Annotated in this window: 48 protein-coding genes and 2 pseudogenes (1 of these 50 running past the window's edge); 21 read left to right on the top strand and 29 right to left on the bottom strand. The window is 37.7% G+C overall.

Annotated features, from left to right (window positions below; translation table 11 throughout):
* On the top strand, positions 1-431 hold the 3' portion of the coding sequence (locus tag QPK98_RS12185) for an NAD(P)/FAD-dependent oxidoreductase (protein ID WP_310993722.1). It extends 895 nt beyond the left edge of the window; the window shows 431 of its 1,326 coding nt (coding positions 896-1,326); its start codon lies off the left edge, out of view; the stop codon is at positions 429-431.
* 149 nt (positions 432-580) lie between these two features.
* Here the strand turns inward: QPK98_RS12185 and QPK98_RS12180 are convergent, their stop codons facing one another.
* The 4 genes from QPK98_RS12180 to QPK98_RS12165 form a co-directional block, all read right to left on the bottom strand.
* Positions 581-1,519, bottom strand: a complete 939-nt coding sequence (locus QPK98_RS12180; RefSeq protein WP_310993719.1) for a YeiH family protein — start codon at positions 1,517-1,519, stop codon at positions 581-583.
* 75 nt (positions 1,520-1,594) lie between these two features.
* Positions 1,595-2,491, bottom strand: coding sequence for a LysR substrate-binding domain-containing protein (locus QPK98_RS12175; RefSeq protein WP_310993717.1), 897 nt, complete (start codon positions 2,489-2,491; stop codon positions 1,595-1,597).
* A 57-nt stretch (positions 2,492-2,548) separates the two neighbouring features.
* On the bottom strand, positions 2,549-3,655 hold the full coding sequence (locus QPK98_RS12170) for a mechanosensitive ion channel family protein (protein WP_310993716.1): 1,107 nt from the start codon (positions 3,653-3,655) through the stop codon (positions 2,549-2,551).
* A 43-nt stretch (positions 3,656-3,698) separates the two neighbouring features.
* On the bottom strand, positions 3,699-4,598 hold the full coding sequence (locus QPK98_RS12165) for a DMT family transporter (RefSeq protein ID WP_310993714.1): 900 nt from the start codon (positions 4,596-4,598) through the stop codon (positions 3,699-3,701).
* Between the two features lie 220 nt (positions 4,599-4,818).
* Here QPK98_RS12165 and QPK98_RS12160 point away from each other — a divergent pair, with 220 nt between their 5' ends.
* Entirely contained in the window at positions 4,819-5,634 is an 816-nt protein-coding gene (locus QPK98_RS12160) for an SDR family oxidoreductase (RefSeq protein WP_310993713.1), read from the top strand.
* An 87-nt stretch (positions 5,635-5,721) separates the two neighbouring features.
* Here the strand turns inward: QPK98_RS12160 and QPK98_RS12155 are convergent, their stop codons facing one another.
* The 10 genes and pseudogenes from QPK98_RS12155 to QPK98_RS12110 all read right to left on the bottom strand — a co-directional run bounded on the left by QPK98_RS12155 (position 5,722) and on the right by QPK98_RS12110 (position 12,423).
* Positions 5,722-6,921, bottom strand: coding sequence for a serine hydrolase domain-containing protein (locus QPK98_RS12155; protein ID WP_310993711.1), 1,200 nt, complete (start codon positions 6,919-6,921; stop codon positions 5,722-5,724).
* 416 nt (positions 6,922-7,337) lie between these two features.
* Positions 7,338-8,151, bottom strand: a pseudogene (locus QPK98_RS12150) (HsdM family class I SAM-dependent methyltransferase).
* A 5-nt stretch (positions 8,152-8,156) separates the two neighbouring features.
* Entirely contained in the window at positions 8,157-8,327 is a 171-nt protein-coding gene (locus QPK98_RS12145) for an N-6 DNA methylase (RefSeq protein ID WP_310993708.1), read from the bottom strand.
* A gap of 35 nt (positions 8,328-8,362) precedes the next feature.
* Positions 8,363-8,509, bottom strand: coding sequence for an N-6 DNA methylase (locus QPK98_RS12140; RefSeq protein ID WP_310993706.1), 147 nt, complete (start codon positions 8,507-8,509; stop codon positions 8,363-8,365).
* 84 nt (positions 8,510-8,593) lie between these two features.
* The gene (locus tag QPK98_RS12135; RefSeq protein ID WP_310993704.1) at positions 8,594-8,749 is read right to left on the bottom strand and encodes a hypothetical protein; all 156 of its coding nucleotides are present in this window, start codon (positions 8,747-8,749) and stop codon (positions 8,594-8,596) included.
* A gap of 30 nt (positions 8,750-8,779) precedes the next feature.
* Positions 8,780-8,833, bottom strand: a pseudogene (locus QPK98_RS12130) (hypothetical protein); the annotation flags it as partial.
* Positions 8,834-9,119: 286 nt separating this feature from the next.
* Complete coding sequence (tnpA, locus tag QPK98_RS12125) at positions 9,120-9,578, bottom strand: IS200/IS605 family transposase (protein WP_310993702.1); 459 nt, start codon at positions 9,576-9,578, stop codon at positions 9,120-9,122.
* A 217-nt stretch (positions 9,579-9,795) separates the two neighbouring features.
* Positions 9,796-10,131, bottom strand: a complete 336-nt coding sequence (locus QPK98_RS12120) for a hypothetical protein (RefSeq protein WP_310993701.1) — start codon at positions 10,129-10,131, stop codon at positions 9,796-9,798.
* A gap of 121 nt (positions 10,132-10,252) precedes the next feature.
* Complete coding sequence (locus QPK98_RS12115; RefSeq protein WP_310993700.1) at positions 10,253-11,275, bottom strand: hypothetical protein; 1,023 nt, start codon at positions 11,273-11,275, stop codon at positions 10,253-10,255.
* 83 nt (positions 11,276-11,358) lie between these two features.
* The gene (locus QPK98_RS12110) at positions 11,359-12,423 is read right to left on the bottom strand and encodes a PDDEXK nuclease domain-containing protein (protein WP_310993699.1); all 1,065 of its coding nucleotides are present in this window, start codon (positions 12,421-12,423) and stop codon (positions 11,359-11,361) included.
* Between the two features lie 1,138 nt (positions 12,424-13,561).
* Here QPK98_RS12110 and QPK98_RS12105 point away from each other — a divergent pair.
* The 5 genes from QPK98_RS12105 (at position 13,562) to QPK98_RS12085 (ending at position 20,795) form a co-directional block, all read left to right on the top strand.
* Positions 13,562-15,655, top strand: a complete 2,094-nt coding sequence (locus QPK98_RS12105) for an amino acid carrier protein (RefSeq protein ID WP_310993772.1) — start codon at positions 13,562-13,564, stop codon at positions 15,653-15,655.
* Between the two features lie 184 nt (positions 15,656-15,839).
* Complete coding sequence (locus tag QPK98_RS12100; RefSeq protein ID WP_310993696.1) at positions 15,840-16,673, top strand: helix-turn-helix domain-containing protein; 834 nt, start codon at positions 15,840-15,842, stop codon at positions 16,671-16,673.
* A 98-nt stretch (positions 16,674-16,771) separates the two neighbouring features.
* A complete protein-coding gene (locus QPK98_RS12095) occupies positions 16,772-18,094 on the top strand; it encodes a TolC family protein (RefSeq protein WP_310993692.1) in 1,323 nt (440 codons plus the stop codon).
* Between the two features lie 22 nt (positions 18,095-18,116).
* On the top strand, positions 18,117-19,178 hold the full coding sequence (locus tag QPK98_RS12090; RefSeq protein ID WP_310993691.1) for an HlyD family secretion protein: 1,062 nt from the start codon (positions 18,117-18,119) through the stop codon (positions 19,176-19,178).
* The gene (locus tag QPK98_RS12085; protein ID WP_310993690.1) at positions 19,179-20,795 is read left to right on the top strand and encodes an MFS transporter; all 1,617 of its coding nucleotides are present in this window, start codon (positions 19,179-19,181) and stop codon (positions 20,793-20,795) included.
* Between the two features lie 274 nt (positions 20,796-21,069).
* Here the strand turns inward: QPK98_RS12085 and QPK98_RS12080 are convergent, their stop codons facing one another.
* The 12 genes from QPK98_RS12080 to aspA all read right to left on the bottom strand — a co-directional run bounded on the left by QPK98_RS12080 (position 21,070) and on the right by aspA (position 34,984).
* Positions 21,070-22,149: a PCMD domain-containing protein gene (locus QPK98_RS12080; RefSeq protein ID WP_310993688.1), complete on the bottom strand. Its 1,080-nt coding sequence runs from the start codon at positions 22,147-22,149 to the stop codon at positions 21,070-21,072.
* A 3-nt stretch (positions 22,150-22,152) separates the two neighbouring features.
* Positions 22,153-22,935, bottom strand: coding sequence for a hypothetical protein (locus QPK98_RS12075; protein WP_310993687.1), 783 nt, complete (start codon positions 22,933-22,935; stop codon positions 22,153-22,155).
* Positions 22,936-23,198: 263 nt separating this feature from the next.
* Positions 23,199-23,975, bottom strand: a complete 777-nt coding sequence (locus QPK98_RS12070) for a glucose 1-dehydrogenase (RefSeq protein ID WP_310993684.1) — start codon at positions 23,973-23,975, stop codon at positions 23,199-23,201.
* Positions 23,976-24,100: 125 nt separating this feature from the next.
* Positions 24,101-25,786: an amidohydrolase gene (locus QPK98_RS12065; RefSeq protein WP_310993681.1), complete on the bottom strand. Its 1,686-nt coding sequence runs from the start codon at positions 25,784-25,786 to the stop codon at positions 24,101-24,103.
* 39 nt (positions 25,787-25,825) lie between these two features.
* Complete coding sequence (locus tag QPK98_RS12060) at positions 25,826-26,287, bottom strand: hypothetical protein (RefSeq protein ID WP_310993679.1); 462 nt, start codon at positions 26,285-26,287, stop codon at positions 25,826-25,828.
* 10 nt (positions 26,288-26,297) lie between these two features.
* A complete protein-coding gene (locus QPK98_RS12055; RefSeq protein WP_310993677.1) occupies positions 26,298-28,070 on the bottom strand; it encodes an alginate export family protein in 1,773 nt (590 codons plus the stop codon).
* 3 nt (positions 28,071-28,073) lie between these two features.
* Complete coding sequence (locus QPK98_RS12050) at positions 28,074-28,865, bottom strand: SDR family NAD(P)-dependent oxidoreductase (RefSeq protein WP_310993676.1); 792 nt, start codon at positions 28,863-28,865, stop codon at positions 28,074-28,076.
* Between the two features lie 230 nt (positions 28,866-29,095).
* The gene (locus QPK98_RS12045; RefSeq protein WP_310993675.1) at positions 29,096-29,734 is read right to left on the bottom strand and encodes an HdeD family acid-resistance protein; all 639 of its coding nucleotides are present in this window, start codon (positions 29,732-29,734) and stop codon (positions 29,096-29,098) included.
* 330 nt (positions 29,735-30,064) lie between these two features.
* Complete coding sequence (locus QPK98_RS12040; protein WP_310993673.1) at positions 30,065-30,808, bottom strand: succinate dehydrogenase/fumarate reductase iron-sulfur subunit; 744 nt, start codon at positions 30,806-30,808, stop codon at positions 30,065-30,067.
* A gap of 148 nt (positions 30,809-30,956) precedes the next feature.
* Positions 30,957-32,867 (bottom strand): fumarate reductase/succinate dehydrogenase flavoprotein subunit, encoded by a 1,911-nt coding sequence (locus QPK98_RS12035; RefSeq protein WP_310993672.1) that lies wholly within the window; start codon positions 32,865-32,867, stop codon positions 30,957-30,959.
* A gap of 7 nt (positions 32,868-32,874) precedes the next feature.
* The gene (locus QPK98_RS12030; RefSeq protein WP_310993670.1) at positions 32,875-33,528 is read right to left on the bottom strand and encodes a succinate dehydrogenase cytochrome b subunit; all 654 of its coding nucleotides are present in this window, start codon (positions 33,526-33,528) and stop codon (positions 32,875-32,877) included.
* 34 nt (positions 33,529-33,562) lie between these two features.
* Positions 33,563-34,984, bottom strand: coding sequence for an aspartate ammonia-lyase (gene aspA, locus QPK98_RS12025; RefSeq protein ID WP_310993771.1), 1,422 nt, complete (start codon positions 34,982-34,984; stop codon positions 33,563-33,565).
* 410 nt (positions 34,985-35,394) lie between these two features.
* On the opposite strand from aspA, the gene QPK98_RS12020 reads away from it, so the two are divergent.
* The 12 genes from QPK98_RS12020 to QPK98_RS11965 all read left to right on the top strand — a co-directional run bounded on the left by QPK98_RS12020 (position 35,395) and on the right by QPK98_RS11965 (position 52,388).
* On the top strand, positions 35,395-35,796 hold the full coding sequence (locus QPK98_RS12020; RefSeq protein WP_310993770.1) for a MarR family winged helix-turn-helix transcriptional regulator: 402 nt from the start codon (positions 35,395-35,397) through the stop codon (positions 35,794-35,796).
* Positions 35,797-35,901: 105 nt separating this feature from the next.
* Positions 35,902-38,310: a 3-hydroxyacyl-CoA dehydrogenase/enoyl-CoA hydratase family protein gene (locus QPK98_RS12015; protein WP_310993669.1), complete on the top strand. Its 2,409-nt coding sequence runs from the start codon at positions 35,902-35,904 to the stop codon at positions 38,308-38,310.
* A gap of 150 nt (positions 38,311-38,460) precedes the next feature.
* Positions 38,461-38,820, top strand: a complete 360-nt coding sequence (locus QPK98_RS12010) for a four helix bundle protein (RefSeq protein ID WP_310993667.1) — start codon at positions 38,461-38,463, stop codon at positions 38,818-38,820.
* Positions 38,821-38,858: 38 nt separating this feature from the next.
* Positions 38,859-40,049, top strand: coding sequence for an acetyl-CoA C-acyltransferase (locus QPK98_RS12005; protein ID WP_310993665.1), 1,191 nt, complete (start codon positions 38,859-38,861; stop codon positions 40,047-40,049).
* 54 nt (positions 40,050-40,103) lie between these two features.
* Positions 40,104-40,352: a four helix bundle protein gene (locus QPK98_RS12000; RefSeq protein WP_310993663.1), complete on the top strand. Its 249-nt coding sequence runs from the start codon at positions 40,104-40,106 to the stop codon at positions 40,350-40,352.
* Positions 40,337-40,474 (top strand): four helix bundle protein, encoded by a 138-nt coding sequence (locus QPK98_RS11995; protein ID WP_310993662.1) that lies wholly within the window; start codon positions 40,337-40,339, stop codon positions 40,472-40,474. Before QPK98_RS12000 ends, QPK98_RS11995 begins: the two co-directional genes overlap by 16 nt.
* Before the next feature lie 93 nt (positions 40,475-40,567).
* Positions 40,568-42,379, top strand: a complete 1,812-nt coding sequence (locus tag QPK98_RS11990; protein ID WP_310993661.1) for an acyl-CoA dehydrogenase FadE — start codon at positions 40,568-40,570, stop codon at positions 42,377-42,379.
* Positions 42,380-42,504: 125 nt separating this feature from the next.
* On the top strand, positions 42,505-44,988 hold the full coding sequence (locus QPK98_RS11985; protein ID WP_310993660.1) for a TonB-dependent receptor plug domain-containing protein: 2,484 nt from the start codon (positions 42,505-42,507) through the stop codon (positions 44,986-44,988).
* Between the two features lie 125 nt (positions 44,989-45,113).
* Positions 45,114-45,980, top strand: coding sequence for a TolB-like translocation protein (locus QPK98_RS11980; protein WP_310993659.1), 867 nt, complete (start codon positions 45,114-45,116; stop codon positions 45,978-45,980).
* Positions 45,981-46,450: 470 nt separating this feature from the next.
* Positions 46,451-48,076 (top strand): M1 family metallopeptidase, encoded by a 1,626-nt coding sequence (locus tag QPK98_RS11975; RefSeq protein WP_310993657.1) that lies wholly within the window; start codon positions 46,451-46,453, stop codon positions 48,074-48,076.
* A 50-nt stretch (positions 48,077-48,126) separates the two neighbouring features.
* Positions 48,127-51,417 (top strand): amidohydrolase family protein, encoded by a 3,291-nt coding sequence (locus QPK98_RS11970; protein ID WP_310993655.1) that lies wholly within the window; start codon positions 48,127-48,129, stop codon positions 51,415-51,417.
* A gap of 305 nt (positions 51,418-51,722) precedes the next feature.
* Positions 51,723-52,388 carry an ATP-binding cassette domain-containing protein gene (locus tag QPK98_RS11965; protein ID WP_310993652.1) on the top strand — a complete coding sequence of 222 codons (666 nt, stop codon included), beginning with the start codon at positions 51,723-51,725 and terminating at the stop codon, positions 52,386-52,388.
* A 56-nt stretch (positions 52,389-52,444) separates the two neighbouring features.
* On the opposite strand, the gene QPK98_RS11960 is transcribed toward QPK98_RS11965, so the two are convergent.
* The gene (locus QPK98_RS11960; protein WP_310993649.1) at positions 52,445-53,077 is read right to left on the bottom strand and encodes a fasciclin domain-containing protein; all 633 of its coding nucleotides are present in this window, start codon (positions 53,075-53,077) and stop codon (positions 52,445-52,447) included.
* A gap of 193 nt (positions 53,078-53,270) precedes the next feature.
* Here QPK98_RS11960 and QPK98_RS11955 point away from each other — a divergent pair, with 193 nt between their 5' ends.
* Positions 53,271-53,651 (top strand): LysM peptidoglycan-binding domain-containing protein, encoded by a 381-nt coding sequence (locus QPK98_RS11955; RefSeq protein WP_310993648.1) that lies wholly within the window; start codon positions 53,271-53,273, stop codon positions 53,649-53,651.
* A gap of 70 nt (positions 53,652-53,721) precedes the next feature.
* Here the strand turns inward: QPK98_RS11955 and QPK98_RS11950 are convergent, their stop codons facing one another.
* Entirely contained in the window at positions 53,722-55,185 is a 1,464-nt protein-coding gene (locus tag QPK98_RS11950; RefSeq protein WP_310993646.1) for a magnesium chelatase, read from the bottom strand.
* Between the two features lie 61 nt (positions 55,186-55,246).
* Positions 55,247-56,368 carry a vWA domain-containing protein gene (locus QPK98_RS11945; protein WP_310993645.1) on the bottom strand — a complete coding sequence of 374 codons (1,122 nt, stop codon included), beginning with the start codon at positions 56,366-56,368 and terminating at the stop codon, positions 55,247-55,249.
* 227 nt (positions 56,369-56,595) lie between these two features.
* Between QPK98_RS11945 and QPK98_RS11940 the strand changes: the two genes are divergently transcribed.
* Complete coding sequence (locus QPK98_RS11940; RefSeq protein ID WP_310993644.1) at positions 56,596-57,261, top strand: hypothetical protein; 666 nt, start codon at positions 56,596-56,598, stop codon at positions 57,259-57,261.
* Positions 57,262-57,671: the final 410 nt, after the last annotated feature.

The raw sequence follows: 57,671 nt of genomic DNA, 5'->3' as shown, positions 1-57,671 counted from the left end.
CAGATATCTTTATTATCGGCGATTCGGCACATAGCAAAGGGAAAGACGGAAAACCCTTACCCGCCTTGGCGCCCGTTGCCACCCAACAAGGAAAGTTTGTTGGAAATCTTCTCGCACAGGGAGGAAAACGACAAAAAACCGCTAAGTTTAATTATATTGACAAAGGAACAATGGCAACAATAGGTCGCGCAAAAGCTGTTGCCGATATAAAAGGACTAAAATTCAGTGGTTTCTTCGCTTGGTTCCTTTGGTCGTTTATCCATGTGCTTAGCTTAATCGGATTCCGAAATAGAACCCGAGTATTCGTGGAATGGATTTGGAATTACTTCACCTATAAAAGAGGCGTACGGCTAATTACAGACCGTTCTAAATGCAACTCATGTACTACTTATGAAAAACCCCATAACGAACTTTTAAAAATGCAAGTTTAAGCATTATTCAAAAGCTCGGTGCATTAGTATTATGAGTTCTTAAAAAACGCGAATCCGCCACAACAAAGGAATTGAGCTCTATTTGGAGTAAAGCAATACAGCCGTTTCAGTTTCTGAAACGGCCGTATATATAATGTATATATGCGTTCTTAAAGTGAAAGGATAACCAAAATAGAGCTTATAGATATAAACACCCATAGCGATATTCCCAAAATCATAGGCTTCCATCCTGCCGATTTAATTTTATCTACGGAAAGCCCCGCTCCTATCAAAAATAGCGTAAGCACTAACAATGACTTCGAAATACTGGTAATGCCTTCAGTAATCAGATCTGGAATTGGCAGATAACTGTTCATTATAATGGCTAGGATAAAAAGGAAAATAAAATACGGTACTTTTATGCTTTTCCCTTTTCCCTTAAAAAGAAAAACTGAAAGAATAGAAAGCGGAATAATCCAAAGTGCTCGGGCTAGTTTTACCGTTGTAGCTACTTTTAAAGCTTCTTCTCCAAAAGTATAGGCAGCACCTACAACCGAGCTAGTATCGTGAATGGCAATGGCGCACCACAGCCCAAATTGATGTTGACTAAGACCAAATAAATGCCCAAGCGGCGGAAAAACAATAAGTGCAATGGAGTTTAAAAGAAAAATAACCCCGAGCGAAATACTAATATCTTTTTCTGAAGCATTGATAACTGGTGATACAGCCGCAATTGCACTGCCTCCACATATTGCAGTCCCCGAACTGATAAGATGCGAGCCTTTTCGATCCATCTTCAACATTTTACCTAGAAAATAGCCCAAGATCAGCGTTGCTGCTATGGAGAACACCGTTAAAAGAAACCCATCTTTCCCTGCGTTAAAGGTTTCAACCAAATTCATTCCAAAACCAAGGCCCACCACTGCAATTTTTAAAAGCCAGCTAACCGCTTTTGAATTGAGGTCTAAAAATGGATGTCCCAGAAAATACGAAAACAAGAAACCGCCAACCAATGCCACAGGACTGCTTATATACCCAGAAATGCAAAGCACCATGGCCAAAATAAAAGCCACTTTTATAATTGTGTTCTTAGTATTCTTCTTTTCCATAATGAAATGCTTTTCGTTTTACCTTACAAATTTGCGATGTTTTCCCGAATAATTTTCATCACAATTTGTTATGCTTTATTCCATTAGGTTATAATGTGAGAGAAAGAAGTTTTTAAGTCGTTCAGCGGTTTTATCATAATCGCCATGAAGACTCACAAACTGAAAAGTACGTTCAATACGTAAACCATCTACTTCAACAATTTTAAGGCTATGATTTTTAAGTTCCTTGGCTATAGAATGTATTGAAAGAAACGCATAGGTATCTGATGCCAAAAGGTAGTTTTTGATGCTTTCGGTGCTTCCCAACTGAATTTGAACATTCATTTTTTGAAGCTTCAGGTTTTTTTCTTGAAGTGCATTTTCAATAATATTTAAAGTTCCAGAACCCGACTCACGGATTGCAATAGGAATTTCACTCAATTGGTTTAAGCTAATTTCGTCATTTCGCAATTGTATATTTTCAATTCGAGTGGTGAGTACAATTTCGTCTTTTATAAAAGCGTCGTAATGTAGCTTGGGGTTATGAGTAGTCCCTTCAGAGAGGCCAAGATCGGTTTCCTTTGAGAGTACTAGATTTTCAATACGTTCAGAGTTTTCGTTAATAAGGGTTATTGAAACCGTGGGATAAATCAGTTTAAATTTTGACAATAAAGACGGCAATATATACTGCGCTATGGTTGTACTTGCCGCAAGACGGATTGTTTTTGGAAGGCTGTTATCACTGTCCATAAACTCCTGCTCCAGCTTGATGTACAGTTCAATTATTTTAACTGTATAATCGTAAAAAATCTCTCCTTCTGAAGTAAGGCTAATTGAGTTTCCATGACGGTTAAAAAGTGGTTTTCCGTACTGTTTCTCAAGTTCATTAATGTGTTTAGTAACGGCAGGCTGCGATATAAACAACAACTTTGAGGCTTTTGTGAAGCTCAACTCTTCAGCAACGGTTTTAAAAACTTTTAGCCTAAAATCCATTTTTTCGCATTGTTTTATGGTTACTTCGCATCACCTCACATATTTCATGGTAAAAATTCAATTTTCCTCTTTTCTGTTCTTAAACAAATTTTTGTCCTTAAAATCTATTGTTCGGTGTGGGTAAGCAAGATCAATCCCTTCGGCATCAAAACGTTTTTTTACGCTTTCCAGAATATCGCATCGCATATTAAAAGCATCGTCAAAGTTTCTAGCCCAGCACCATGCCCGCACTGTTAATGTAGATTCGTTTATGGAAATTAGACCGGTACGCACCAAAGGCTTGCCATCTCGAATCGCTACCGGTGAGCGATTATCAAGAATCAATGGGTGGGCTTCACATTCTTCTTGCATAATCTTCTTTGCCAAAACCAAATCGCTTTCATAGGAAATGCCAAACTCTATACGTTCACAGATTTTCAATTCGCCCAAATCATAATTTACCAGCTTTTCTTTATTGATTATCGCATTGGGAATTACAATCATTTTATTTTCAAAATTCCGAATTATGGTGTGCCTTAAGGTAATATCGGTGACCGTACCTACCATGGTGTCGGTTACTTTTATGATATCTCCAATTTTAAAGGGTTTAAAAGAAATTATAAAAACACCACCCACCAAATTTGCCAAGGCCTCTTGTGATGCCACCCCAGCGATTAGCGCTATAACCCCTGCCCCACCTAAAGCAGTCTGTGCCACGCCTTTTAAAGATGGAAACGCCAATAGCGCTATCAGGGTTCCAGTTGCGTAAACACCAAATACAGCCACATACCGCAAAAATTTATAGGCAGTGGGATCTTCATTTTCAGTCACTTTGCGCTCAACACTTCTTTTAAACCAAATATTAATCGATGAAGCCACTACAATAGTAATAACCGCTACCGTACCAAGGTATAAAACGAGTTTAAAGTCATTTTTAAACTTTTGGTATTCATCACCAAAAAACATATAAATAAAGGTCATAACCCCTAGTACCAGCCAAAGAGAGTTTAAAATTCGCTTTACCAAATTTACAGCCCTAGGTCTAATTCCCGGCAATTTCTTTTGTTCCTGGTCAACCAACCATTTGTGTAAAACGGAAGTTAAAAAGCGCAAGATCAATACGGAAATCAATATAATTAGCGTATAAATCAACTGCATTTTATAGGTTTCAAAAAACTCTATCATAGTTGTACTTTTTGTGTTTAAAACAATTTTATTTTGCTGAAATTTACCGCGCTACTGGCCTTACATTTTTCTTCTTTTCCCGAATTAAATAAATTCCCCATAAGATAAGCAATCCGCCAAATACATACCAAACACTAAATTTTTCACCGTCTAATATCCCCCAGCCTACTGCCACCAACGGAAGCAAATATGTAACCGTACTCGCAAAAACAGGAGTGGTATTTTGAATTAACTTGTAATATAGCACAATTGCAACAGCAGTACCCAAGACCGTTAGAATACTTAAATATCCCAACGCCTCCAAGGCTTGTGGATTTGCTTCAAAATTGGTGAAAAAACCACTAAAAGTAAGAATGATCAAGGAAGGTATCATCCATATTGAAAAAACAGCACCAGAAAGTTTTAAAGGCTTCACATGCTGCAGTTTTTCTTTTATTATTAATGCTGCCATGGCATAACAAGCTGTTGCTAGAACCACTAAAAGTGCGTAACCTAGTTTGGATTCTTCATTGGTTGTTTCGGAAAAATACATAAGCAGTGCAGCGCCTGCAAAACCAATAATTGCACCTATAACCTGTGTCCATTTGCTCTTTATTCCAAAAAGTAAAAACCCAAGAACCAAAATAAAAACCGGCACTAGGGAATCAAGTATTCCAGCAAGCGCACTACTAACGCGTGTTTGAGCAATTGGAAAAAGATACATGGGTACAAAATTTCCAAAAAAGCCAGTCAAGGCAACCCAAAAAAGTGTTTTCTTGGTCATTTTTCGAATAGCGGGAAAACCTATAAACCCCAGGATAATTCCAGACACCGCAACCCGAAATGCACCAATTTGATACGGTGTAAACGCTAACAACGATTTTTTTATCAAAATAAACGAACTGCCCCAAGTAAGTGCAATTATAGTTAATAAAAACCAGCGATTTTCAAATAGTTTCCCCATAAGCCGGCAAAGATAGTTGCAATTACGCCATGGTATTGAAATTGCTACCTATTTTTTATTCCAGATAGCCTAAAAAGTTCAAAATAACATTGCCACATACTTGTCGAGTCTTGTTTTAACGAATAGTCCCAGTTAACACGCTGATATAAATCATATTAAATCTTCTTGTTAAACTATATGTTTGTCAGCATTCAACCAATCACTTTTAAACCACTGACTTATGACCTCGACTAAAAAGAAATCCATTGTAATTACTGGCGGTGCCGGTGGTATTGGCTCAGCCTGTGCCTTAGCATTAAAGGAATATAAGGTAATACTGACTGATTATGCAGCAACCGCCGTTGAAAAAGCGGTAGGAAATTTAACAGCGAAGGGTTTTGATGCGGTAGGTATGCCCTGCGACATAACCAAAAAAGACGATGTTGAAAAACTTATGGCGTTTTCCAAAAAACAAGGAGATTTTGGTGGTATAATACATACGGCGGGCGTTAGCGGAAGCGGACAAAACATAAAAAAAGTGTTCGATATAGATTTGGTAGGCACTGACATTATTATTGACGCTTTTTATAACATCGCTACAAAAGATTCAGTTTTGGTGCTATTCTCCTCCATTATGGGTCATACCATTCCTGCAAATCCTGAATATGATACAGCTTTATTAAACCCTCAAAAAGAAGATTCGTTTTTAACAGTAGCCAAATTTGTCAATGAAGATGCCGATATTATGTACAACTTCGCAAAGCGAGGTGTGTTGCTATTACTCAAGAAGAATGCGTTCCGTATTGGGCGAAAAGCTGCGCGGATTGTTTCTATTTCACCAGGAGTAATTATGACCCCAATGGGGCTTAAAGCTGCGGAAGAACATCCAGAACGAATAAATAAAATGAAGGAACTCACCCCGCTAGGAAGAAATGGCACTCCAGAAGATATTGCTGAAGTTGCTAAGTTTTTAATCAGCGAAAAAGCAAACTTTATTACCGGCAGTGATATCTTGGTAGATGGTGGCATTGTTACCCAGCTTTTAAAGGAGGCATAACAAAAATAGCCTTAAAGTAACACTTAACATAAAACAATTTAACATGTTTACTTACAGCTGTATAGTTTTATAAAATGTTGCGCAGGTTTATTTCTGATACTCCACCACCACAGGCAATAATGCATCTCGAACTAGATACCCGAGGTCTTTAACGCTTTCCGCATCACTAGGGTCAAATCTGAGAAAATTGGCTGATACCAAAACAGATATTTCAGTATCGGGATTGTATCGTAATGCCGACACATGGCTTTTATGAATTCCATTATGCCCATAGCCGGTACCTTCTTCATAAATCAAGCCTAGGCCATATAGCTCCTGACCATCGTTCGCGGGCATCATCTGCTGCATCAATGCTACATTTTCAGCGTTAATTCCGGCATTTCCAGTTAAAAGTAATCGCATCCAAGTTGTAACATTTTTAGGAGTGGAAACGATATTCCCAGAACTTACGTGCATAGAAACATTGTCTTCCGGAGTTTCCAATACTCCATTCCCTACAAGGTGTAAATAGGAATTGATATAAGGCGTTCTCATTTCAGTATTGGTTCCATTCCAAGGGCTATACGTTTCAGTTAAACCCAATGGAACCGCAAATTTTTGATCTATAAACGCACCATAGCGCATACCTGAAACCTCTTCTATTATTTTCCCTAAAAGCGCATATCCTGTATTAGAATAGAAAAAACCAACGTCTGGCGAAGCTGCACTCAACTGGTGTTCAGCATTTATGCTCGCTATTTCATCAAAAGTGAAGGTATGCGTATCATCTTGATCCCGAATGTAGTTTTCATACTTCATTCCGGCATAAGGCGCATTGATTGTTTCTGGCAAATCGTTATTGGTAACATCAAAAACACCTGCGCGGTGCTGTAATAATTGCTTGACGGTAATTTGATTTTTATACGGAATATCATAAGCCGGTGTATTTGGCAAATATTCACTTATTAAATCGTCAATGTTTAACGCCCCTTCTTGATGAAGCAACATAATTGAAGCCGCAGTAAATGTTTTGGATATACTTGCAATTCTAAAATGAGTTTGCGGCCTTGGGGTTGGCGTAATGTTACTGGAAGCCATATACTCCCCAGAAGGCCCAGCAATGTACAGGTGGATTCCTCCTTGCTCTATGCCCCATCTGTCGTAAATGTTGTTGTAAATACTATCTGCAACCCGCTGCATTGATGCTTGTACATCGCTGCTGTTATCGCCGTTATCATTTTTATTACAGGAAATAAAAGCAATACTGCAACCCAAGACAAATACTAATAATGCTGTTTTAATTTTCATAATTAGGTTTTAGATGAATGTAATGTTAGTTATAAGTAGTGTCCGATTAAAATAATAGTACACTTTTCGCGTATTTTTAAAAAATGCCACTTTAGCTATTGAAGTTCCAATTAAATAGAAACATTTCAAAAATATATAAAATGAAGTTAACCTAATTTAAATCTATTACAATTCTAGTTGTATATCGTAAGTCGTAGGTCTTAAAGTAAAGCGGAGGTTGCTGCAGTGAATTATAAATTTAAAAAATATGCCACTTTTACAAATGTTTAATCGAAGTTTATTTTCCTGAGGGTTATGAGGTTGTGAATTCGTCCAACGTAGAAAAAAGCCTTAACGATATTGGTAAGTGGGATTCTACAGCTATAGGCTTACGTTTAGTTTTGCCTCTAAAGCTTCAGTGCTGATCTAGGTCTTGGTTATTCCGATTCTCCGTTTATCGTTTCCATTATTTCTCTAAAACTACTCAGTCCAGATTCTATGTTTTCAATTATTTCATTCGTTAAAATGTCTGGGGCTGGTAGATTGTCTAAATTGGTTAAGCTACTGTCTTTTAACCAAAAAACATCTAAACTCGTTTTGTCTCTCGCAATGATGTCTTCATAACTATATTTGCGCCATCTGCCATCTTCGTTGGTTTTAGACCAAGTTTCCTTTCGCTTGTGAATGTTTTTACCATTGTATAATTCGATAAACTTCTGTAAATGCTCTTGACGCATAGGACTTCTCTTTGGTGTATGATGAACGTTTGATCGGTAATCATAAAACCAAACTTCTTTTGTCCAAGGGTCTTTACTAGCTGGTTTATTATTAAAAAATAGCACATTTGTTTTTACTCCAGGACGATAAAATATACCAGTTGGCAACCTCAAAATAGTGTGCAATTCTGTAGTTTGCATTAATTGCTTCCGCACTTCTTCGTCAGCGCCACCTTCAAACAGCACGTTAACGGGAAGCACCACTGCGGCCTCACCATTTATTTTTAGTTGTGACTATATGCTGCAAGAAATTTAATTGCTTGTTGGAAGTGGTTTCCCAAAAATCTTGACGGTTATAGCTCAAATCTTCTTTTACAATTTCGCCTTGTTCGTTGGTAAACGTCATACTGCTTTTTTTACCAAAAGGCGGATTTGCCAACACATAATTGTAACGTTCGCCATCATCTGAAATCAAAGCATCGTTCGGATTGATAAACGATTCGCCATCTATTTCGCCAATGTTGTGCAAATACATATTCATTAAGCAAAGCAAATTCTACGAGTATTGGCAACAATTTCGTTTCCGTGAAAGGTTTTATTCTTTAAAAATTCCTTTTCTTCTCGGTCTAATTTGTTGTTTTCTACAATCCAATCGTAAGCTGCTAAAAAGAAACCACCCGTTCCACAGGCAGGATCAACAATGGTTTTCATTGGTTTTGGTTCTACACAAGCTACCATTGTTTTTATCAATGCTCTTGGGTAAAATATTGGCCAGCGCCACTTTTGGTGTCTTCTACGTTTTTCTCTAAAAGACCTTCGTAGATTTTACCTTTTATATCGGCTCCCATCATACTCCAATCTTCTTTGTCAATGAGATTGATGACTTTTAGCAATTTGGCTGGGTCTTGTATTTTATTCTGACTTTTGATAAAAATTTGTCAAAGTGTTCCTTTTTATGTAGAAAGCGTACGCAATAATTAGCTGTAAAACGATTCTAATTTTGCACCACGTTTGCCAGATAAGGTTTCCCAATTGGCTATTTCTGCATCTGCAACCTCGTTGCCTTCAACATCTTTTAGCTTTGGAAAAACCAAACCTTTGTTATAAGGTGGTTTATTTAGCTCGTCTGCCATTTTTAAGAATAGCAAATAGGTAATTTGTTCTAAGTATCCATAACCAACACCATCATCACGAAGTACGTTGGCGAGGTTCCATATTTTTGATATGATTGAACTGTCTGTCCTTTCTTTCTTCTTACTTTAATATATCGCGACGATGTGGCTTATCGTTGTCTTTTATTCTTAATTATGTCGCTCCTTTGGAGCTTTTATCGTTTTGTTTCTTTTTGTTTTATTAATATGCCGCCACGCTGTGGCTGTTACTATGTGGCTTATTATTTATTTGTTTTGTGCTCCATAGGAGCAAAATATTAATAGCACCAGGGGTGCAGGATATTAATAGCCACATCGTGGCGAAAATGAATAGCTCCGGCGGAGCGAAATATTATTCATCATCAAACAAATATTCATTTTTATATTCAATTTCATATGCGTTTAAAAATTCAATGTACTCTTCTTTAAATGTTTTTTTCTTGTGACGCTCTTCTTGATTTTTAATATATTCAATCACATTTTTTACACCTGATTGACTTACCGTAAAAGCACCAAAGCCTGTTTGCCATTCAAATTTTCCATTGATGAATTGTGTTTCATTAATCCATTTTGAAGAATTTGCTTTTATATCTCGTACCAAATCTGATAAATTACAATTAGGTTTTGTTCCGATTAACAAATGAATATGGTCAGGCATACCGTTAATAATCATCAATTTTTGATTTTTATTTGATATTATGCCTGTTACGTACTTATATAATTCATCTTTCCATTTTTTTGAAATATGGTTTCGTCTGCCTTTTACGGCAAATACGATATGAAAATATAATTGTGTGTAGGTGTTTGCCATATTAATATGTCGCTCCTACTGAGCTTAATTTTGATTTATTAAATTTTTCTTTTAACGCTGTGGCTTTATTATTTTATCGCTCCTGTGGAGCTATTACCTGTTGTTTTTTTAAATATTAATATATTGTCACGCTGTGGCATTTTTAATACTTGTTTTTCTTGTGCAATTGTTTCAAATTATTTTTTTTAATTTTTGCTAGCTCCAGAGGAGCAAAATATTAATAGCACCATAGGTGCGTTTTGTTTAAAGCTCTGTAAGAGCGATATAATTTCCATTTTTCATTTTTTCTTCTCCTTTTCTCTGCTTTTATCTTCTCCAACAAAACACTAGCAGGCTCATACTCCTTATCTAATTTACATTCTGCAATTTCTTCTTCACTTAACAATTTACCCTCAAAAGCTTTTTTAAGAATACTTTGGCGTAATGCCTGGACTTTTTCTAAACTGGCTGTTAGGTCTTTTTCAATGGTATCACAAACCGATAAACCAATCTCAATTTTTTGGACGATTTGGTGTTGTATATTACTGGTATTGAAATGTTGACAACCAAGCATATTGCGGATAGGGTTGCCAACACCTCAAAAGCATCATTATGAGTTAGTTAAATTTTAGATGTTATATTTAAAGAACGGGATTAGTGCTTTTTATAGGGCACGTTGTTAAGCACAGTCTTTTTCACTTTTCAATCATAAAGTTTGTAAATCCGCTGTACTGCTCCAATGCTTTTTCCTTGTCAGAATCTTCAGGCATATTTCCAATTAACTTTTTTACTGAACTGAAAATAAAAGGAATGTGACTTTTATTTAAGAAATTTGCTTTAGCCTTAATATCAGATATTGAATTTGCATACCATTCTTTCCGTTTTTCATTAACTTTAGATAACTGCTCTTCATTTAATTTAGGAAACCAAACTTTATTGTTTAAACTATCTGGTAAAAGTGGATGTTTATATTGCCAAGAGGAATAAACTTCAAGCTTTCCTTTCTCTTGGTCATCTTGAAAGTTCAAATAGAAAATTGCCTGTTCTGGGTCAAATCGTCCATTTTTTACAGCAGTTTTTAAAATAGGTTCTAAATCTATAACAGTTTTATCGTAACTTCTTCTTTGCGCTGTATGATGCAAAACAATATCGTGTGGTTGGTTTCTTAAATAATTACTATATCCTAATTCCATTTGAGATGGAAATCCGTTTGAGTCTGTAAATTCCAATATTCGTTTTAAGTTTATTTTCCGATTTAAATTTATCGTATCATCGTGAGTATCATACATTGGTCTAAACAATTGGTCTCTATTATGAATTTCATTAAATTCCATTCGTAAGGCTTTGTCGTATCTCAATTCCTTTTTTGATATTAACTTTTTCCATTCTTGTTCAGTCATATATTTTCCAACAAAAACTGATTTCACAAAATCTAATTCATCTGAATTGTCAACTATCTGTTGTAGGTAATAATTCCTTTTCTTGTAATTCTCTATTAATTGACTTGACAATGCAGAATTGAAAATATCTTTTCCAAATGGTTTTTCTATTGAACCAAACGCAATTTCATATTCGCTCAATGATTTTTCAAAATCTTCATTACAAATTGCGAGTTCAGCATTATTTATATGTTCAAAATATTTTTCAGCACGAATTTCTATAGTTTTCGAGCATCCAAAAAATACTGTAAAAATTAATAAGTATAATGTGTATCTCATAGTTTTTTTCAAATTGTGCCTAACGGTTCGGCTATGCGTAGTACGCAGTTTCAGAGTAATAACCTTTCATCTTAGCACAAAGTTTATTTATTGGCGTCCCTTTCGTTTTTATCTTCTTCGCCCGCATTACGTATAGCCATTGTTAGCATTTGTTTTAATTCTTGCGAGTTTGGTACTTTTCCTTTTAGTTTTTTCGGGAGTTCGTGCGTTAATTTATATTCTGAAACTCCAATCGGTTTTTTATTCGTTCTCAAAGTGTATTCAACTTCAATGGTGTCTTTGGTAGGGCAGAGTATTATTCCAATTGAAGGATTGTCGTCTGGTTGTTTTTCTTGCTCGTCCAACAGTTCAAGGTAGAAATTCATTTTACCTGCGAATTCAGGTTCAAATTCTACTGTCTTCAGTTCTATGGCTACCAAACACTTTAAAAACCTATGATAGAAAAGCAGGTCAATGAAATACTCTTTTTGGTTTAATTTTAACCTGTATTGATTTCCTATAAAAGTAAACCCATAGCCTAGCTCCAAGAGCAAGTCTCTAATATTTTCTATAAGTCGATTTTCTAATTCTCTTTCTAAAATAGGCTTATTGATTCCAAGAAAATCAAGACTATACTCACTTTTTAAAGCTTCATTCGCTTGTTCCGAAAGATTAGCAGGAAGTGTTTCTTGAAAGTTGCTCTGTTTTGGATCAATCAAGTGGTGTTTATAGGCATTTGCTTCAATTTGGTTCAACAAAACCGCTCTACTCCAACCTAATTTATCCGTAGCGTTTAAGTAATATTTACGCTCTTCTCTGTCCTTTATTCGGTGCATTATCAGCAGATTCTGCCCCCAAGGTATGTTAATCGCTAACTTCAGAAGTTCAGTTTCATTCTTATATTCAAGATAGAATTGTCTCATCCGCCATAAATTTTGAGACGAATATCCTTTTATTCCATCAATCTGTTTGTTTATGTCTTTGGATAAAGTGTCAACAATTGATTTCCCCCAATTATTGGTGTCTTGATTCTTGACTATTAATTTTCCAATTTCAAAATTCAGTCCTATGTGGTGCTTATTTAACGATTTGTATGCTTCATATCGTGTAGAGTTAATGGTCCGGATTATCTCATTGAAAAAATTGTCATATTGTTTTAAGTCATTCATTTAGTAATTGGATTTCTCGCACGCTTGTGATAGTAAGTCAAAAATACAAAATCTCGCACAGCTGTACGAGATTTCAATTCAGCCATTCTCATATTGCAGAACGCGGCTTTTCAATAAATGCCAACATATCTATATACAATACACACAAAGCCAATTTACATATATTATCCGTGCACCACTTCCTCTAAATAATCGCTCAAAACCCAACACGCAATTCCAAACCCAACCGGCCAACCGCTTAACTAATCTTAAATTTTTCAGGGGGATAAAATAATAGGCTTCGCTTTCAAATATATTAAAACTATCGAATCCTTTATCTTGATTACCTTAAAAAATGGCTCTATGTTGTTTCAAGTGGGTGATTTTCATCAAAGATCAAAATTTTATAAGTGCAGTTTTGGCCTAGTAAAAGTTTACGTGAAAAATGATCCGCGATAGTTATCGGGAGAGTGGAGGGTTAAGCAAACTTGCGCCAGCCGATTGAATTATTTTAATTTTAGCTGTCTTGAATAATTCAAAATCTTGAACTAACTGAAGCGAGCCTTTAGTTTGCACCGCAACGAGGGAGATTTTTAGTAAAGTTTTGCTCAGCCTAGCCTTTTACTTGCATGTGACGAGTGAGGCACGAATGAGAGTAATGCACACGTTTTTTTTGGCAATGAAAAAAATGAACAATTATATTTACATGATTCAATTTTAACTGTTAGACCTATTTTTATTATTACAAAAATTAATCTACCCACTACATTCAATCTAGAACCAAAAAAATTAACAGTTACGGTTTTAGTTTAATCGTTCAAGTGCAAAATAGACCGTATTTTAGTTTATAATGGTTGTGTTAAAAATCACTATGTTCAGTTAAAGAATCCAGACCGCTCTGCTAAAGGAAACAAGAACCAGGACTAGACACAAACTGAAAAAACAATCAATTGTTTTTATTCGGAAATCTTCTTGGTTCTGCAATAAAATTGAAAGTTTATAAACACCAAGTCAAACCAAGAGGAATGCTCGTAAAATAACATACAAGGCCACTTTCTTGACCAGAAAACTAAGAAAATAGGCAAATACCTTTGGAGGACTTATCCTTATGGTTAAATTGCATTTTTTGATAAAAAAACTGATAAAACCCCATAAATTGATGCTTAAATCGTCTATTTTATTCTTATTTTCCTTTTTTCTACTGCAAACTGCTCTTGTTGAGGCACAGGATCAACCTAACAACGAGCTTTACCTTAACTTGATATTAGACAATCCTTCGTCTGAGATAAATAATGCAACCGCAAAAATTCAAGTTAAAGGTGGCCAACCGCCGTACCAATACAAATGGAGTAACACCTCCACTTCTTTAAGCTCAGACCGTTCTATAGGGTTAATTGAAGGCATGGACCATTCGGTTACCGTAATTGACGCTAATGGAAAATCCACTTCAGAAACCTTCCGTATTCCTGCAGAATCTATCGTTGAAGTTTTTAACAGCAAGGTACAACCCGCCGTAGATGTACTAGGAGCCATTCTATTCTGGGACCCCTTTGCTTCCATTGGGGTTTATGATCCTACGGTTTATATTTCGCACGAAGACCTCTCGCCACCATTTTCAAATATTGAACACGAACAATACCTACTAAAAAAATGGCTGGTTCCGGAAGGCGCGCAAGTAACCGAAAAACAAGAGATTGCACTGCTTGAAGTTGACGGCGAAGAAACAATGGTATTCTCAAAGTATGACGGAACTCTGCATCATATAATTAAGGAAGATACTTTAATTACACCATCCTCCAAGGCATCAACCGCTGAAGAACTCACCCTAGGCCGGATTGATTTCAAGAAACCACAAGCTTTGTTGTATCCAAACGGTGAAGTGGTAACCAATACCATCCCTTTTATTGTTATCTGGTTAATCTTAGGAAGTATATTTTTCACCTTTAGGCTAAAATTTATCAATATTCGAGGGTTTTTACATTCCATAAACCTCGCAAGAGGAAAATATGACGATCCCGATGCGCCCGGAAGTATTACACATTTTCAGGCTATGGCTACTGCGGTATCGGCTACTGTAGGATTAGGGAATATTGCGGGAGTAGCGGTTGCTATATCCTTAGGTGGTGCCGGAGCCACATTTTGGATGTTTATGGCCGGATTCTTCGGAATGTCGCTGAAGTTTGCCGAATGTGCTATGGGTGTAAAATATCGGTTTATCGATGCCGATGGCCGTATTTTTGGTGGCCCAATGAATTATCTACGCCATGGTCTTGAAAAACGAAACTTAAAACGATTGGGAAAATTTTTAGCCGCAATGTTTGCTGTCTTAGGTGTAGGTGCTTCTTTTGGCGGTGGAAACATGCTGCAGTCCAACCAGGCTTTTAAAATTGTATCAGAACAAATTCCAGTGCTGCAAGGTCAAGGCTTCTGGTTTGGCGTTGGCTTTGCTACCTTAGTTGGAATCGTGATTATTGGTGGGATTAAAAGTATTGCCAAGGTTACCGAAAAAGTAGTTCCTTTTATGGCTATTCTATATATAATTGGATGTTTGGTGGTTATTGGTACTAATATTGAAGGCCTCGGTGGGGCTTTTATGGCAATTCTTGACGGTGCCTTTTCTGCCGATGCGTTAAAAGGTGGATTTATTGGAGTCCTTATCGTAGGGCTACAACGGGCTGCTTTTTCAAGTGAAGCCGGAGTGGGATCGGCTGCAATTGCGCATAGTGCCGCTAAAACAAACCAACCAATTGCCGATGGTTTTACATCGTTAGTAGAGCCTTTTATTGATACTATGCTCGTTTGTACCATGACCGCCCTGGTATTAATCTTTACCGGAAAACACGAAGGAAATTTAGAAATGGGCGGGGTTGAACTTACCTCAGCTGCCTTCGGAAGTGTAGTCTCTTGGTTTCCCGTAGTCCTAGCAATCGCAGTGTTTTTGTTTGCCTTTTCTACTATGGTCTCCTGGTCTTACTACGGAATGCGATCTTGGACGTATTTATTTGGCCGAAGCAAAAAGGGCGAATTGGTGTACAAACTTATGTATTTAGTTTTTGTAGTATTAGGAGCTTCTGTAAGTCTGGGCGCCGTTCTCAGCTTTGCAGATATGATGATCTTGGCAATGTCGTTCCCTAATATTGCAGGACTATACCTCCTTTCTCCTGAAATATATGCCGATATGAATGCGTATTTAGAAAAATTAAAAAAAGGAAAACTCTATATCAATGAGAAGTTTAGGAAAGTGGAAGCCTAACTGGGAAGACGAGAGATTTCAGAATTGAGGTGTGAGACCGATTGCCTTAATTTCTGGTAATACTATAATAGAAATCACATTTTAAGAGACTTGCAGGCATTATATGTTTTTGAATCCGAACGATCTTTCTTAATGTTTTAAAATATTTAGTGTTACCTTGAATGCTGTAAGCCCAAAATGCAGCATGGACCAATCATCTTTTAAAGTTTATACTGAAAAAGCAATCCAAGAATTTTTGGATAACGAAGATGTGTATCAACTTTCGCCACCTTTTTTTCTACTCGTAAAAGAAGGTGAAGTAAAGTTAAAATCGAACGAGTTGTATGTAGCAAAAGAAAGTAGTTTAAGCGTTTCGGCTAAACAGGAGCCTGTAAACATTGTGGAGGTGTCTTCTGCTTGCCAATTGTTATTACTGGAATACGACAGACAGGAAATTCGGAAAATGTCTTTTCAACTTAACTTAATCGATGTTTTTAAGTACGTTTATACCAATACCCGTTTTAGTTTTACACTTCTGAAGAACGATTTTGAAGACCTTTGGTTTTTGGCTGGTTATATTGCGCGTCAATTTCAGGATCATCAAAACATAAACCTTTCCAATCAGATACTGCGGCATTTGAATTACTCCTTTTTATACAGTGCAATAGATAAATTAGATCACAGCAACCAATTGGCCTCGCAACCCACTACTCAAAAAGAGAAGTTAGCACTTCATTTTTTTCAGAATTTACAAACAAAAGGAGATTTTAGACTAAAAGTAAGTGATTATGCCAAAATGCAAAGCGTAACCACACGGCATCTTTCGGCAACCATAAAACAACTCACGGGAATGACCGCGCAGGAAATTATACACCGGTTATTGTTGAGCAAAGCCAAGAAGGAATTATCTGGTTCGCTCATGCCCGTATCTGAAGTTGCTTTAGAATTGGGGTTTATCGACCCGTATACTTTTAGTCATTTTTTTAAGCGAAATACCGGGATGAGCCCCAGCGAATTCAGAAAGAATTATCAGGATTAAGATAAAATCTTACATTTTGACATCTATTCTGTAAATACAAGTATTTCAGAAGCTTAAGCATTACATAACTTTGCGCTTCAATTAAACAGACAATCAATATGAAAAAAATAATTAATAGATTTTGTATTCCGGTTTTTTTACTGGTGTTTGCATTTCAGCAATCATCGGCGCAGGAAAAGGAGGTTCGCAAAATGACCATCCAAGAATTGGCAGATAGTGTGATGGCCAATAACATACAGTTAAAACTTGCTAAATCTTCGGTAGATGTAGCTGATGCCCGAATCGGAAACGTAAAAACCAATAGGCTGCCAGATATTGGTGCCGATATGCAAGCTATGTATTTAAGCGATGTGAACATCTATGACAAACATTGGAAGCATATAAATGAAGTTGATATTCCCAATTTTGGACATCAATTTAATGTTTCGGCCAATCAATTGCTCTTTGCCGGTGGTAAGATCAATAAATCTATCCAATTGGCAGAATTGAGTAAAGATCTTTCCGAAGATCAGTTAAAAGATACCGATCAGGCCATAAAACTAAATGCCACGCAATTGTATCTAAACCTATACAATTTGCATAACCAGTTGAGGATTCTGGAAGAAAATAAAAATTTGGCTCAGGAGCGTGTGAATAATGTACAGGCATTTTATAAAGAGGATATGGTGTCTAAAAACGAAGTTTTACGAGCCGAAGTTTTAGAGCGACAATTAGAACAAAGTATGCTGCAGGTGCAGAATGCTATTGAAATTACCAATAAAAATCTACGCCTTTTTGCTGGTATAGAAGAAGACATTATGATCCTTCCCGATATTAGTAACATCAACCACCAAATTAGAAGAGAAGATGAACTTTTTTACCGTGAGATGGCATTTAATAACAATCCGCAGTTGAGTATTAGCGATACACAAATTGCTATAGCTGAAAAAAATCTGGCGCTTACCAAAGCAGATATGTTCCCAACATTGGCAGCATTTGCCGGTTATAATGCCAGCCGACCACAAACCGGCGCAAACCCCGTAGATTATTACTCCAACACCTACCAAGTAGGACTCAATTTGTCTTATAATATTGAGTCGTTGTATAAAAATCCTAAAGCGGCTGCAGTTGACAAACAATTGATAGAACAATCTAAATTACAGAAAACTGCGATCAGTCAGCAGATTGAAGCCGACGTAAATAATGCTTACAATAATTATATACAGGCTATTAAGCAAAAAGAAGTGAGCCGGGTTAACGAAAAGGCAGCAGCAGAAAACTACCGCATTACCAAACTTAAATACGACAACCAATTAGTTACGGTTATTGAGATTATTGATGCCTCCAACACCAAGTTGGAAGCCGAATTGCAAACCCTGGACGACCAGACGGCAATAATCCTAAACTATGTAAAACTACTGCGCGTTACCGGGCAACTTTAAAATTCAACTAAAAAAATACATCATGGCAGATTCAGAGAAAAAACATAAACCCAAGAACAAACTGTATTTAACGCTTTTAAATGGTTTTGTATTTATCATTACCCTAGTGGCAATATGGTTTATCATAAAGAACTATCTACACATTAACGACGATACTTATGTTAATGATGCGCAGGTAAAATCTTACATCAGTCCTATAAACTCTAGGGTTTCTGGCTATATAGACGAAATAAAGTTTGAAGAGCACCAATCGGTAAAAAAAGGTGACACCTTAGTTATTTTAGATAAGACCGAATTTAAAAATGCTGTGGCTCAAGCCCAAGCAGGTTTAAGTCAGGCAAAAGCAAATAAGGCCTCGGTGGCATCTTCGGTAACACGGGTGCGCACTAGCGAAGGCACGGTAGAAGCTAATATTCTGGGGGTAAAAGCACAGTTGCAAAATGCAAAAGCAGATTTGGCACGTTATAAAAATTTGTTAGATCAGGATGCGGTAACCCTGCAACAATACCAACAAATGGAAACTCAAGTAGAAACTTTAAAATCGCAGTACAATGCTATGCAGTCGCAAAAAAGCACTGCCCAACTTTCTACCGATGAAACCCAGTCTAAAATCGCAGTAAGCGAAGCACAAATTGAAGCAGCAGAAGCTACTCTAGATCGGGCAAAACTCAATTTAAAATACACAGTAATCACTGCCCCCGAAGATGGGGTGATGGGAAGAAGAACCGTTACCAAAGGTCAGTTTGTACAACCCGGGCAGCAAATTGTTGCTTTGGTACAGGAAAATAACAAGTGGATTGAAGCCAATTTACTGGAAACTCAATTACCTCTGGTAGAAATAGGCGATGTGATAGATTTCACCATAGATGCGATGGGCGATACCGAGTTTGAAGGGAAAGTGACCTCCATTTCGGCTGCAACGGGCTCGGAATACTCAGCAATCCCTACCGATAATTCTGCAGGAAACTTTGTGAAAGTACAACAACGCATTCCCGTAAAAATAGAATTTACCCAAAACAACGACCAAAAACTATTGAATAAGGTACGCGTGGGAATGAATGTGGTAATGACCCTAAACGACTAAATGATGTACAATAAAGGTTTATTTGCAGACTGGCTTCCTAAACCGGCGCAACTTGTACTGGTATTAGTTTTCCTATTGCCCATTCTGGTAGTTAACGGAGTCTATACAGGCAATATTGGCTATATGTCTGGTAGTTTGGGAATGCCAAACTCCTGGCTAGTTTTTGCCAATTATGCCGGCGTTGTGGGAATGGGTGTGAGCATGCCAGTTATTTTTAGGTATAAACTGGCGTTTTACACCAAATACCTTATGCTACGTACATTTTTGGTGTTAGCCCTTTTGTCTTTTATCATCGGTACCACAGATAGTGTAGGAGTAATTGTTATCTGTACGTTTTTTATAGGCTTCTTTAAAATGTTTGCCCTAATTGAAGTGATTATGCCGGTTATGATGATGATAAGCCCCAAAGGGGACCGAGCGCAGTTTTATGGTATTTTTTATCCTGCTGCCATTATTATTCCACAAGTGGTTGGCTATTTAGCAACTCGGGTAGGCTTTTTTAGCTTCTGGGAAAATATGCACTTTTATATGGCCATAATTATGCTGTTTTGTGCCTTGCTAACCGTAGTGTTTATGCATAATTTACGCTATGACAAAAAAGTACCCTTAAAAGGAGTAGATTGGTGGGGCTTGTTTTTATACACCACCATTTTTATTGCAATTGCCTATTTCGTTTCCTTTGCTAAACAACTCAATTATTTTAGGTCAGAAAACATTGTGCTTGCGGCTGTTGTGATTGTGGTCGGTATTATTTTTTATGCTATCCATCAGCGAAAAGTTCCCATGCCTTTTGTTGACTTTAGAACGCTAAAAAACTACAATGTAATTCACGGGATTATGATGTTGTTTATGCTGGGGTTTTTCCTTGCCGGAAGTTCTTTGCAAAGTAAGATCACTCAGGGAATTTTAGGGTATAGTACAGTATTAGACAACTCTTTTAACCTATGGATGATCCCCGGGATTGCTTTGGGAAGTGTTTTTAGTTTAAAATGGCTTACCAAAAATAAATCCTTAAAAATTTATATTCTTACAGGGTTTACTGCATTTTTGGTTTACTATGTATTGATGTACTTTTTGGTATCACCAAACCTAAGTTATGAACTTCTTATTTTACCTAATATCTTACGTGGTTTCGGAATGGCTGTGCTATTTATTGGGGTTTGGTTGTATGCACTTAGCAACCTATCTATGGATGCAACTTTGGGAGTGGCTGCAGTACTTATCATTACCAGAACTATGTTAGGGCCCGCCATTTGGAGCCTGGCGTTTAACTATATAGACAGTATCTGGAATCTGGAAGTGATGACCAATTTTGCCGGGAAGTTAGATGCATCGGCGTTTTCACAGCAGGGCGCCATGAGTTTATATAAAAACCTAAATTTAGATGCTTTAATGATTTCTACCAAGAGAATTTATGGTCTTTTAGTGTTATTGGGCGGCGCAGTATTGATTTATGTTTCTTTTTTAAACTTAGAAGGTTTGGGAAAACGCAAACTCGTTTTACTGCGGAAACGTTTAAAAGGACAAAGTGTAAAAGGCTATAAACGTGAGGTGGAAAGTGAAAACGAAGAAGAAGTAAAAACCGAAGCCACCGCAGCCAGTGGAACAGCGGTATAGTTGATAATAACATTGTAACGATGCCTTGATTTGGGAGTGATCCCAATCTATTTTTCCTGCTTCAAGCTTTGGTTTGGAGCAGGGTTTTTAGGTATTTAGGAAGAACTCAATATATTCTTCCAAATGTTTCAGTGTGGCAATCAGATTATCTTGTGCAAACTTTAGTTGGGTCAATGTTATTTCGAGTGAGTAAAAGTAAGCGACTTACATAAGAATGTCACCCACCTCCAACCTCAGCGTGATAAAATTAATCTGGCGATTATACGTTTATAGGTTATTCATATACCATCTCTATATCATCCACTACAAGCAAGCTACCAATTGCGCCGGCAAATTTATCACCATCAAAACTTGAGGCCGACACAAAGGAAATATGTGTAGGCAAAATATACGCAGCCGTTTCGGCATCTACATATAGGTTATTTTCCGGTTTCATATAATCGGGAAAACTGGCATCTAACGGACCATACGTAAATTCAATTTCCATGGTGGATAGGTCGGGCTGTGAAGTGTCACTTCTAAACCATGCTGTTGCAAGTCTTTGTACTTCACCGTCCAGACGAACTTCCAAAAGTGCATATATATCGCAAGCATCGCTGTAATCAAGAACATTCCCTTGTTTATCCTTGTTTATTTCTCCTGGTATATAACTGTATTTAAATTTCAGTTTTTCGGGTCTGCCAGTAAAAGGTGTTCCAAATTCAGTGGCAGCGGCTGGGTTTGTTGGGTCAATGGCATCAGGATTGAAGATGCCGGTAAAAAGTGAACCTGAAGAGATGGGAGCTCCAAAAATTGTTCCCAGTGGTCCGTTATCCAGTGTTTCCATTTGGGCCGCCAAGTTGCCATTGCCCAAATCTTTAGGTATGGTTGCCAATCTATTCAACAGTTGCGTACCTCTATTTCCAGTTGCCCAAATAGTGTTATTGGCGGTTTCTCCCGGCTCAAAATAGCCTGTTGCCGTTTCATACCATTTATTCAGGTCATTGTTATCTAATTGTGGAGCTTCCGAAGCAACAAACGCATTGATTGCCCAATTACGTTCCGTTCCGTTTTCTGAAATAATACGTATCAAGACCTCGTCATTTAAATCTATAACATCTCCTTCTGCCAAATTACTACTAGCAAAAGACGACAGTTCCAAGGTTTGTACCGTAATAGCTGATAAATCTACACCTCCGGGAATTTCTACTGTTACTTTTGCACTAGCTCTATCTATCTCAGCATTACCAGATTGATTACTAACCGCAATTTCCTTAATATTGGCATATTCAGATTCTCCAAAATGATCTTCTTTTATACACGATGTTAAAAGTAGCGCTGTTCCTAAAATCAGTAAAATGTGTTTAAAATCCATGTTTTAGCGTTTTTTATTGTTCATAATATAATAGGCCAAACCTACTTTTAAGGAAAGCAAATTCATTTTAAAATCTACATTGTGGCGTACATCGCGCGACTCATCAATCTCGTTCTTGGTTTTATTCTCTACGTTCAGTTCATACCCAAGCACATCCAGTTGTACCTCCAAGGCAAAGTTCTCCATAGCAAAAAACGTTACTCCAGGACTGATTCCCAACCTGAGATTATAATTTTCAGAAAAGGTCTTATCAACTTCATCCAGGTTTTTAACTTCTCGTTTTAAGGTGTTACTCTTGCCCAACGTGAGTCCAACAGCAGTAAAAAAGCTTAATCTTTCATTTGAAGTAAGCGGAATACTGGTTCGATAATTGGGTGTAATACTAAAGCCTCTAGTTATAGTTTTGGATTGTAAGGTATCGGGGTCTCTAAACAGAACACCCTCAAATTTATTTTCGTAAATATTGAAATTGAGACCGATCATTGTGTAATCATTTAAATAATAACCACCCTTAATCAGCAAGTCGAAGTTTACCTTATCGCCATCAATAGTCTTTTGAAAAATGTTTTCGGTATTTTCCGATTGCCTATCTTCCAATGACATTGCAAAACCGAAATAATACGTTCCCTTCTCATACGGATTGAAGTCAGTGTTGTAGTAGCTTGAAAGCAACTCATAGGGAGTGTATTTTTTTTCTTCTTCTTCATCTTTATCAAGAGTAACTTGAGAATTAGCAGTACAAAAAGAGAGAATAAAAACTGGTAGTAAGAAGTATTTTATTGCCATAATAATATTTTAAGTTTTTTATGTGAAGGTTGTTCTCGCTTTAAATACTTCAAAAAAATTATAACCCCCAGAAATGGTAGTGATAATTAATAAAGTTGATATAAAATAAAAGATTCCGTTTTCTATAGCTTTTAAACCTGAATCATTCACAAATAATTTCTGCCGTCAGCAGCCACTTTAATTTTAAATGATTAAGATACCACGTAACAGCGTAAAAAATTCACAGATGGATATCGCAATCCATCTGTGAAAGCTATAAATTATTAATCCAAGGTTTGAACGCCACCACCATTCACGAAAATTACCTGTCCGCTGGTCCATTTTGAAATTGGCGCTGCAAAGTACAGTACTGCACCTGCAATATCTTCTGGTTCTCCCAAACGATTGATGGGTGTGTGTGCCAACATTCTTTTTTCAATTTCTGGGGTCAAAACCGTACTTAAAGCATGGGTTTTTACCGCTCCCGGTCCAATAGCGTTTATACGAATTTCATCTGGGCCATAGTCAAACGCCAAGTTACGGGTCATGTGATTTATGGCGGCTTTGGAAGAGGCATACGCGCTAATTGCCGGACTCTTATTTACCGAAGCCATGGACGACATATTGATAATACTGCCGTAACCCGATTTTTTCATATGAGGCGCTACTAATTGGCACAGACGCCACATACTAAACACATTCATTTCAAACACTTTTTTAAATTGCTCCACATCAATGTCATACGGACTTTCCTTTCCGGCGCCGCCACCGCCAACATTATTGACCAAAATGTGTATTCCGCCATATTTCTCCACGGTTTTATCAACCAAGTTTACCAAAGCTTCATCTTTGGTTACGTCGCAGTCTATAGCAATTGCTTTCCCGCCGTTGTCGTTTATTTCTTTCGTGGTTTTTTTGGCATCTTCCAAATTGTAATCAGAAACCACCACATTGGCACCAAAAGCCGCAAGCATCTCGCAACTTGCTTTTCCTATTCCGTTTGCGCCACCGGTTACGATAGCTGTTTTTCCTTTTAAATCAAATAATTTTGATGTATCCATAATGCTTATTTTTTTAATTAAAATTCTATTTTTTACTCGATAATCGAGATTTAAAGGTTCCGAAGCTTAGCTCGAAATCAAAAGATTTTTCTAAATATTTCCGTACAGGCTTGTGCCGAGGAAGTTTATTTTTTATAAATAGTCTTACCCTCTTTAATGGTTTCCAACACTTCTATTTCCTTTATTTTCATAGGTTCTACCTTAAGCGGGTTTTTATCCAAAACCACCATATCGGCCAATTTCCCTACTTTTAAACTTCCTTTTTGGCCTTCTTCAAAAAATTCATAAGCTGCGTGACTGGTAATGGCTTTTAAGGCTTGATAAGGTGTAGCTCTTTGGTCTGGGCCAATAACTTTGCCCGATCTGGAAACGCGATTTACAGCTGTCCATACCGTGAAAATTGGATCTATGGGCGTTACTGTAGCATCGGAATGATTGGTATATTTTAAGCCCAGTTTTTCTGCGGAAGCGATAGGACTTAAAAAGAAAGCGCGTTCTTCTCCTAAATTCTCTACATGTACATCGCCCCAAAAGTAAGCGTGGTTAGTAAAGAAAGAAGGCTCCATGTTATATTTCTTGTATGTTTCCAATTGATCGGGACGTACAAATTGTGAGTGAATTACTATCGTTCTACGGTCCTTATCTAAAGGCTGCTCTAATTTTTTACAAGCGTTTTCGTGTGCGGAAATCACCATATCTATAGAAGCGTCGCCATTACTGTGAATAAACAACTGATTATCTGCCTCGTAAGCTTTTAGAAATAATTCGTTTAGGGCTTCTTGCGATAAATTTGGAAATCCCCTGCAATCGCTTTCACATCCGGGAACTTCGGTTAAAAATGGCTCTGTAAAGTAGGCTGTTTTTCCTTGCGGGGAACCATCGGCAATTATTTTAGTGCCTTGTAGTTTAAATCCATTTTTATAGGTTTTCCACACTAAAGTAGAATCGCTTAGATTTTTATCCAATTCAGAAAAACCGGGCAGGGCAATAAGATCCATTTCCAGTTTTCCGGAATCTGCTTGCGACTGGAAAAACTCAATAGCATTGCGGTCGGTCATTCCGTCCTGAGCAGTAGTTATACCGTTTTTAGCATATTTATCTTGGGTTGCGGGAAAAAATTCGGCTTGTTTGCTCTCCAAAATTTTCAGCATATTTCCCACAAAAGGATACATCGCGGTTTCCTGCACTAGGCCGGCCGGTTCCTGTGAGTTTGGCATTCGTTCAATACTTCCGCCTTCGGGATTTTTTGTTGCTGCAGAAACATTCATTTTCTCTAAAGCCATAGAATTTGCCACGCCCATATGGCCGCTGGTATGTACAAGATAAACCGGGTTGTTTGGTAATACCGAATCTATTTCGGTTTTGTTGAGGTGACGTTTTTCGTCTAACTGGCTCTCATCATAACCCCAACCAAAAATCCATTCGCCATCAGCAATGTTATTTTCGGTTTTATATGCTTTCATTTTTTTTAAAACATCGGCAATATTTTTTACATCGCCCACTGGCGGAGAATTCAAATCTACCTGCCCCATCGTGTTGCTTACCATCCCAAAATGGCTGTGCGGATCTATAAAACCGGGCAGCAGTGTATTTCCATTTAAATCAATTTTTTTAGCATCGGCATAATTTTCTTCCGCTTTAGCTTTATCGCCTACAAAAACGATCTTACCCTCTTCTGCTACCAAAGCTTCGGCATAGACAGGCTCTTCAGAATCCATGGTAAGGATGTCGCCGTTGTAATATAGTTGTGCAGCTGTACTGGTGGTTTTAGTTTCCGATTTTTTTTCGGTGTCTTTACAACTAAAACTCACAGCTATGAGTACAAATAGATAGATAATCTATTTCATAATTTATTTTTTGTGTTCTTTAATTAAAGTACTTTCCTTTAATGTAAGGTAATTTACAAAACCAGACACAATTCCAGCAATTACCCCAATAATAATTAAGGCTGAGATCAGGGAAACTTCTACAGTTCCCATATATTTTTGCCATAAAACCGCTAAGGAAGTCAGTACTCCAAAGGTGAAAAAGCCGTGTTTTATTGTGAGCCAAAAAGTAGTTGGCCAGAAAGGAGCTTTTTCCTCCTTTATTCCGAAGTAAGCGACCAAAGTAAGAATCATAGACAAGGTAATGGCAAGAACAACCGCCGTTCCCAAAACCGTTTCGGTAGTATTGGTTATTGAATCTACCGAGATAGGAATAGATTCATGCCCTTTTAAAAAGAAATATTGAATTCCGCCGTTAATTACTGCGTTAATGACTCCCGTGAGGACGGCGCCTTTTATTAATTTTGAGTTTGTTTCTGGATCCATAGTTTTTGGTTTAGTAATTAATAAAAATAGCCGCTTGTACGGTAAGCCAGTTCGGCACACTTTCAGCAAAAGCCTGATCTATTGCCTTGCCAGGAATACCATAAGAAACCACACCCAACAAAGTGAAATGTTCTTTTATTAGTCCCTTAAGAGTGGCTGTAAATTCGTGTCCCAATTCCTTATTGGTTAAATCAGTAATGGGAGCCAATCCACCATTATTGCTTAAACTGTTGGCGCGCAAATAGAAATAATCAAAAGATAAGGCCATACTTTTTGTTACCCAACTGGTTACCTCTACCCGATGCGAAACCAAGTTGCCATTGCCCAAGACCTTTCTAAAATTAAGGCCTTGCACCCAATTGCCTAAACCACCCGTTAAAATAGGGTCAAAGCGTTCGTAAGTATTGGTGCTGGCATCATCGCCCTTCATAAAAGCATAACGATAATAAACCGATGGTTTAGTAGGTAATTTCTTTAAGCTATAGCCAAGCCCTGAGTACCATGCGTACGATTGCATATCTTCCTGAGTATGGTTTTGATAGGCATATTCCGATTTAAAGAATAAACCAGTGCCACCAATGTCGGTAAGCCATAACTTTGGATTAATCACGTACATTCCTTTCTTCTGAATAGAACCTTCTGGGGTGGCATACTTTGACTTGCCGCCAGTGGTTGCTATATACGAAATTCCGGCATCCAGATTTTTATTGTTGTTGAAGTTAAAGGTTCCTATGGTATAATTGGTGTTTTGTTGCTTGTCCTTAAACAGTTCTTGTGGCTCTAAAAAGTGTCCCGACAAGCGGAATTTCCCCCATTGAAGCGAAAGATTTGCGTTTTTTTGATAGGTTGTTCGCGAAGAAATATAAGTACTGCCACGCGGCCCTGCATTGGACGAACCCGAATATCTTGAAAACAAAAAGCCATCATTGAGTTGAAAAAAATTTCTACCGTAATTGGCATTTATGGTAATGTTGCTGTTTTTGCCCAAACCGGTCATTAAAAATCCTGTGTAGAGGCGTTCAAAAGCAATATGGCCAGCCCTTCCCGACGAATAAATATCCGAAGTATTTCTAGCGGAAGCCAAAACAGAAGCTTCACCATACCAATAGATATTGGAACTGCCCAATTTTGAAATCCCCGAAACTCCTGGTTCCACAAAAGCTTCCAGCCAAAAGCGGGTCTCATCTCCAGCAGGAGCATCGGCTATCGGATTGCCCTGCGTAAAAGCTTCGCCCTTAGCAAACAACGCATTTTCATCGTTATAAAGCCCCACGCCACCGTTGACAAGAAATTTGAATTGCGATTGACCAGACTCATATAACAAGGGAAAGTCTCCTCTTTCTTTCGAAAAGATTCCTTTGACTTTTTTTTCTTTTTCGGTCGTTTCAGTAAGTTCTACAAAAATCTGCAAGGATAAGGAACGACCAATAGTTCCGCTACCATTTACGGATTCATACAATAGGTAGTAAGCATTGGTCACATTGGGCTCTTCCTTGATTCGGGCAATGGCCAAATCTGTGATCAACGGATTAAAAGTGGTACCGGGCTTAATAAAAAAAGCATTGTAAAAATCCTGCATATCTTGTTCTCCTACACCTACTCTACTGGAAGCGTCCAGAATTTCAATCTGCACATCTTCAATAAAGTTTCCGTTTGCAAACTGCGGATTTACTTTTTGAGTTTGTTGGGCTGTTGAATATTGCGCAGACAAAAGCAGCATTAGGCAGCATAAAAAGCCGCCCAATCCTGTTTTTAAATTATTATATGTAAGAAAAACTCTCAAGATTTATGAGGTGGGCATTTTACTCTTATAAACACCCCCACCGTTAACGGTAAGCTCAATACCAGTAATCCAAGATGCGGCATCGCTCAATAAAAATGCCATTGCCTGGGCAATATCTTCTGGAAGACCTCGTCTTTTCAGCACAATTCCCTTTACTACATTGTCTATCATTTCTTGGGTATAACCAGCTTCTTTAGAAGATTCACCATTATCTACCGTACCAATAATTAAAGAATTAAATCGCACTTCAGGCCCTGAGGCAACTGCCATACTTCGCGACATATTCAAAAGACCTGCCTTAGCTGTACTGTATTCAATAAATTCTGGCGAGGGCGTATTGCCAACCGCAGATCCTGAAAATACTACCGAGGCATTCTTTTCCTTTTTAAGATAAGGCATACAGAATTTTGTCAAATTATAGGCACTTAGGGTATTGAGTTTATATCCATCGATCATTTTCTCAGAATCAGATCCAAAAAGTGGTGTATTTGCACCCCAGCCCACGTTGTTTACTACAGCAGAGATTTTTCCAAACTTATCTACTGTTGCTTTTACAAGGTTTTCAATTTCATTTTCTTCGGTGAAATCGATTTTCATTGCCAAGGTTGCGTTTCCGGTTTCCTTTTCAATATCAGTGGCGATTTTCTTTACTTTTTCCTCTGCCAAATCGGCCATAACCACATTGGCTCCCAATGCGCTAAGGAATCGTGAAGCCTCACTCCCAATAGCACCTGCGGCACCACTAATGATAATTACTTTTCCTTTAAAATCGAATAATTCATTAATTGTTTTCATATAGTTTTCTTTAAAAATTAGTACATATTAAGTCAGCCCAAATCATCTTTAAATAGCGTCTCTTACAACAATAGTAATACACGACACTATTTAACAGCAAAATTTTTTATGGACCCTTCGTTAGGTATTTTGTGTAAGGTAATTAAAAACACCACAATTGTTCATATTTTTTAATAAAACATTAAACAATATTTTGTGTTTATAAGAAGAATTAAGGTTTATACACGGAATTAATCATCCCATTCGTCTCTAATTTCCTCCATAATATCATCATAACGCGCTCTTAACTTAGCTGAAATGTTTTTAGAAGACTTGTGTATTTTTCTAAGTTGAAACGATAAAAGGATACTGAAAAGGCCTGCAAACAGAAAGCTTAAAGCAACTAGAACAACTACGCTCATTCCGGCAAATACGGGGTTCCAGATTAATAAAAATGAAAATATCGCACCTAAAATGCCAAAGACTAACAAGCCGCCCCAGTTTTTACTTCCGTACTTTTTAAGATCCATAGCATAACTTATTGATGATATGGAACGGAAAAGAAGTAGAAACCCTATATAAAAAGCCAATACACTAATTGAAAGCCCCGGATGCATTACAAGAGAAGTTCCAATAATAAAGGTTAAAATACCAAATGCCAAGGACCAGCCCCAGTTATCCATTCGGCTTCTGTTGGCTATTGCAAAGACAATTTCAGACAGGCCACCGAATAAAAACGAAAGGGCAAAAAGAAGGGACAATGTCATTAAAGAAGTTATTGGCGATGTAAATACTACGATACTCACAATAACGAATAGCAAACCAACCAGTAACGGAATGTACCAATGCTTAATTGAATTTTTGATAGAATTTAAAAATGAGTTTTTCATGATTTTTGGGGTTTAGTTAATTTAAAATATATTATTCTATTTTGATTTTAAACAGGGCAAATAAGCTAATTATCAATTGATATCATCATAGTTTTGTAGCAAAAACTTCAACCAGAACATTATCTTGAAGAAGTACTTGCAACCGTTTTAATCCAAAGCACCAATTAATTTATAATGCAAATATACGGTTGGTTCGGAACTAACCGAACTTAATTTAGCCAATTTGTTGTTAAACTAAATCTTTCATAGATTATGTGAAGACCAATGCTTAAAAATGGTAAAGCTTTTCAGACTTTGAACTTGAAGACTTTGAACGTCGTTGCAATACTTTTAACCAAATAGTTTAGCCTTTACATAACGCGTATTCATTTCGGCGATACTTCGTATTGAAATCGACACAGGACATTCTACTTCGCAGGCTCCCGTGAAAGTACAACTACCAAAGTTTTCCAATTCCATTTGGGCGGTCATATCTAATACGCGGTTATGTGCTTCTGGTTGTCCTTGTGGCAAAGTATTGAGATGGTTTATTTTGGCAGAAGTAAACAACGCTGCCGAAGCATTTTTACATGTAGCCACACAGGCTCCACAACCGATACAAGCCGCCGAGTCCATTGCCACGTCAGAGACTTGCTTAGCAACTGGAATCGAATTGGCTTCGGGTGCCGTACCTGTTTTTGCGGTTATATAAGCTCCCTGTGCTATAATTCGGTCAAAAGCAGAACGATCTACCACAAGGTCTTTTATAATAGGGAACGCACTTGCCCTCCACGGCTCTACTATTATAGTATCGCCATCTTTAAAACTGCGCATATGTAGCTGGCAAGTACTTATATTATCATGTGGTCCATGAGCACGTCCATTAATAAAAACACCGCACTGGCCACAAATACCTTCCCTGCAATCGTATTCAAAGGCAATTACTTTTTCACCTTTTAAAACCAAGGTTTCATTTAAATGATCTAAAGCTTCCAAAAACGACATATCTTCAGAAAGTCCATCTGTTTCATAGGTCTTTAATTCCCCTTTGGTTTCAGTACTTTCCTGTCTCCAAATTTTGAATGTTATTTTCATAAACCAATCATTTTTAATATTCACATATTACACCGAGCTTGTCTGAATACGCATTTGTTAAAGTGTTAACCAAAAAGGCTTCGACTCCCCAAAAGCTACTCAGGCAGACTTCCATGAAGCGTGAATTCCTATTTTATCCGAAAACTTTTTATTTATAGCTTCTCACACTTGGCTGTACGTTTTCAAAGTCTAATTTTTCCTTGTGCAAGACAAAATCACCAGCCTTGTATTCCCAAGCCGAAACATAAGCAAAATCTTCATCGTTGCGCAAGGCTTCTCCTTCCTGGGTTTGGTACTCTTCTCTAAAATGTGCGCCACAAGACTCCTCACGTTGCAACGCATCTATACACATTAACTCAGCTAATTCAATAAAATCGGCCAGACGCAAAGCTTTTTCAAGCTCTGTATTCATTTCATTTTTACCCCCTGTTACCTTCACATCTTTCCAAAATTCTTTCCCTATGGTTTTTATTTGAGAGATTGCACGGTTTAACCCTTCTTTATTACGACTCATTGCACATTCCTGCCACATTACCTTTCCCAATTCACGATGGAAATCGTCAACAGTTCTGCTTCCGTTTATTGCTATTATTTTATCTATTTGTGCTTTTACCTCGCGCTCAACCTTAGCAAATTCTGAGTGCTCTACGCCAGGATGCTTCTCTTTTAATTCCCCTTCAAGGTAATTATTTATAGTATTTGGCAGAATAAAATAGCCATCTATACTAGCTTGTAGCAAGGAGTTTGCGCCTAAGCGATTCGCTCCATGATCGGCATAGTTGCACTCCCCTATTGCATAAAGACCTGGAATAGTTGTCATTAACTCATAATCAACCCAAAGCCCACCCATTGAAAAATGAGCAGCGGGAGAAATCTTCATCGGTTCGGTGTACGCGTTAATCCCCGTAATTTTTTTATACATGGTAAACAGGTTCCCGTAGCGATCTTCTATAACGTGTTTCCCAAGATTTTTAATGGCGTGCTTAAAATCTAAGTAAACAGCATTTTTCAATTGCCCCACTCCATGCCCCGCATCTATACGTTCTTTTGCAGCACGTGAAGCTATATCTCTAGGGGCGAGATTTCCAAAACTGGGATAACGTCGTTCCAGATAATAATCTCTTTCTTCCTCGGGAATCTCATTGGGCTTTCTGGTATCTCCCTTCTTTTTAGGTACCCAAATACGGCCATCATTCCGAAGCGACTCAGACATTAAGGTAAGTTTAGATTGTGAATCGCTAGTTTGAGGAAGCGCCGTAGGGTGGATTTGTGTAAAACTAGGCGCTGCAAAATAGGCTCCTTTTTTATGTGCCTTCCAGATTGCGCTTCCATTACAGCCTATGGCCAAAGTAGATAATCGAAATACTCTAGAGTATCCGCCCGTAGCCAAAACAACAGCATCAGCAGCAAAGCGCTTAATTTCACCCGTGGATAAATTCCTAGTGATAACGCCTTTTGCCTTTCCTCCGATAATAACAAGATCCAATACTTCGTGCCTTGGCAACATCTCAACTTTTTTAGCCCTTACCATTTTATATAGTTGGGAATAGGCAGCCAATAATAACTGTTGTCCAGTTTGTCCTCTTGCATAAAACGTACGTTGCACTTGGACACCACCAAAACTACGATTGGCCAATACCCCACCATATTCTCGGGCAAAAGGAACGCCCTGTTGCACAAAGTGGTCTATTAATGGTGCCGAAAGTTCGGCCAAACGGTAAGTATTGGCTTCGCGCGACCTAAAATCTCCTCCTTTTAATGCATCGTAAAACATACGGTAAACGCTATCGCCATCGTGTTGATAGTTTTTTGCAGCATTGATTCCACCTTGGGCAGCCACTGAATGTGCTCTTCGCGCTGAATCTTGATAACAAAAACACTGCACATCATACCCCAGCTCTGCCAATGTAGCTGCAGCACCAGATCCGGCCAGTCCAGCCCCAACCACAATAACGTTTAGATTCTTTTTATTGGCTGGATTAATTAAACGCGATTCAGCCTGATAACTTTTCCACTTATCTTCCAGCTTACCTTTAGGAACTTTTGAATTTAATTTCATGGTCTTATTATTTGAAGTAAACAATTAGAGGAATAACCCCAAAACCTATACTCATGATGATTGCATAAATAAGCGATATTTTAGCCAATATCCGAAGTCCCTTTTTATGATAAAAACCCAATGACATAAATGCGCTTTTAAGTCCGTGATAAATATGAAACCCCAGAGGAATCATTAAAATACTATAAAAAAGAACATAATAAATATTGTGAAACAGCATAAAAGCAACTTCATAAACGTCTGTATTTCCCGCTACATCGAGACCTACATTTTCACCAATCCCTAATTTGACGCGCGCCCAGAAATTAGCTAAATGCACAACAATAAAGAGCAATATCAAAACTCCTAGAAGCCCCATATTCTGGGAACTCCACGAACTAGTTTTATTTTTTTTATTTAAAATATACTTTCCACCCTTAGATTTTCGGTTTCCATAGGTGATAATTGCAGCATATACCACATGAAAAATAATGGATAGGTATAGCAGGTAGGCCACTATCGTTATCACGGGGCTTTCCCTTAAAGTTGTGGAGTACGAATTATATAGTCCGCGGGCAGTCTCCTCGGGCAGCAGCAACAATGCGTTTGCAGACAAGTGTACAATAAGAAAAATGCAAAGGAACAATCCTGTAGCGGCAACAATACTTTTTCTAAAAAACATACTCATGAGGCTTCACCGTCTTCAAAAAATGATTTTACTTTTTTAAACCTGCACTATAAACCGGATTCATTAGGTTCTCAGGACTTAATATCTTGTCCAATTCCTCTTCAGTCAGTAGCTCTTTTTCAAGAACGAGATCACGAATATTCTTCCCTGTAGCAATAGCCTCCCTACCTATAACATCTCCTTCATGATGCCCAATATACGGCGTTAAAAACGTAATCAAACCAATGGAGCTATACACCATTTCGCGCATTCGTTCCGTATTAGCAGTAATTCCTGAAATACATTTTGTAGCTAGGGTCTCAATGGCGTTGGAAAGCAGTTCTAAAGATTCAAACAAACATTGGGCAATTACAGGCTCGTTCACGTTTAGCTGTAACTGCCCTGCCTCTGCGGCAAACGAGATAGTAGCGTCATTACCAATAATTTTAAAACATACTTGGTTTACAACCTCGGGGATTACCGGATTTACTTTGGCTGGCATTATAGAAGAACCCGCCTGCATTTGCGGAAGGTTGATTTCATTTAACCCACAACGAGGTCCTGAAGAAAGCAGTCTTAAATCGTTACATATTTTTGAAACCTTGATTGAAGTTCTTTTCAAAGCTCCGGAAATCATTACATAGTCTCCACAATCTGAAGAGGCTTCAATAAGGTCTTCTGCTTCTACAAAACTAGCCCTAGTAAACTGTTGCAAATAACCAATGGAAAGCTCGGTAAAACCATCAGGGGCATTCACCCTCGTTCCAATAGCTGTACCCCCAAGATTTACCGGCAGTATCAAGTCTCTGGAATCTTTTAAATTCTTGGTTTCTTCTTTTAAAGTAGTGGACCAGCCCGAAAACTCATCGCCTAAAGACATTGGCACTGCATCCTGAAGTTGGGTTCGGCCCATTTTGACCACTTTCTTAAACTCCGCACTCTTTTTATCCATTTGATTGGTAAGGATATTTATTTTCTCAAGCAGGTGATTGATGTAGTAATAAATAGCAACCCGCAATCCCGTAGGGTAAGCATCATTGGTAGATTGCGATTTGTTTACATGATCGTTTGGGTGCAGAATATCATAACTTCCCTTCGGGTGTCCATTTAAGGTTAAGGCCACATTGGCTATCACTTCGTTGGCATTCATATTTACCGAAGTACCCGCCCCACCTTGAAATACGTCTATTGGAAAATAAGCAACGTACTTTTCTATATCGTTTAATATGGTATCGCAGGCTTCAATAATCATATCGGCCTGTAAGTCAGGAATGGTTCCAATTTCCTTATTGGCGTATGCACAGGCCTTTTTTGTGATTATAATTCCCTTTACAAAAATGGGGTAATCTCCTATTTTCCCATTCGAAATCTGAAAGTTATTTACGGCACGCTGTGTATGTACACCATAAAAAGCAGCATCGTTAATTTCCAGAAACCCCAATAAATCTTCTTCTTTTCTTATACTCAAAATAACATGTTTTAGCTCAACAAGGTACAAAATTTTTAACCTAGAATTATCTAAATTGAATTTCAAAAACGGCTTTTAGAATCATTATAATCTGAGTTGAAATAAAAGTAGGCTTATTCAGTTTTAGAATCCGAAACCTACGGTAAGCTTTGAATCCTGCGTACAAATATTACAACTAATCTACTTAACTATAACTATACAGAATTCACGCTTTACAGCGGTTTAAAACAGAAGTAGTCATCAATTTAGTTAGTCAACAGACTTGACCGCTAACACATTGATTTAAAAAACAATGCAATTTACTATGCATGCATAATATATTTTTTGTATCTTTGGGTTTACATTTTTCAAGAACCTGAATATTGGATAAACCAAAGGAAAAAACCATAGATTATATTTTGCGTTCCACGTGGATGAACGTAACCAAAATGTACAACGAAGAAGCTGGAAAAAAAGGAAGCACCATGGCTACTGGTTTCGCCCTTATCAGCATTGATCCCGAAGAGGGAACTCCCAGTACAGGTCTGGGGCCAAAAATGGGAATGGAAGCTACCAGCCTTTCCAGAACCTTAAAAAGCATGGAAAAAAAAGGGCTGATAGAAAGAAAGCCAAACCCAGAAGATGGGCGTGGCGTTTTGATTCACTTAACCCCTTTTGGAAAGGAAATGCGCGATTTCTCAAAGCGAGTGGTTTTGGGTTTTGATGAAGCCGTTCAAAAAAATGTATCGGTGGAGGAATTACAGACCTTTAGAAAAGTAGCTAAAACAATCAATGAGTTAATCAATTCAAAGAAAATATACAATTCTCAATTATGAATTCACAACTTAGAATTCACAATTGAAACCATAAAAAAATCATTAATTCAGAATTAAGAGTTCGTATTTTCAGAATTCATAATTCGTAATTCATAATTAAAGAGTATGTCAAAAAGAAGAATTAATAAAGTAGCGGTAATCGGTTCCGGAATCATGGGAAGTGGGATAGCCTGCCATTTTGCCAATATTGGTGTGGAAGTGCTATTGCTTGATATTGTTCCGCGCGAACTAAATGATGCCGAAAAGAAAAAAGGACTTACGTTGGAAGATAAAGCCGTGCGTAACCGAATAGTAAATACCGATTTGCAGAAGGCAATCAAAAGTAAGCCTGCCCCACTCTATCATAAAGATTTTGCAAAACGAATTACTACAGGAAACCTAGAAGACGATATTTCTAAAGTAAAAACAGCCGATTGGATTATTGAGGTTGTCGTTGAACGCTTAGATATCAAAAAACAGGTTTTTGAGAACTTAGACAAACATAGAGCACCAGGGACCTTGATTACGTCTAACACTTCGGGTATTCCTATTAAGTTTATGAGCGAAGGTCGTAGCGAAGACTTTCAAAAACACTTCTGCGGAACACACTTTTTTAATCCGCCGCGCTATTTAAAGCTTTTTGAAATTATTCCAGGACCAGAAACTTCAAAAGAAGTTCTTGAATTCTTAAATGGTTATGGCGAAAAGTTCCTCGGAAAAACTTCCGTAGTTGCGAAAGATACCCCTGCATTTATAGGAAACAGAATTGGAATATTCGGCATACAAAGCCTTTTTCACCAAGTAAAAGAAATGGGTCTTACCGTTGAAGAAGTTGATAAACTAACCGGCCCCGTAATTGGAAGGCCAAAATCGGCAACTTTTAGAACCGTGGATGTGGTTGGTTTAGACACCTTAGTGCACGTTGCTAACGGAATTTATGAAAATGCGCCTGAAGACGAAGAGCACGAAATCTTTAAACTTCCTAAGTTCGTTGATACCTTAATGGAAAACGAATGGTTGGGAAGCAAAAGCGGACAAGGATTTTATAAAAAGATAAAAGGCGACGACGGTAAAAGCGAGATTCTTAGTCTTGACCTTGACACGATGGAATACAGAAAGAAGAAAAAAGCTTCTTTTGCTACCTTGGAAAAAACCAAATCGGTTGGTAAAGTAACCGACCGCTTCCCAATACTTATTGCCGGAGAAGACAAGGCTGGCGAATTCTACCGGAAAAACTTCGGTGCGATGTTCGCATACGTCTCAAAGAGAATTCCTGAAATTACAGACGAGCTTTACAAAATTGACGACGCCATGAAAGCCGGTTTTGGCTGGGAACAAGGGCCGTTTGAAATTTGGGATGCCGTTGGCGTTAAAAAAGGAATTGAACTACTAAAAGATTTAGGAAAAGAACCAGCTGCTTGGGTTAATGAAATGCTTGAAGCTGGCGTGGATTCTTTCTATACTATAAAAGAAGGAAACACCTATTATTATGATATCCCTTCCAAGAAACATGTTAAAGTTCCTGGACAGGATGCATTTATAATTTTAGACAACATCCGTAAAACTTCAGAAGTTTTCAGAAATAAGGGCGTTGTTGTTGAAGATCTAGGCGATGGTATTTTAAATGTAGAGTTTATAAGTAAAATGAATACCGTTGGTGGCGATGTTCTTGCCGGAATCAACAAAGCCATTGACATAGCCGAAAAAGACTACGATGGTCTGGTGATTGCAAACAACGGTAAAAACTTCTCCGTTGGTGCAAATATCGGAATGATATTTATGATGGCAGTTGAGCAAGAATACGACGAGTTAAACGCTGCAGTTAAATATTTTCAAGACACTAGCATGCGTCTTCGTTACTCTTCTATTCCTGTAGTAGTTGCGCCTCACGGAATGACATTAGGTGGTGGTTGCGAATTTACGTTACACGCAGACCGAGTAGTGGCAGCAGCAGAAAGCTATATTGGTTTGGTTGAATTTGGCGTTGGGGTTATTCCTGGCGGTGGAGGCTCCAAAGAAATGGCACTTAGAGCAAGCGACACCTTTAAAAAAGACGATGTTGAGCTCAACAGGCTTCAGGAGTATTTCTTGACCATTGGAATGGCTAAGGTATCTACTTCTGCCTACGAAGCTTACGACACTGGAATCCTTCAGAAAGGAAAAGATATTGTAATTGTAAACCAAGACAGACAAATTGCCGCGGCAAAAGCCACTGCAAGGTTTATGGCAGATCAAGGGTACACAAAACCAATTAAAAGAACCGATGTAAAAGTTCTGGGGAAACAAGCTTTAGGAATGTTCTTAGTTGGAACCGACCAAATGCTAGCCGGAAACTACATTAGTGAACACGACAAGAAAATAGCCAACAAACTTGCCTACGTAATGGCAGGAGGCGATTTAAGTGAAGCCAGCTACGTAAGCGAACAATACTTACTGGACCTTGAAAGAGAAGCTTTCTTAAGTTTAACGGGAGAACGAAAAACTTTGGAACGCTTGCAGCATATGATACAGAAAGGAAAACCGCTTAGAAACTAGATTTTAGACGTGAGATGTTAGATGTAAGACGTGAGACAAAGGGAATGATAATAAGTGATTTCAAATAAAAACATAGTTATAAATTTCAGCTTTAGCTGAGTAAAACCTTGATGTCAAACACCTTATATCTAACTATTAAAATCTAATACTATGCACAACTTTCAAGAATTAAAAATTTGGCAAAAATCGATGAACATTACAGAACAGTCCTATAGAATTTCGGCAGAATTTCCTAAAGAAGAAAAGTACGGATTAACTAGCCAAATTAGAAGAAGCGCTGTTTCCATTCCTTCAAATATAGCTGAGGGAGCGGGAAGAAATACCTACGGAGAGTTTAAAAATTTTTTGGGTATTGCCAATTGTTCTTCAAATGAATTGTTCACACAGCTAATTCTATCCCATCGGCTTGAATTAGTTTCAGAGAATATAGTAAAACCTATTTTAAATGAATTAATTGAGATACAGAAAATGAATTATGCTTTGATATTGAAATTTTCAAAGAATATTTAATAAGTCTAATATCTCAAGTCAAAAATCCAAGATCTAATATGAAAACAGCATATATAGTAAAAGCATACAGAACTGCCGTCGGGAAAGCACCACGAGGCGTATTTCGTTTCAATCGTCCTGACGAGCTCGCCGGAGAAACAATTAAATACATATTAAAAGAATTACCGGAACTCGACAAAAAACGAATAGACGACGTTATTGTGGGTAACGCAATGCCCGAAGCAGAACAAGGCCTGAATATGGGCCGATTGATTTCGTTGATGGGGCTAGATATTGTTGATGTTCCCGGGATGACCGTTAACCGATATTGCGCCTCTGGTCTAGAGACAATTTCTATTGCCACGGCAAAAGTACAAAGCGGAATGGCAGATTGTATTATTGCAGGTGGTGCAGAAAGTATGAGTTATATTCCAATGGGAGGTTACAAACCTGTACCAGATTATAAACTGGCTAAAGAAGGAAAGGAAGATTACTATTGGAATATGGGCTTAACCGCCGAGGCAGTAGCTAAAAAATACGAAGTATCTCGTGAAGATCAAGATGAGTTTGCTTACACCAGCCAGATGCGTGCCCTAAAAGCTCAAGACGAAGATCGTTTTCAAGATCAGATTGTTCCTATTGATGTGGAACGAACCTTTGTAAACGATGACGGGAAAAAAGTAACCGAAAAATACACGGTAAACAAGGATGAAGGCCCAAGAAAAGGAACCAATGTGGAAGCTCTTTCAAAACTTCGTCCTGTATTTGCAGAAGGCGGGTCGGTAACAGCTGGAAACTCTTCACAAATGAGTGACGGTGCTGCTTTTGCCGTAATTATGAGTGAAGAAATGGTAAAGGAATTAAACCTGGAGCCCATTGCTAGATTAGTAAGTTTTACAGCCGTTGGCGTTGAACCTAAAATAATGGGTATTGGACCCTTACACGCCATCCCAAAAGCTTTAAAACAAGCCGGATTAAAGCAGGACCAAATGGAACTAATTGAATTAAATGAAGCCTTTGCTTCGCAGTCCTTAGCCGTAATCCGTGGTTTAGGCTTAGATAAAGAGCGCGTAAACGTAAACGGAGGTGCTATTGCCATGGGTCACCCATTAGGATGTACAGGTGCTAAACTTTCGGTACAGCTGTTTGATGAAATGCGCAAACGAGACCTACAAGGCAAATATGGAATGGTAACCATGTGCGTAGGTACCGGACAAGGTGCAGCTGGGGTTTATGAGTTTCTTAAATAATGACGTAGGACGATAAGACGTAAGACTAAAATGTTGAATTATTAAATTAAATATATGGCAGCAAGACATAATTTTAGAAAACTTACTATTTGGAAAGAAGGTATTGAATTAGCCAAAGAAACTTATTCAACAACAAAAATATTTCCAAAATCTGAAACCTACTCTTTAACCAGTCAAATGCAAAGGTCTGCTGTTTCTGTTCCTTCAAATATAGCTGAAGGAACTGCGAAACGAACCGACAAACATTTGCTACAATACTTGGACAATGCTTTGGTTTCGGCCTTCAAATGGAAACCCAGCTAATTATCGCTTTTGAGATTGGTTATATTTCAAAAGAAACTTTTGAACATTTGGAAAGAAAAATCCAATCGATTCAAGGAATGATTACCAGATTTATGAAAAATATCGAAAAGAATATTTCTTAAACAACAATTTAAAAACTAATCAAATTAATAAATAGTGACGACGATGTAAGTCCTACGTCTTATGTCCTACCGTCCTAAGTCAAATTTAAAAACATGAGCACAACAGAAAAAAATAAAAACGATCTCCTCCGCGGTGGACAATTTCTAGTAAAAGAAACAAAAGCCGAAGATGTATTTACTCCGGAAGACTTTTCCGAAGAACAAAAAATGATGCGCGATTCCGTAAAGGAATTTATAGACCGTGAAGTCTGGCCATTAAAAGAACAGTTTGAGCAAAAAGATTATGCGCTAACGGAAGAAATAATGAGAAAAGCAGGCGAAATGGGCTTGCTAGGTACAGCTGTTCCCGAAGCCTATGACGGATTGGGAATGGGCTTTGTAACCACAATGTTGGTTTGCGATTACATTTCGGGTGCAACTGGCTCTGTAGCTACCGCTTTTGGAGCACATACGGGTATTGGAACCATGCCAATTACCCTTTATGGAACCGAAGAACAAAAGAAAAAATACGTGCCTAAACTTGCCACTGGAGAATGGTTTGGGGCTTATGCCCTAACTGAACCTGGTGCGGGAAGTGACGCGAACAGTGGAAAAACAAAAGCCGTACTTTCTGATGATGGTAAGTATTACTCCATTAGCGGACAGAAAATGTGGATCTCTAATTCAGGATTTTGTCATACAATGATTGTTTTTGCACGTATTGAAGACGATAAATACATTACTGGCTTTATAGTTGAAAACGATCCCGAAAACGGAATTTCAATGGGCGAGGAAGAAAAGAAACTCGGTATTCACTCCTCCTCTACCCGTCAGGTTTTCTTTAATGAAACCAAAGTGCCTGTTAAAAATCTATTAGGTGAACGTGGCGAAGGATTTAAAATAGCCATGAATGCCTTAAACATCGGGCGTATAAAACTAGCTGCCGCTAGTCTTGATGCCCAGCGTAGGATAATTTCAAACGCCGTACAATATGCCAACGATCGCGTACAATTTGACGTACCAATTTCCTCTTTTGGCGCAATTAAGCTAAAAATTGCTGAAATGGCTACCAGTGCTTATGTTGGCGAAAGTGCCACCTACCGTGCAGGGAAAGATATTGAAGATAGAATTGCCCTCCGTATAGAAGCCGGAAACGACCATCAAGAAGCCGAATTAAAAGGAGTTGAGGAATACGCAATTGAGTGCTCCATCCTTAAAGTAGCGGTTTCTGAAGATGTTCAAAACTGTAGTGATGAAGGAATCCAGATTTATGGCGGAATGGGCTATAGTGCAGACACCCCTATGGAGTCTGCCTGGAGAGACGCCAGAATTGCTCGTATTTATGAAGGAACCAACGAGATTAACCGCATGTTGGCCGTAGGAATGTTGGTGAAGAAAGCAATGAAAGGCCACGTAGATGTATTGAATCCGGCACAAGCCGTTGCAGATGAGCTAATGGGAATTCCTTCTTTTGACACCCCTGACTATTCCGAATTGCTTTCGGAAGAAAAAGCAATGATTGCAAAGCTTAAAAAGGTTTTCTTAATGGTTGCAGGTAGCGCAGTTCAAAAATACGGCACCGAACTGGAAGAACACCAACAAACGCTTTTAGCTGCCGCAGATATCTTGATTGAAATCTATATGGCCGAAAGTGCAATTTTACGAACTGAAAAGAACGTAAAACGATCTGGTGAAGAAACCCAAAAAGAGCAAATTGCAATGTCGCAGTTGTACCTATATCACGCCGTAGATACTATTACTGTAAAGGCAAAAGAATCTATTCTGTCCTTTTCTGAAGGAGACGAGCAACGTGCCATGTTGATGGGGCTTAAGCGTTTTACAAAATATCAGAATATGCCTAATATTGCAGAGCTAAGACGAATTATCTCCCACAAAGTTATTGCGGAGAACAATTATCCGTTTTAATACGTTATAAGGTTTGTAGAGCCTTCACTATTTAAATTTAAAAGACCTAACAGATTTTGAAAACCTATTAGGTCTTTTTTATTGAAATAATCCTTACATTTATGATTATTCTGACTTTACGGGCCATGAGAAAAATCTTACTTTTAATTATATGCCTTCTATGTCTTGCTTTTACTTTTAACAGTGATTCTGGCCTTAAAACCCTTATTAACAAAAGACTCAACGAATACACCAAAGATAAATACCCCGAAAAAATATACATTCATACAGACAGACCTTATTATACCGCAGGCGAAAGTATTTGGTTTAGCTCCTATTTAGTTAATGGAGTAACTCATGTTTTAAGTGGAAAAAGCAGCGTTGTTTATGTTGAATTGATAAACAGAAAAGACGAAGTACTAATCGAACGCAAGTTGTTTGCAGAAGCTGTAAGCGTTCAAGGAGATTTTAAATTACCTATTGATCTTGAAGATGGCGTTTATACTTTAAGAGCATATACTAACTATATGCGAAATCAATCGAGAGCATATTTTTTCAAGAAAAAAATTCCAGTTTTTGCACTTAATTCAGAACTTTCAGAAAACTTAAATAATCAAGATTCTGAGACATCAGAACAGTCAGCGTTACCAAATATTGGCTTTTATCCCGAAGGTGGATATTTGGTTAATGGACTCATTAGTAAAGTTGCAGTAAAAATTAAAGATGCTAAACTTTCAGCAAGTCCAATTGTTGGAATTATTGAAGATACTGAAGGGAATAAAGTTTCAGATTTTAAAACATTTGAGTTTGGGCTAGGTTTTTTCTATCTAAAGCCAGAATTAGGTAAAGAATATCGTGCAGTAATAAGCTCTGGAGATGAAAATATAACTTATTCCTTACCTAAACCTATTGAAGAAGGTTACGTTATAAACACTTCAACAAACAATAAAGAACTTGTAATAAATGTTGAAACAAATAAAAAAGAAGGCTTAAAAAATGTATTGATTATCGGGCATCAAAGAGGAATACAGGCTTTTGACTATTCGCAGGACATCCAAGAAAACACAATGTTAATAAAGATTCCGAAAAAGGATTTAATTGAAGGTATTTTAGATATCGTAGTTTTCAATAACGATCACAAACCTGTTGCAGAACGATTGGCTTTTATAAAGAAAGAAGAAGAAACCTCAATTTCGGTTAAGAAAACCAATGGAAGTCAAACTACCACACGGGATCGTGTAAACCTGAAGGTTGAAGTAAAGGATAAGGCTGGGAAGCTAGTTCCTAGTACCTTATCAATGTCCGTCACCGATATAAATTTAATTAAATCAAACAACAATGCTGAAAACATTAAAACTTATTTGCTACTTAACTCCGACCTTAGAGGAAAAATAAAATCTCCAAATTACTTTTTTACCGAAGGTAACGAAATTAAAAAAAACGAACAATTAGACTTAATAATGTTAACCCACGGATGGCGCAGATTTACCTGGCAAGAATTTCTTGAGAATAGTTTACCGTTAAAATATAAACCAGAAGATGGCATTTACATAAGTGGCAATACCCAAAGTGCCAAGAGTCCTTTTCAAAATAAGATTAGCGAAACCAAGCTCACTTTAAGAAAAACGGGCTTTTATCAAGAAACGCAAACAACCAGTTCCCGCGGTCATTTCAAATATGGTCCTTTCGTATTTCAAGATACTATTGATGTTTTTTTAGAAGCCGGAAAAGGATTGTTGTCTAAAAAACCAGACCTCGGCAATACAAACATCGTCCTAGACAAGCCAGTTAAAAAACCATCTATAATTCCAGATAGAATACTGAGTCCATTTAAGTTTGAAAGTGAAAATGCAACAATAAAATCTTACAAAAGAAAATCGAGAAATAATGTATTTAGAGATTTTCAATTTGACAAAGACAGAGAAAGACTAGACGAGGTTCAACTTAAGGGAAAAATAAAAAAAAAGGAAGAAATTGCAAAAATAAAGAGAGATAAGAGAACGCGAAGTTTTGAACCTTCGCACCGTGTAATTGTCAGTGAAATGGGCCAAACGGGTGCCGGTGACTTCATGCAGTTATTAATGAATATACCCGGCATTAGAATTGGACGAAAACAAGGTAGAGAAAATCAAACTTCACAAGATTTCGAAGTTAATCTTAGAGGTATGAAGCCTACCTTTTATCTTGATGATGTTGAAGTTAACTTATTAACTGCAAGATCTGTTCACCAAGCAGACATAGATTTTATAGATGTTATGAATACGGGGCACGCATCTGCCGCTTATGGTCTAAAAGCTCAAGGTGTTATAGCAATCTATACAAAACAAGGCTCTAGAAGTACAACAAGTATCACTGACAAAAAACCCGGCTCTATTAGCTTTAAGGCTGAAGGTTTTTATACCGCTCGAGAATTCTACGCACCAGATTATTCATTAGTTGATAGAAATAGAAATAAAATAGACAGTCGCTCTACGCTATATTGGAATCCAATAGTGAAAACGCAAGGATATAAAAATGCCGATGTCACTTTTTATACAAGTGATGAAAAAGGAACTTACCAGATAGAGATTGAAGGTATTACCCATAAAGGGGTTCCCTTTCACGCCACATCTTATCTTGAAGTGGAGTAAAACAACTATTGAAATTAATTGGTTAAAGTCTAGCACGAATAAATAACCAATAAAATATTCGTGTATTTGTGGTTTTCTTTTTTATGGCGCAGAGTTTGCTATTTTTGAAGTAAAATTGAACCCCTATGAAAAAGCTATTTCACCTACTTATTTTTACCATAACATTTTCGGCTATTTCCCAAGAAAACACCGAAGTGTTTGTTTTTGACATTATGCCGTCCTATGCCGGCCTTGAACTTCTTAATGCACGAAATATTTCAAACAACACAGGCTACGACAATCAACCGTCATTTATTTCGAACGAAGCCGTAATTTTTGCCGGAAACAACAATGGGCAGACCGATATTTCAGAATATAATTTAACTTCAGATTTACAGAAATGGGTCAACTCCAAAACTGAAGGCGGCGAATATTCTCCGCAAAAACTTCCTTTAAATAATGATGTAGCTGCCGTTAGGTTAGACAAAGACGGGCTGCAACGTTTGTATAGGTATGATTCTAAAACAGGCAGTTCCGAAGAAATTATACCAGATCTTCAAGTGGCGTATTTTGCATTTTACAATGATAAAAAAATGCTGGCTACCGTATTAAACGGCGATAAATTAGATTTAACAATGATAGATCTGTCTTCAAAAGCCGTTGACACGCTGTTTTACAATGCGGGAAGATCGCTTCAAAAAGTTCCTAAAACAAATGCTATGAGCTATTCCTTGGTAAACGAGGAAGGAAATCTAGATTTATATCTGTTAGACATGGATGTGTATGAAAGTTATTTTGTTACCGATTTACCCATCGGCATCCAAGATTATGTTTGGATTAATGACACGCAAATCCTCGTTGGCAGTGGCAGTAGGCTTTATATGTATGACACCTTAGGTGGTGGAGAATGGAACCATGTGGCTGCTCTTGAAGATTACGGAGTAAAAAATATTTCTAGATTGGCAATTAGCCCCAACGGCAAAATTTTAGCTTTGGTAGCAGAAGAGTTTTAGTTTTAACCTCTAAAAACTACTATTAATTTTAGGTACTATGTTAAATATAGTGGATAGATTAGTTTTTATTAATAAAAATATGTCTAACTGTTAAAATTTCATCATGTAAATATAATTGTTCATTTTTTTTCATTGTCAAAAAAAACGAACCAAAAAAAGGCTAGGCTGAGCAAAACTTTACTAAAAATTTCCCTCGTTGCGGCGCAAACTAAAGGCTCACATTTATTCGTTCAAAATAGTTAATGTTTTAATATCGTTAAGATTAAAATTATCTGATCGGCTGGCGCTAGTTTGCTTAACCCTCCACTCACATCATTTTTTACGTAAACTTTTACTAGGCCAAAAAAGCACTTATAAAATTTTGATCTTTGAAAAAAATTACCCACTTTAAATAACATAGAGCCTAATTTTATCACACTTAAATACGCTTACATTTCTATTTTTGGTATTTTTAGCCAAAATCCCCAACCATGAAAAATCTCTTTCTGCTATTCTTTCTCAGTATCAATTTAGTGAGCTTTTCTCAAGAATTTACCCGTGCCGATACCTTGCGCGGAAGTATTACTCCCGAACGCGCTTGGTGGAATGTGCTGCATTACGATTTAAAGGTAACCCCAAATGCTTCCGAAAAATCTATTGAAGGTAGCAATACTATTACCTATGAGGTTTTGAGACCCTACAACATCATGCAGATTGACCTTCAAAACCCGATGAAGATTGATAAAGTACTTCAGGCTGGAAAAGAATTGCAATACACTTCAGAAGGAAATGCACATTTTGTAAAACTTCAGAAAAAACAAGCTGGCGGTAGCGAAAACGAAATAACCATTTATTTTTCAGGAATTCCGAGAGAAGCCGTTCGTCCGCCGTGGGATGGTGGATTTACATGGAAAAAAGATAGTAACGGAAAGGATTTTATTGCAAACTCCAACCAGGGAATTGGCTCGAGCGTCTGGTGGCCGTTAAAGGATCACCCTTCCGAGGAACCTGATAATGGCGTAACGATTTCCGTAACAACCCCAAAAGATCTAATGGACGTCAGCAATGGTCGTTTAAAAACAGTAACAGAAAACGAAGATTCAAAAACTTGGACTTGGGAGGTGAAAAACCCAATCAATGCGTATGGTGTAAACCTCAGCATTGGCGATTATGTGCATTTTGGTGAAAAATACAATGGCGAAAAAGGAAGCTTAGACATGGATTATTACGTACTTCGTGAAAATGAAGCAAAGGCGAAGGAGCAATTTAAACAAGCCCCAATGATGATGGAAGCTTTTGAATATTGGTTTGGCCCCTACCCTTTTTACGAAGATGGCTACAAGCTTGTTGAAGTGCCCTATTTAGGCATGGAACACCAAAGTAGCGTAACCTATGGCAACAATTTTGAAAATGGATATTTGGGTCGCGATGTCTCTGGCTCTGGCTGGGGAATGAAGTTCGATTTCATCATAATACATGAAAGTGGCCACGAGTGGTTTGCCAATAACATAACCAATAAAGATGTTGCCGATATGTGGATTCATGAAGCCTTCACTAGCTATTCTGAAAATATTTATTTGGATTACCACTTCGGAAAAAAAGCTTCTTCAGAATACGTAATTGGAGTTCGGAACAATATCGTTAACGAAAAACCCATTGTAATTGGTAATTACAACGTCAATCAATCTGGAAGTGGAGATATGTATTACAAAGGTGCGAACATGCTTCATACGCTTCGGCAGTTAATTGCAGATGATGAAAAATGGCGACAAATACTACGCGGTTTAAATAAGGAATTTTACCATCAAAACGTCACTACGGAACAAATTGAAAATTATATCAGTGAAAAAAGTGAAATTGACCTTACCGCATTTTGGAATCAATATTTACGTACTATTATGGTTCCTAAGGTAGAATATTCATTTAATGAAAACGTCTTAAAATTTAGATATACCAATATTGTCAAAAATTTCAAAATGCCTGTCATTGCCATTGTAAACGGGAAAGAGGTATGGATAAAACCTTCTTCTAAATGGAAGACACGTGAATTTAAAGCACCGATTAAATCTTTTGAAATAAAGAAAGATTTTTATGTCACCGAACAAAATATGAATTAATATAAACAGCTATTTTTCTTCAGAAACAACAAATAACACCCCTATCAATTATGAAAATATTACCTACTCTACTCCTTTTTGTGTGTACACTTACACTTACGGCTCAAAAAAAGAATAAAAAAGATAAATCGAAAGAGGAGACCAAATGGGAGGTCGCCAACCCTGGAAAAGATTTCAACTATAAAACACATTCCTTTACCACAGATGAAGGCACTTGGATGAACTTGGACGTAAGCCCCGATGGGCAGACTATAATTTTTGATATGGTTGGCGATATTTACAGTTTACCGATTTCTGGTGGAAAGGCGAAAGTAATCCGTTCAGGAATTCCTTTTGAAATACAACCACGATTTAGCCCCGACGGTTCCAAAATATCTTTTACCAGTGACGCTGGTGGGGGTGACAATATTTGGACTATGAACAGCGATGGAACCGATGCCAAACCTGTAACCAAAGAAAATTTTAGATTGTTAAATAATGCGGTTTGGAGTGCTGATGGCAACTATCTATTGGCTCGCAAACACTTTTCATCTGGAAGAAGTTTGGGCGCTGGTGAAATTTGGCAATACCATATTACCGGCGGTAGCGGATTGCAACTTACAAAACGTAAAAACGACCAACAAGACGTAAATGAACCCTTTGTTTCTCCCGATGGAAAATACGTTTACTACAGTGAAGATATGTACCCAGGGGGTTATTTTCAATACAATAAAGATCCAAATAGTCAGATTTACGTAATAAAACGCTATAATTTTGAAACCGGTAAGACCAAAACAATAACCGGTGGTCCTGGCGGTGCTGCTAGACCAACAATTTCCCGCGATGGTAAAAAACTAGCATTTGTTAAGCGCGTACGTACTAAAAGCGTCTTGTATATACACGATTTGGAAACTGGAAAAGAATGGCCAATTTATGACGCATTAAACAAAGACCAGCAGGAAGCTTGGGCTATTTTTGGCGTTTATCCCAATTTTAGCTGGATGCCAAACAACAAGGAAATTGTTTTTTGGAGCGGCGGGAAAATCAACAAGATCGATATCAATTCATTGGCTGTTACCAACATTCCCTTTACGGCCGATGTAAAAATAGATTTAGCCGAAACCGTTCATTTTAACAACAAGATTGAAACCGAAACTTTCACTCCAAAAATGATTCGGCATGCCGTGACTTCACCAGATGGAAAATATATGGTTTTTAGTGCGCTAGGCCATTTGTATAAAAAGGTATTACCAAACGGGAAACCACAACGATTGACAAATTCTACCAATTTTGAATTTGAACCGGCCTTTTCTCCTAATGGGAAAGAGATCAGTTATGTTACCTGGAGCGATATGGAAAAAGGAGCTATCTATAAAATACCTGCGGTGGGTGGAATTCCAGTAAAACTCACTTCAGAAAAAGGAATTTACAGGATGCCTTCGTATTCACAAGATGGAAAACAGATTGCATTTATGAAGGAATCTGGAAATACAGATCAAGGTTTTACCTTTACAGAAGACAATGGAATTTATATTATGGATGCGTCGGGTAAAAACCAACAATTTGTTACCGAAAAAGGTGCTTACCCTATGTTTAGTAGTGACGACAAGCGATTGTTTCTACAAGTTGGGGGAACTTATTTTGGCCAATTAAAGAAAAAATTGATAAGTGTAAACCGTAATGGGAAAGACGAAAAAACACATATCACTTCAAAATATGCCAACCGACTTATCCCGAGCCCAGATAATAAATGGATTGCGTTTACCAACCTGCACAAGCTTTTTGTAGCACCCTTGGTAATGAATGGCAAAACCATCAACTTAGACAACAATAGCAAGTCTGTTCCGGTTTCTGAACTCGCAAAAGATGCAGGTATTAACGTCCATTGGAGTCCGAATAGTAAAAAAGTAATGTGGACAATGGGCGATGAATATTTCAGTAATGAATTGAAAAACAAATTCATGTTTTTAGAAGGATCTCCTGAAAAAGTTTCCAAGGAAAAACTGGAAGGGATAAAAATAGGATTGACCGCTCCGGTTGATAAGCCTACGGGAAGAATTGCCATTACCAATGCCCGAATCATCACCATGGAAAATGATGAAGTAATTGAAAACGGCACTATTCTAATAAATGAAAATAAAATTGAGGCAGTTGGAGCCACAGGCAAGGTTTCTATCCCTTCTGGAACAACCATTATTGACGGAAAAGGCAAGACTATTATGCCGGGAATGGTTGATGCGCACGCCCACGTAGGCGCGTTTAGATACGGGTTACCATCGCAACAATTCTGGCCGTTTATGGCGAATTTGGCTTTTGGAGTTACCACTTCGCACGATCCATCGGCGAATACTGAAACAGTGTTTACGCTTTCTGAACTTCAAAAAAGCGGTCAATTGGTTGGCCCACGATTGTTTTCTACAGGGTTTATTCTGTACGGTGCCGAAGGAGATTTCAAAGCCGTTATAAACAACTTGGAAGATGCCAGAAGCAGCATAAGAAGAACAAAAGCATTTGGCGCAAAAAGTGTAAAGAGCTACAACCAACCACGAAGAGATCAGCGCCAGCAAATTTTACAGGCTGCTCGCGAATTGGAAATCAATGTTGTACCAGAAGGCGGTTCTACTTTTTATCACAATATTACCCAGGTAATTGATGGCCACACAGGAATTGAACACAACATACCTGTTGCACCTGCTTACAAAGATATCCATGAAGTATGGAGTAAAAGCAATACAGGATACACCCCTACCCTTATTGTAAATTACGGTGGAATGAACGGAGAGGTCTATTTTTACGAAAGGGATAATGTATGGGAAAACGAGAAACTACTCACGTTTACACCGCGGAGTATAGTTGACAGTCGCTCTCGCCATAGAACAAAAGTTCCGGCCGAAGAGTATAACAACGGTCATAAATTGGTGTCCCGCACCGTAAAGAGCTTGCAAGATGCAGGCGTAAAGGTTAATATGGGAGCGCATGGGCAGCTACAAGGCCTAGGAGCCCATTGGGAAACCTGGATGTTGCAACAAGGCGGCATGAGCAACCTGGAAGCTTTAAAAGCAGCAACTATAAACTCGGCTGAGTATATTGGTGCTGGAGATGATATTGGGTCTTTACAAGTTGGAAAACTAGCCGATCTAGTTGTGATGAATAAGAATCCGTTAGAAGATATAGAAAACACCGAAAGCATTGAAATGGTAATGGTAAACGGAAGACTTTTTGACGCTGCAACCATGAACCAAATAGGCAACCACCCAAAGGAGCGTTTGCCTTTTTTCTGGGAAATGGACGGCTATAATCAAGCCTTTCCTTGGCACCAAGAAACAAATGGCTTTATGGATGGTGGTTGTACCTGCCATTAAAAAAATGTAACTTTATAAAATGTACCGAGCCTACTGGCAATTTTACAAAAGCATACTCCCGTTTATTGTGGCTTTCGCTATACTAAGTATACTTTTTGTTGGGCTGGTCTGGGGTTATACCATTTTCACCACAATTAGTTTACTTGTTGGTTTTTATGGATTTAAAGTGTTTTACAAAGGCCAATATTATTTCTATTACAATTTAGGAATCACTAAATGGAAGCTTTTAATTACATCTTTTATAATTAATTTACTTGTCGGAATACCCGTATTTTCAGTTTTATTAATTTTTATTTATTTCATTTTTGGAAAGCTTCAAGTTACATAATGCATCGGTAGGTTTTGGAAAAAATGAAGTTTTAAAGGAGGTCTCTTTTTCACTCGAGACCGAGGAGATTTTGGGGATTTTCGGTAAAAACGGTTGTGGTAAATCTACTTTGCTGAAAATGATTTTCGGAACACTTCATAAGGGAAAACTCAATGCTTCAATTAATGGTGAGTTATACAAACCTTCAAAGAATATCGCGGAAGGAAAAATCGCCTATTTGCCACAACATTCATTTTTGCCTAAAAATATAAAGGTGCGCGATTTAATTCCTATTTATTTTTCAGGTGAAAAAGAACAAGACACTATATTTTATGACGCCTTGATAGCGAAAATCACCAATAAGAAAGTCGGAGAACTTTCAATCGGGCAAGTACGGTATTTTGAAGTTTTATTGATAGGAAACTTAGGCCATCCCTTTTTAATGATGGACGAACCCTTTTCAATGGTTGAACCACTTTATAAATTGAAAATACAAGCTCTATTGCAAAAGCTAAAAGTAAAAAAAGGTATTATAATAACCGATCATTATTATCGCGATGTGCTTTCAATTACCACAAAAAATATTCTCATCAAAGACGGTGTTGGCCATAGCATTAAAAACGTTGAAGACTTACAGAGTTTAGCGTATTTGGGTGAAAATTAAGTATAAAAAAAGCCTCATTTCTGAGGCTTTTAGATTTATTAAAAAGGGAATTAAATTTACTTTTTTGGCATTAAAACCTTATCAATTGTATGGATTACACCATTTGATGCGCCCATATTAGCCTTGGTTACGGTTGCAGAATTCCCTAAACCATCTTTTACTATAACTTTTCCGTTTTTTTCAGTCAAGGTTAAAATCTCGCCATTTAAAGTGGTTACGTCCAATTTACCACCTGCGTCTTTAATTTTTACGAGCACTTCCGATACGTTCATATTTCCTTGAAGTACATGATACTTTAACAGGTTTTGAAGCTGTTTTTTGTTTTCGGGTTTCATTAAATTGTCCAAGTTTGATTTTGGAAGTTTTTCAAAAGCAATATTGGTTGGTGCAAAAACAGTGTATTCGCCTTCAATTTTTAAAGTTTTGGTCAAATCAGCTGCTTGCAATGCTCCCACTAAAGTAGATAAGTCTGAATTATCCATTGCTTTGGCAGCAATAGAATTTGCTTCCATATTTGCCTTTTTCATTCTATGCTCCTCTTCTATTTTTAAAAGGGAATCACGCTCGCGTTGCATACGCATTGCCGCTGCTTCTGTTTGTGCTTCGGTTTCTTTCTTTTTTGAGTCGCTACAGCTAGCAAAAAGCATTGCTATTACTGCCATTGACAATACAAGTGTTCTATACTTCATAAAAGTTGATTTTTTTTGAATCCTTTAAATATACTTGCAACACTGCAAAATACTTACCAATTACACCTAAGTTTTAGTTAAAATAATATTGACAAACGGCAAGCAGACTTCATTTCTTAAAGTTTCCTAAATGTTAAATTTAGTTTTGTTGAAAATTGTATCTTTAGGCCATTAATTTTAATAAAACATAACAATGATCAAGTCAAAATACCAAAGCGTTCTAGATTTAGGAGAAAAATTAAACATCAAGGACGGTGATGTAAAAGAAGAAAACGGCCAGCTTAAAGTTTGGGGCACCGCAAAAAACCAATATGAAAAAAATCAGATTTGGGATGAAATAAAACGTGTTGGAGGCGAAAACCCAACTGATATCATGGCAGATATTAAAGTTGAGGACACTTCAGCTTATGCTCACCACACGGTTGAAAGTGGAGAATCTTTAAGTAAAATTGCAAAACATTATTATGGTGATGCAAACAAATACAACGCTATTTACGAAGCCAACAAAGATAAATTAAAGTCGGCAGATCTAATTCATCCAGGAGATGAGTTAGTGATTCCTAATCTTTCTTAATATCATCTACCTATAATATTAAAACCGTCCTGTAAGCAATTTACAAGACGGTTTTTCTTTTTCTATACATTTACAGCCCACTAATATAGCTACCGTAAATATCTTTAAAGTGAAGCCCATTGCCCAAGCTAAACTTACTGAGTTTATCGTTGGCAGCCAGCCCCCAAAGAATTACTTCTTTTAAAAAATAACGGTCTTCCTTGGCGGTATCAGGTTCATATTTCTCTATCAATTCTTGTAAAGGAAGTATGCTGTCCAATTCTTTTTTATATTCCGCATTGGAGTAAGAATCCAAAAGCTCAAAATCGTTCGCTTCAAAAAACCAGGAAATTATTTCGGAATAAGGGTCTGGGTCGCCTTCTTTGGTAAGCTTCTCTATTTTTGGAAAGCGTTCCTTAAAAGCAGTATTAGCTGCATCGACAATTAGCTGTTGCGCAACTTGATTTACGCCCTCTTGTTCGCCTTCATAAACCAATTCAATTTTCCCGGTGATGGAAGGAATCACTCCAATAAAATCGCCCAATCGGACAGAAGTTTTCTCATCGCCATTCTGCAATGCTCTTCTTTCGGCGGTACTTAAAAGGTTTTCAAAAGCTGTAATACTCAATCTAGCACTCACTCCGCTCTTAGCGTCTATAAAATCATTTTCACGCGCCTCAAAACTAATTTGCTCCAAAACATCTTTGGCGAGATCTGGCACATATACATTTGGTTTTGCCTTAATCGCCTCAGCGGTTTCCTGTTGCGTTATGGCTCGTGCCGTTTTTATATCTTCGGGATAGTGGGTTAAAATCTGCGAACCGATTCTATCTTTCAGTGGCGTTACAATGCTTCCTCGGTTGGTATAGTCTTCAGGATTTGCTGTAAATACAAATTGAACATCCAATGGTAAGCGCACGGCAAAACCTCTAATTTGAACATCACCTTCCTGTAAAATATTAAACAGGGCAACCTGAATTCGGGGCTGAAGATCTGGCAATTCGTTGATTACAAAAATACATCGGTTGCTTCGTGGAATCATCCCAAAATGGATTACCCGGTCATCGGCATAGGTCAATTTTAAATTTGCTGCTTTTATAGGATCTACATCACCAATAATATCTGCTACCGAAACATCTGGGGTAGCAAGTTTTTCTGAAAACCGGGCACTGCGGTGCAACCAATCTATCGGCGTTTCGTCTCCTTTTTCTTTAATCAAGTTCTTGGCATAGCGCGAGATAGGGTTAAACGGATCGTCATTAACTTCACTGCCTTCAACAATGGGGATGTATTCATCTAAAAGCCCCACCATTTGCCGTGCCAATCGTGTTTTTGCCTGCCCACGCAAACCGAGCAAGTTGATATTGTGCTTTGACAGAATTGCACGTTCCAATTCTGGAATTACGCTAAGCTCATAGCCATGAATACCCTCAAACGGGGTCTCCTTCTTCATAATTTTCTGAAGAAGATTTCTACGTAATTCTTCCTTAATTGTTGTTGGTTCGTAGCCCGCATTCTTGAGCTGGCCGAATGTTTTGATTTTTTCTATTTTCATTGTTTATTTTTCTATCAATTTTTAATCACATCCCTGTATAGGGACAGGTCGCGACCTGTCCCTACCGGATTCGTTTTTGCCGATTTGTTTCATAATCACTAAAAATCATCTCACCCAAGCCTTTTAAACCTGTATAAAACGCTTTTCCTTTGTTTGCCGCAGTAAAATGCTCAACAAACTGCATTAAATAAGGGTCTTCAGCAATCATAAAAGTGGTTATGGGTATGTGTAGTTTTCGCGCTTGGGCAGCCATGGCATAGCATTTATTGACAATATAGCTATCTAGGCCGTTGCTGTTTTTATAATAACGTCCATCAGGAAGTTGGATACAACTCGGTTTGCCATCGGTTATCATAAAAATTTGCTTGTTTGTGTTTCGTTTTCTTCGCAATAAATCCATTGCCAATTGAAGTCCGGCAACCGTATTGGTATGAAAGGGCCCCACGTTTAAATAAGGAAGCTCCTTCAACTTTATAGGCCAGGCATCGTTTCCGAAGACTAAAATATCTAAGGTATCTTTTGGGTAGCGCGTGGTAATAAATTCCGATAACGCCATTGCCACTTTTTTTGCGGGCGTAATTCGGTCTTCGCCATAAAGGATCATACTATGGCTTATATCAATCATCAAGACCGTACTCATCTGGGTTTTATACATGGTTTCTTCCACCACCAAATCATTTTCAGATAAAGTGAAATCGCCAATGCCATGATTAATCTGAGCATTTTTAAAACTTTCCGTCATCGAAATCTGTTCCAAGGAATCGCCAAAACGATAGCCTCGAAACTCTCCAGATTGCTCATCTCCTCTACCTGTTTGTTTGGTTCTATGATTTCCAGCTCCACTTTTTCTAAGCTTTCCAAAAATTTGCTCCAAAGCGCGCTTTCTTAAAGCTCGTTCAGTTTTTTCTGTGATAGCAAGACCACTTTTGCCATCCATTTTTATTTCTTCGCGTAGATAACCTTTCTTTTTAAGGTCTTCAACAAAATCGTCTAAGGTGTAATCTTCACTCGTAAGTTTGTATTCCTCATCCAATTGCTTTAACCATTCCATCGCTTCGTCAAAATCGCCCGAAGTATGGGTAATCAATTCCTGAAAAACATCAAAGAGTTTATCAAAAGGAGATTGGTCTTTAGGCGTGTGCTTGGTAAAAACAAATCCACTTTTAGCTACTTTTTTCTTCATATTTTAAATTTAGAGAATTCATTGTTCAAATAAAAGACCTAAAACGTTAAACTACTACCAATAAAAACACCCCAGCTTACTTCAATTAGGTCAAAAACACAAGCTACAACCTTGCTCACCACCCATTAATACACTCATTAACAGTTTGTTAATTCGTTTTAACATCATTATTCGCTAACTTTATAATGTTGTAAGCAACTATTATCTACTAATTTAAACTACACATTATGTCAGAAATTAAAATTAACAAGCGAAAAACCTTCTGGCCATGGATTCTTGTCATCTTGATCTTCCTCGCCGCTATTTTCTTTTTTAGGAATTACAATAACAACAATTCTCAAACAGAAAAGGATTTATTTGAAACGGATTCTATATCGCAAAAAACTGAAAGCAAAACCATGGCAAATGGAGTTAAAGGTGCTCCACTCTACTCTGGTAGTTACGGAACTATCCAGAAAGAACAAACAATTTCCGATTACTTAAACTTTGTTGAAAGCGATATAGACGCTAAAACTAATGACGATTATTATCGTTCGGCCTTTTTTAAGCTCATTACAGCTACAAAACGTATTTCGGAAATTAAAAACCTTAGTGTAACTGACGATATCGCCGCTGCAATGAAAAGTGCGGAAAAGCTAACCAATGTCCCACCAGCAAATCAAAAGGCGAACCATATAAAAATGGCTTCAGAAAAAATTTCAAATGCACTCCGGGATATTCAACAGGAAAATTATCCTAATTATTTAAAAGAAATGAATGCAGTTGCAACTGCTTCAGATAATATCAGCCCGCGAGGAACGATTGCTGACGATAAGGAAAACATAGACACATATTTTGATGTTACCGCTGTTCTACTTCAGAAAATGTTCCATCATGAAGAAGAAAACCAATAAGCTATTCATCTAAATAAAAAACAAAAACAGCAAGCCCACGCATAACACTGTAATTGCAAGTGTTTTAAACACTAAAAAGTGAGCTAGTTAATCCGTTTTACATTTAGTTACTATCCATCCACTTAGGTTCCGAAAAGTTTTCAATACGAGATGCCTAGATCTATAAGGTATCTTTAAACAAGTGTATGCTAAAGTTTTTCTGCTATTTTTACATCTGATATCAATCCTGTCCTAAATATTTAACCTGTTCATTTTTTCCATTGATGAAAAAACGAACCAAACCCCGATAGCCATCGGGGCTAGGCTTACGAAATTTTCTCTAAATTTTTTGTTCGTCCCCTAAATTTTAGGAACTCGCCTTTAAATCCAGTGCTTTGATGACTATCTTTGCTGGCTCAAACAGCCTAAAA

The sequence above is a fragment of the Aequorivita marina genome (assembly GCF_031631895.2).
GTDB lineage: Bacteria > Bacteroidota > Bacteroidia > Flavobacteriales > Flavobacteriaceae > Aequorivita > Aequorivita marina.
Note: the sequence above shows the minus strand (reverse complement) of the source record. Positions and strands in the feature narration are given on the sequence as shown.

What these genes read in the sequence shown, in the direction of transcription:
- QPK98_RS12180 (WP_310993719.1), bottom strand. Translation starts at nt 1,519, where the DNA reads ATGGAAAAGAAGAATACTAAGAACACAATTATAAAAGTGGCTTTTATT.
- QPK98_RS12175 (WP_310993717.1), bottom strand. Translation starts at nt 2,491, where the DNA reads ATGGATTTTAGGCTAAAAGTTTTTAAAACCGTTGCTGAAGAGTTGAGC.
- QPK98_RS12170 (WP_310993716.1), bottom strand. Translation starts at nt 3,655, where the DNA reads ATGATAGAGTTTTTTGAAACCTATAAAATGCAGTTGATTTATACGCTA.
- QPK98_RS12165 (WP_310993714.1), bottom strand. Translation starts at nt 4,598, where the DNA reads ATGGGGAAACTATTTGAAAATCGCTGGTTTTTATTAACTATAATTGCA.
- QPK98_RS12160 (WP_310993713.1), top strand. Translation starts at nt 4,819, where the DNA reads ATGACCTCGACTAAAAAGAAATCCATTGTAATTACTGGCGGTGCCGGT.
- QPK98_RS12155 (WP_310993711.1), bottom strand. Translation starts at nt 6,921, where the DNA reads ATGAAAATTAAAACAGCATTATTAGTATTTGTCTTGGGTTGCAGTATT.
- QPK98_RS12145 (WP_310993708.1), bottom strand. Translation starts at nt 8,327, where the DNA reads ATGAAAACCATTGTTGATCCTGCCTGTGGAACGGGTGGTTTCTTTTTA.
- QPK98_RS12135 (WP_310993704.1), bottom strand. Translation starts at nt 8,749, where the DNA reads ATGGCAGACGAGCTAAATAAACCACCTTATAACAAAGGTTTGGTTTTT.
- tnpA (WP_310993702.1), bottom strand. Translation starts at nt 9,578, where the DNA reads ATGGCAAACACCTACACACAATTATATTTTCATATCGTATTTGCCGTA.
- QPK98_RS12120 (WP_310993701.1), bottom strand. Translation starts at nt 10,131, where the DNA reads ATGCTTGGTTGTCAACATTTCAATACCAGTAATATACAACACCAAATC.
- QPK98_RS12115 (WP_310993700.1), bottom strand. Translation starts at nt 11,275, where the DNA reads ATGAGATACACATTATACTTATTAATTTTTACAGTATTTTTTGGATGC.
- QPK98_RS12110 (WP_310993699.1), bottom strand. Translation starts at nt 12,423, where the DNA reads ATGAATGACTTAAAACAATATGACAATTTTTTCAATGAGATAATCCGG.
- QPK98_RS12105 (WP_310993772.1), top strand. Translation starts at nt 13,562, where the DNA reads ATGCTTAAATCGTCTATTTTATTCTTATTTTCCTTTTTTCTACTGCAA.
- QPK98_RS12100 (WP_310993696.1), top strand. Translation starts at nt 15,840, where the DNA reads ATGGACCAATCATCTTTTAAAGTTTATACTGAAAAAGCAATCCAAGAA.
- QPK98_RS12095 (WP_310993692.1), top strand. Translation starts at nt 16,772, where the DNA reads ATGAAAAAAATAATTAATAGATTTTGTATTCCGGTTTTTTTACTGGTG.
- QPK98_RS12090 (WP_310993691.1), top strand. Translation starts at nt 18,117, where the DNA reads ATGGCAGATTCAGAGAAAAAACATAAACCCAAGAACAAACTGTATTTA.
- QPK98_RS12085 (WP_310993690.1), top strand. Translation starts at nt 19,179, where the DNA reads ATGATGTACAATAAAGGTTTATTTGCAGACTGGCTTCCTAAACCGGCG.
- QPK98_RS12080 (WP_310993688.1), bottom strand. Translation starts at nt 22,149, where the DNA reads ATGGATTTTAAACACATTTTACTGATTTTAGGAACAGCGCTACTTTTA.
- QPK98_RS12075 (WP_310993687.1), bottom strand. Translation starts at nt 22,935, where the DNA reads ATGGCAATAAAATACTTCTTACTACCAGTTTTTATTCTCTCTTTTTGT.
- QPK98_RS12070 (WP_310993684.1), bottom strand. Translation starts at nt 23,975, where the DNA reads ATGGATACATCAAAATTATTTGATTTAAAAGGAAAAACAGCTATCGTA.
- QPK98_RS12060 (WP_310993679.1), bottom strand. Translation starts at nt 26,287, where the DNA reads ATGGATCCAGAAACAAACTCAAAATTAATAAAAGGCGCCGTCCTCACG.
- QPK98_RS12050 (WP_310993676.1), bottom strand. Translation starts at nt 28,865, where the DNA reads ATGAAAACAATTAATGAATTATTCGATTTTAAAGGAAAAGTAATTATC.
- QPK98_RS12045 (WP_310993675.1), bottom strand. Translation starts at nt 29,734, where the DNA reads ATGAAAAACTCATTTTTAAATTCTATCAAAAATTCAATTAAGCATTGG.
- QPK98_RS12040 (WP_310993673.1), bottom strand. Translation starts at nt 30,808, where the DNA reads ATGAAAATAACATTCAAAATTTGGAGACAGGAAAGTACTGAAACCAAA.
- QPK98_RS12035 (WP_310993672.1), bottom strand. Translation starts at nt 32,867, where the DNA reads ATGAAATTAAATTCAAAAGTTCCTAAAGGTAAGCTGGAAGATAAGTGG.
- QPK98_RS12030 (WP_310993670.1), bottom strand. Translation starts at nt 33,528, where the DNA reads ATGTTTTTTAGAAAAAGTATTGTTGCCGCTACAGGATTGTTCCTTTGC.
- QPK98_RS12020 (WP_310993770.1), top strand. Translation starts at nt 35,395, where the DNA reads ATGAACGTAACCAAAATGTACAACGAAGAAGCTGGAAAAAAAGGAAGC.
- QPK98_RS12015 (WP_310993669.1), top strand. Translation starts at nt 35,902, where the DNA reads ATGTCAAAAAGAAGAATTAATAAAGTAGCGGTAATCGGTTCCGGAATC.
- QPK98_RS12010 (WP_310993667.1), top strand. Translation starts at nt 38,461, where the DNA reads ATGCACAACTTTCAAGAATTAAAAATTTGGCAAAAATCGATGAACATT.
- QPK98_RS12005 (WP_310993665.1), top strand. Translation starts at nt 38,859, where the DNA reads ATGAAAACAGCATATATAGTAAAAGCATACAGAACTGCCGTCGGGAAA.
- QPK98_RS12000 (WP_310993663.1), top strand. Translation starts at nt 40,104, where the DNA reads ATGGCAGCAAGACATAATTTTAGAAAACTTACTATTTGGAAAGAAGGT.
- QPK98_RS11995 (WP_310993662.1), top strand. Translation starts at nt 40,337, where the DNA reads ATGGAAACCCAGCTAATTATCGCTTTTGAGATTGGTTATATTTCAAAA.
- QPK98_RS11990 (WP_310993661.1), top strand. Translation starts at nt 40,568, where the DNA reads ATGAGCACAACAGAAAAAAATAAAAACGATCTCCTCCGCGGTGGACAA.
- QPK98_RS11985 (WP_310993660.1), top strand. Translation starts at nt 42,505, where the DNA reads ATGAGAAAAATCTTACTTTTAATTATATGCCTTCTATGTCTTGCTTTT.
- QPK98_RS11980 (WP_310993659.1), top strand. Translation starts at nt 45,114, where the DNA reads ATGAAAAAGCTATTTCACCTACTTATTTTTACCATAACATTTTCGGCT.
- QPK98_RS11975 (WP_310993657.1), top strand. Translation starts at nt 46,451, where the DNA reads ATGAAAAATCTCTTTCTGCTATTCTTTCTCAGTATCAATTTAGTGAGC.
- QPK98_RS11970 (WP_310993655.1), top strand. Translation starts at nt 48,127, where the DNA reads ATGAAAATATTACCTACTCTACTCCTTTTTGTGTGTACACTTACACTT.
- QPK98_RS11960 (WP_310993649.1), bottom strand. Translation starts at nt 53,077, where the DNA reads ATGAAGTATAGAACACTTGTATTGTCAATGGCAGTAATAGCAATGCTT.
- QPK98_RS11955 (WP_310993648.1), top strand. Translation starts at nt 53,271, where the DNA reads ATGATCAAGTCAAAATACCAAAGCGTTCTAGATTTAGGAGAAAAATTA.
- QPK98_RS11950 (WP_310993646.1), bottom strand. Translation starts at nt 55,185, where the DNA reads ATGAAAATAGAAAAAATCAAAACATTCGGCCAGCTCAAGAATGCGGGC.
- QPK98_RS11945 (WP_310993645.1), bottom strand. Translation starts at nt 56,368, where the DNA reads ATGAAGAAAAAAGTAGCTAAAAGTGGATTTGTTTTTACCAAGCACACG.
- QPK98_RS11940 (WP_310993644.1), top strand. Translation starts at nt 56,596, where the DNA reads ATGTCAGAAATTAAAATTAACAAGCGAAAAACCTTCTGGCCATGGATT.